The organism is Streptomyces sp. NPDC051207 (assembly GCF_040682395.1).
Taxonomy (GTDB): Bacteria; Actinomycetota; Actinomycetes; order Streptomycetales; family Streptomycetaceae; genus Streptomyces.
The window spans coordinates 1-41,160 of sequence record NZ_JBFBAX010000042.1 but is presented as its reverse complement, the minus strand read 5'-3'; the positions used below and the strand labels follow the sequence as shown (position 1 = coordinate 41,160).

The window sequence follows — 41,160 nt, the reverse complement described above, 5'->3', positions numbered from 1 at the left end:
GGGTGTCCGCCCGCAGCGGTTGGCGCGTCCGCGCCGGTCCCTTCACGACTCACCGATTCCGCGCCGTTCCGAGGACGGACACCCCCCGACACGGCCCCGCCCCACCCACCGAAGAGACAGCGCTACCCGCACCCCCACCGAACCCGCACAGGCCGCCGCAGGCACCCCACCCGCACTCACCAGAGCCAGCACCCGCACCCGGCGCCCAGCCCGCCCGCCGCCGCAGGCACCCCGGCACCCGCCGAGCGAACCGCGCGATACGCGCACCCCCGCCCAACCCCGCACGCCGCCGCAGGCACCCCGCAGCCATGGGAGTGGCAACCCGCGCCACACCGCCCCCCTGCTGCCCGGTTAGTCTGATTAGCGCGTATCGTCGCCGCATGCCCACGCCATACGGATCCCGCGGCGGCATGGCGTTCGGTGTGGCGGAGCTGCGTGTGCTCCGCCGCGCCCTCGCTCTAGCCGTTCACCCCAGCCCCGCCTCGGCCGAGGACGTCAAGGACTGCCTCCGGCTCGCCGAGTCGCTCGACGAGGCGATGCGGGAGGGCGTCAGGCTGCGCGCCTTCCTGGTGGCCGACCTCGCCCGGTACCGCGCCGCCCTCCCCGGCACCGCCGTCGGCTACCTCGCCCTGCTGGAGGAGGCCCTGGGCTCCGGCTACCGCCCCGGCGCCGACGACCTCGCCGCCCTGCGCGCCCTGCGCGGCAACCCCGCCGCGGCCGCCCTCCTCGCCCACTGCGCGACCCTCGCCGAGCAGGACGTGCGAACCCGCCTGGCCGCCCGCACGGCCCCCACGGCCCGCACAGCGCACCCGGCAGACCCGGACGCCCCGGCCGACCGCGAGGCAGCCCCCGCCGGTCCCGCCGCAACCGCCGCTCCCACCACCCCGGTCATCCCGGCTTCCCGCACCCGCCTCCTCGCCCTCCCGGGTGGCCTCTCCCGCCCCCGCCCGGCACCTACGGCCGCGGAGACCGGACGCACCTCGCACACCCCCGCCGTCGCCGTCGCGGTCGCCGCAGCCCAGGACCCCGCCGAGGACCCCGGCAAGAAGCCCGGCAGCAAGCCCGCCGCCAAGCCCGCCGAGAAGCCCGCCACCCCCGAGCCCACCCCCGCCCGCCCGGGCACCGGCTCCCCCAAGCCCGGCCGCCCCATCCCCACCCCGGGCGAAGTCTTTCCCCGCCGCAAGCCCGCCCCGCCCCCGGCGAACCCGCCCCAGCAGCTGGCCGCGGGCTGACGCGCCCCGGGACGGCCGGGCCGCTCGGGACGACCTGCCCCGGACGACCCCGTCCCGGCCGCCCCCGGCGCCGTGGCTACTCTGGATCCATGGACTACGTCGCCGCGCTGCTGCCCCCGGTCGTCATGGCCGTGTTCTTCATCGGTCTGATCCGCGTCATCGTGAAGACCCAGGGCGGCGCCAACAAGGCCAAGGAGGACGCGGCCGTCGACGCCGCGCTCGCACGCGCGAAGGCCACCCGCCGGCCCGCCCCGCCCCACGACGCCTGAGCCGCCGTACGCCCTTTTTGTTCCGTTTGTCGGCAAAACGCATGTTCCGCACGCCGTAGCCGCCATCTCCCACTATTGTGCGGAGAGTGCCTCGCCCATTGGGAGAACTCGAAGACGCGGTCATGACGCGGGTGTGGAAGTGGAACCGCCCGGTGACCGTTCGAGAAGTCCTGGAAGATCTCCAGCAGGAGCGCTCGATCGCGTACACCACCGTGATGACCGTTCTGGACAATCTCCACCAGAAGGGCTGGGTGCGCCGCGAGGCGGAAGGCCGGGCCTATCGATATGAGGCGGTCTCCACGCGAGCCGCCTACTCCGCGGCTCTGATGAACGAGGCCTGGTCGCAGAGCGACAACCCCGCCGCCGCTCTCGTCGCCTTCTTCGCGATGATGAGCGACGAACAGCGCCAGGCCCTCCGCGACGCCCTGCGCATCGTCCAGGCCCCGGATTCCCCCGGCGATACCCCGGAGAACAACCCCGGTGACCGGCCCGCGGGCAAGTCGGGCCACAACCCCGCCGACAACCCCGGCTCCGCAACGGACGGCGGCGGGCGATAGCGTCCGCCCATGTCAGCAGACAGCCCCGAAGTCACCGCAAAAGCCATCACCGTCCGGCGGGCCCGAACCAGCGATGTCCCGGCGGTGCGCCGTCTCCTTGACGCCTACGTCCGGGACGGCATCCTGCTCGACAAAGCGATGGTGACCCTTTACGAGGACATCCAGGAGTTCTGGGTGGCGGAACGCGACGACAACGCCGAGGTGGTCGGCTGCGGCGCCCTGCACGTGATGTGGGAAGACCTCGCGGAAGTCCGCACTCTCGCCGTGAAGCCGGGCCTGAAGGGCGCCGGGGTCGGCCATCAGTTGCTGGGGAAGTTGCTGGAGACGGCGCGCTGGCTCGGCGTTCGCCGGGTTTTCTGCCTGACCTTCGAAGTGGAGTTCTTCGCCAAGCACGGCTTCGTCGAGATCGGCGAGACGCCGGTCGACACCGATGTCTACGCGGAGCTCCTGCGTTCCTATGACGAGGGCGTCGCGGAGTTCCTCGGACTCGAACGAGTGAAACCGAACACCTTGGGCAACAGCCGGATGCTTCTGCATCTGTGATCGCCGGCGATTGACGCGACCGGAACCTGCCCCGGTGCCCTATGTCCGAAACGCGCACGTTTCCGGACGGGTCCGTGCCTCTGAGTCTCTCCCAGGGGTTTGTGTTTTTCCGGCAAAAGCGGTTTGCTTTCCGACGTACTGCAGTACTGCATATAACAGGGGACGGCGATACCGCGGATGCCGACACCCCCGGTCCTGAAGTAATCGATGAAAGGAAATCCGGTGGCGCAGAAGGTTCAGGTCCTTCTTGTCGACGACCTCGACGGTGGCGAGGCGGACGAGACCGTCACGTTCGCGTTGGACGGCAAGACGTACGAGATCGATCTCACCACTGCCAATGCGGACAAGCTCCGTGGCCTTCTCGAGCCTTACGTGAAGAGCGGTCGCCGTACGGGAGGCCGTGCTGCGGGCGGGCGTGGAAAGTCCCGCGCCTCTTCCGGCGGCAGCCAGGACACCGCGGCCATCCGCGCGTGGGCGAAGGAGAACGGCTACGAGGTGAACGACCGCGGCCGCGTTCCCGCGTCCATTCGCGAGGCGTACGAGAAGGCCAACGGCTGATCGGCGGCCTTTCCGACCCTACGAATATCAGGCAGGCGGCCGGGTGCACGCGCGCCGCAGCCGCACCCGGTGGCACTGTGCTGCCACCGTGTCGACCAGCCGCACGAGATCGGGGGCGCCCCCAACGCCCCCCAGTGCCGACATCGTCGGCAGCGAGGCCTCGACCTCACACCCGGGCCCGGGGGGCCGCACCCACACGGCGGCCCCCTGCGAACCATCACCACCCGCAGAACGGCCCGAGTCGCCAGGGCCACCAGGGGCCACCGGGCCACCGGCACAAGCGCCAGCACCGACAGCACCGGCAGCCCCAGCGGAGCCGGCGGCCCCCGGAGGCAACGGCGCGGTCATGACATCACCCGCCCCCAGCGCCACCAGATCCAGCGCCAGCCCACCCCACTCCAGCCACTCCAGCAGTACGGGCAGCTCGCCCGCGCTGCCCGCCGCCACGAGCAGCCGCCACCGGTCGCCGTACGCGGCCACCGGAGAGCCCGGCGCCAGGCGCCGCAGCGCCGCGCGGCCCGCCTCCGCCGGAACGTCCAGCACGTCGAAGCGCACGCCCACGGCGAGCCGGACGGGAGATCCGGGCACTGTGGGCCACCCCAGATCGTTCTCGTACCAGTGCCGGATCCAGGCGTCCCGGCCGTCGCGGTGGTCCGCCGCGCCCCGCTCGCCCCGCCCGGTCTGTTCGAGCGGCCGGCGAGGCGGTGGCACGGCGGCTGTCGTGGCCCCGGGCGCGGCCGTTTCCGGGACCACGGCCGGGGGGAGGGCGTCAACCATGTCAGGAGCAACCGTCCGGAGAAGTCGGGAGTTACGCTGGGTACTGCGCCATGTGCGCAGTGTGTCGAACAAGAGGGCGCGTGGGGCAGTGGGAAGGCGCAACGTTGTTCGCCCGTAGCGGAGGGAACCGGTGTGCGCGGCATGGACTGTCAGTCGGGGCGGGTAAGACATCCCTAGTGGGAGGGGGCGACACGCAGGACAGGCCGTCTCACGTTCGCCATCGGCGTACTGGCGAAGGGGGTAACTGCCTGGCCTGCGGGAACATCGTCTCGCACCATCGGGTTGGAGCACATGTCGGCGTTCGGGGTCAGGAGGCCAAGGACGGTGTCGGCAGTTGGAATGAGCGGTCCCCGCTTGCGGGACTAAGCTGCGGAAGGACAGGGAGGGGAAGTTCCCCCCACTGCCTGACCGCTCTGAGGAGCGATTAACGATGTTCGAGAGGTTCACCGACCGCGCGCGGCGGGTTGTCGTCCTGGCTCAGGAAGAAGCCCGGATGCTCAACCACAACTACATCGGCACCGAGCACATCCTCCTGGGCCTGATCCACGAGGGTGAGGGTGTCGCCGCCAAGGCCCTTGAGAGCCTCGGGATTTCGCTCGAGGCGGTCCGCCAGCAGGTGGAAGAGATCATCGGCCAGGGGCAGCAGGCGCCGTCCGGCCACATCCCCTTCACCCCCCGTGCCAAGAAGGTGCTGGAGCTGTCGCTCCGCGAGGCGCTGCAGCTCGGCCACAACTACATCGGCACGGAGCACATCCTGCTCGGCCTGATCCGCGAGGGCGAGGGCGTCGCCGCCCAGGTCCTGGTCAAGCTGGGCGCAGATCTGAACCGCGTGCGGCAGCAGGTGATCCAGCTGCTCTCCGGTTACCAGGGCAAGGAGACCGCCACCGCCGGCGGTCCTGCCGAGGGCACGCCCTCCACGTCCCTGGTCCTCGACCAGTTCGGCCGGAACCTCACCCAGGCCGCCCGTGAGTCCAAGCTCGACCCGGTCATCGGGCGCGAGAAGGAGATCGAGCGGGTCATGCAGGTGCTGTCCCGCCGTACGAAGAACAACCCGGTCCTGATCGGTGAGCCCGGCGTCGGCAAGACCGCCGTCGTGGAGGGCCTCGCCCAGGCCATCGTCAAGGGCGAGGTGCCCGAGACCCTCAAGGACAAGCACCTCTACACCCTGGACCTCGGCGCCCTGGTCGCCGGCTCCCGCTACCGCGGTGACTTCGAGGAGCGCCTGAAGAAGGTGCTCAAGGAGATCCGCACCCGCGGCGACATCATCCTGTTCATCGACGAGCTGCACACGCTGGTCGGTGCGGGTGCCGCCGAGGGCGCCATCGACGCGGCTTCGATCCTGAAGCCGATGCTGGCCCGCGGTGAGCTCCAGACCATCGGCGCGACCACGCTGGACGAGTACCGCAAGCACCTGGAGAAGGACGCCGCGCTGGAGCGCCGCTTCCAGCCGATCCAGGTCGCGGAGCCGTCGCTGCCGCACACGATCGAGATCCTCAAGGGTCTGCGCGACCGGTACGAGGCGCACCACCGCGTCTCGATCACCGACGAGGCGCTGGTCCAGGCCGCCACCCTGGCCGACCGGTACATCTCGGACCGCTTCCTGCCGGACAAGGCGATCGACCTGATCGACGAGGCCGGTTCCCGGATGCGCATCCGCCGGATGACCGCGCCGCCGGACCTGCGCGAGTTCGACGAGAAGATCGCCGGTGTCCGCCGGGACAAGGAGTCCGCGATCGACTCGCAGGACTTCGAGAAGGCCGCCTCCCTGCGCGACAAGGAGAAGCAGCTCCTGGCCGCGAAGGCCAAGCGGGAGAAGGAGTGGAAGGCCGGCGACATGGACGTCGTCGCCGAGGTCGACGGCGACCTGATCGCCGAGGTCCTCGCCACGGCCACCGGCATCCCGGTCTTCAAGCTGACCGAGGAGGAGTCCAGCCGCCTGCTCCGCATGGAGGACGAGCTCCACAAGCGGGTCATCGGCCAGGACGACGCCGTGAAGGCGCTGTCGAAGGCGATCCGCCGTACGCGCGCCGGGCTCAAGGACCCGAAGCGTCCGGGTGGTTCCTTCATCTTCGCCGGTCCGTCCGGTGTCGGTAAGACGGAGCTGTCCAAGGCGCTCGCCGAGTTCCTGTTCGGTGACGAGGACGCGCTGATCTCCCTCGACATGTCGGAGTTCAGCGAGAAGCACACGGTCTCGCGTCTGTTCGGTTCGCCCCCCGGCTACGTGGGCTACGAAGAGGGCGGCCAGCTGACGGAGAAGGTGCGGCGCAAGCCGTTCTCGGTGGTCCTCTTCGACGAGGTCGAGAAGGCCCACCCGGACATCTTCAACTCGCTGCTGCAGATCCTGGAGGACGGCCGGCTGACCGACTCCCAGGGCCGGGTCGTGGACTTCAAGAACACGGTCATCATCATGACGACCAACCTCGGCACCCGGGACATCTCCAAGGGCTTCAACCTGGGCTTCGCCGCCGCGGGGGACACGAAGACCAACTACGAGCGCATGAAGAACAAGGTGTCGGACGAGCTGAAGCAGCACTTCCGGCCCGAGTTCCTCAACCGCGTGGACGACGTGGTGGTCTTCCCGCAGCTGACCAAGGGCGACATCCTGCGGATCGTCGACCTGATGATCGGCAAGGTGGACGAGCGTCTGAAGGACCGGGACATGGGCCTCGAGCTCTCCCAGTCCGCCAAGGAGCTGCTGGCCAAGAAGGGCTACGACCCGGTGCTGGGCGCGCGTCCGCTGCGCCGCACGATCCAGCGCGAGGTCGAGGACTCGCTGTCGGAGAAGATCCTCTTCGGCGAGCTGCGCCCCGGTCACATCGTGGTCGTGGACACCGAGGGCGAGGGCGAGGCCCAGACCTTCACGTTCCGCGGCGAGGAGAAGTCGGCGCTGCCCGACGTCCCGCCGATCGAGCAGGCGGCCGGCGGTGCGGGGCCGAACCTGAGCAAGGACGCGTAGGCGCTGCGCTCGGCTTGAGCGGAAGAAAGGGCGCTGCCTCGGGACCGAGTCCCGGGGCAGCGCCCTTTTTCGCGTTCACCGTCCCCCTGGAAGCCGTGGCAGAGGTGTACGTCATACGACTCGGCGGAGTTTTCTCACCGTCGGGGGGACGGGGAGTGCCGCGAGAGTCTCCTCCGGCGGCTCGGTGACGTCCGCCGCGAGGACGACGGTGATCTCGCGCAGGTTCGGGAAGAGGGCGGGGACGCTGGAGACGTCCTCGCTGCCGCGGAAGTTGTTGAGCCGCAGGCTGGTGATGCCGGGCAGCGGCGGGCCGTGCCAGCCCGAGCGGCCCCAGTTGAGGCGCAGGTCCTCCAGCGCGGGCAGGCGGACGATCTCCTCGTAGTCCTCGGGCCTCAGCTCCGTGGAGAGGCCCGTGAAACTCAGCTGCCGCAGTGAGCGGAAGCGGTGCAGGCCGCGCAGGTTGGTGCGCCACAACGCGGTCCCGGCAAACCGCAGACAGCGCAGCGGCAGGTCGGAGGGCAGGGCCTCGTCCAGGGAGCCGGTCCCCAGGGGCACCCCCAGTTCGAGCTGGTCCAGGGTGGCCGAGCCGGACAGCGCGGCCAGCGCGCCGGGCCGCTCCAGTCCGTGCACGAGGTCGAGGGAGAGCCAGGTCAGCGGCAGCCGGGCCAGCGGGGCGAGATCGTCCACCCACGGGCAGCCGCTGATGTGGAGGTGTGTGAGCCGGTGCAGCGGCGCCAGGCATTCCAGGTCCCGCAACCGGTCGTTGCCCCGGAGGACCAGCTCGGTCAGCCGGTCGGGGACGAGTCCGGCGGCGATGTCCGCCGGATCGATGTCCCCGGTCAGCTGAACCCTGCCGCGGCCCCCCAGCTCGCGCAGGAGACGCAGGTGCTCGCCGGAGGGCGCGGTGAAGTACAGGCCGTCCTCGCGCAGGTGGGCGACGACCTCCTCGCCGTAGCGGCGGGTCGGGAAGCGGTGCCAGGTCCAGGTGAGCTGGGCGCGTACGTCGAGTGCGGGGTGGGAGCGGAAGCGGGCGAGGACGGGCAGGGCGGCGTCGGTGCCGATCAGTGAGGCGGTGACGACGACGGCCCGTGCCTCCTCGTCGCCGAGGCCCTCGGGTCCGGGCAGCAGTTCCAGGGCCAGCGGGCCCACGGAGGCGAGCGCCCGTGCCTCCTCCACCGTTCGCGGCGGGATGAGGGCGGCGGCGTCCCGCTCGACGGCGGACCGTACGGCCGGGTCGAGCTGGGTGGCGTGTTCCAGGGAGGCCAGGGCGAGCAGCCGTACGCGCGTGGCGGCCGGTCCGTCGAGGCGGGCCGCCGATTCCGTCAGGTCGCGGAGGAGTTCGGCGCGTTCGCGCGGGCGGGCGTGGGCGACGGCCATCCGGAACACGTCGGCCCACTGTTCGTCCGCGGCGCCCCGCACCAGCAGCCCGAAGTCGCCGTCCTCGACGGCCGCCTTGGCGCCCAGGTAGTCCTGGAAGGTGCGGTGCACGAACTCGACCGTGCCGGCGCCGGGTTCGCGCAGCAGGCCGCTGCGGACCAGGAGATGGCCGAGGATCCGCTCGGCGTCGCCCTGTGCCGCGGCGGCCGGCAGGGACGGCAGGACGTCGGCCACGATGCGCACCGCGCGGTCCCGGTCCATCTCGGACTGGTTGTTGCGGATCAGCCAGTAGGCCAGCCGCTGGAGGAGCTGGATCTGCGGGAGTTCGGTGAGGTGGACACCGCTGTCCGCGTCGTGCTGTGGGAACATGTCCCGTTCCTCGTCGCGCCGCGCCAGCAGCATCGACAGGGCGGCGTCGTACAACTCCTGCCTGCCGTGCGGGAGATAGCCGCGCCGGTCGCGGTGCAGGGCGCAGATCAGCCCGCACATCAGCGGGTTGGTGGCGAGCCGGCCGAGGTCGGGCTTGGTGCCGACGGCGTCGAGCAGGGAGCGCTCGTAGCCCTCCAGCCGGTCGGCGTCCGCCCCGGTCGCGCCCGCGCGGGCGGCGGCGTGCCAGCGGGTGATGAACGCGGCCACGTCGTCGCGGCTCATCGGGGTGAGCGCGAGTTCCGTGAAGCCGTCGGGGGTGAGCCAGTCGTCCCGTACGGCGGAGGGGCGTGAGGTGACCAGCCACTGGTTGCCGGGATACACCTCGAGCAGCTCGCGCAGCCAGCGCCGGGTGCGTTCGCGGTCCCGGCCGGGGATCTCGTCCACGCCGTCCACGAGCAGCAGCCCGCGCCCGTCGGTGAGCACCCGGTCGGCCCAGCCGTCCGGCTGACCGGCGTGGAACGGGACCCGCACGGCGGTCAGGAAGGCGTCCGGCGCCGGGAGGCCGTCGGGGCGCCGGACGAGGGTGCGCAGGGGCAGCACGAAGGGGATGCGGTCGCCGCGTTCGCCGCGCGCGGCGGTCACCGCGAGCCACTGCACGAGCGTGGTCTTGCCGGAGCCGGCGACGCCGCGCAGCAGCACCCGGTCGTGCTCGGCGAGGGCCTGTTCGGCGGGCCGGGGCGTGGCGGCCGAGGCGATGTGCGCCCCGCCGGGGCCGGTGGCGTGGCCGTCGTCGTCGGGGCCGAGGGCCCGGAGGCTGAGGTAGGCGGCGTCCAGGGGCCAGCGGTCGGGGGAGTCGGCGAGGTCGATGCCGTAGATCGTGAGGTGGCAGTGGCGGGTGGTGACGTACGACAGGTAGCGCCGCTCGAAGGGGGCGTCGGTGCCGCCGGGCGCCGGGGTGCGGGCCATGAGGCGGTCGAGCTTGGCGACCAGTTCGCGCTGGCGCCGGGTCTGCTCGACCAGGGCGCGCGGCACGAAGGTGGAGCGCTGGGTGAAGAAGTGCAGGATGTGCAGGCAGGCGGTGTCGAGGAGGCTGCCGTGGAACAGGCTCGCGTCCAGGGAGAGGTGCCGCTCCGGATGGCCGCTCGCGGCGCGCAGGGCGGCGGCCAGGTGTTCGTGGCCGAGTTCCACGGCCTGGACGTCCGTCATGGTGAGGTCGCCGAGCGCGTACAGGGTGTCGGCGAGGGCGACGACGACGGCCTGTTCCTCGTCCGCCGCCACGGGTCGCTCGGCGCCGCCGCGCAGGGCCTGGCGGACCAGTTCGGCGGCGAGCCGGTGCAGGTCGGGCTCCGTCAACGTGCGCTTCTCGCCCCGGAAGGAGACGTGGCCCGCTATCCGCACGGGCCTGTCGACCAGCCCGGCGCCGGGTCCCTCCGTCACGAACAGCTTTCTGACGAGGGGGACGACCACGCTCGACGCCAGCCTGATTCCCGTGGCCGGTTCCATCTCGCCGTGTCCCTCCCCGGGCTCGGTGCTGTCGCGGCTGGTCAGCGTAGCGCCGGTCACATTCCGCAGTCCTTCGATCTCGGTCAGCGGTGACATGCCGCACAGGGTTTTTGTCCGTTACTAGCCCGGTTAGTGGAAATCTCCCGGTGGGCAAAACGGGCATTTCGAGTCCCTGGTCGTGTCCGGCTTGGCCGTCTTGGGCGAAATGAGAGGCACTGGAGCTTCTGTCAATAGTGAGGCTCTTCAAGGCTTGGGTACTAACTTGGGTCGTAGATCACGTTTTTGGGGGTCTGTGGGGGTCCGGGTTACCAAGGGACAGCCATCCGGCGTCCTGTGCGCCGGTGTTTTCATGCTCCCGTCCCCATGAGGTTTCGATGTCCCAGCGCGTCACGTCCCGCACCTTCCGTACGTCCCTGCTCCGCACCCGCGCCGCCGTCCTGGCCACCGGCCTGGGAGCCTCGGCCGTGCTGGGAGTCGGGGTCGCGGTCGCCGCCGACACCACGGCTGCCGCCTCGTCCACCGCCGCCAGTGCCGTCCAGGCGCAGGCAGCCGCCCAGGCCAAGGCGGCGAAGGCCCAGGCCGCCAAGGCCGCGAAGGCCAAGGCCGCCAAGGCCGCCAAGGCGCAGGCCGCCGCCGCCGCGAAGCGGAAGGCCGCCGCCGAGGCCCGCAAGAAGGCCGCCGCCGCGGCGAAGAAGAAGCCCGCCTCGTGGGTCGACCCGGTGAAGCAGTACCGGCTGAGCGCCAAGTTCGCCCAGGCCGGCGGCATGTGGACGCAGAAGCACTCTGGCCAGGACTACGCCGTGCCGACCGGCACGAACGTGATGGCCACGCACGGCGGCACCGTCGTCAAGGCCGGCGGCTACGGCGCCGGCGACGGCCCCGCCTACGGCAACGCCGTCGTCATCCGGCACGGCAACGGCACGTACTCCCAGTACGCGCACCTGTCCCGCATCGACGTGCGGATCGGCCAGATCGTGAAGACGGGCCAGCACATCGCCCGCTCAGGCAACACCGGCAACTCCAGCGGTCCGCACCTGCACTTCGAGATCCGTACGACCCCGAACTACGGCTCGGCCATCGACCCGGCCGCCTTCCTGCGGTCGAAGGGCGTGCGCGGCTAAGCGCGTTGGGGACCCTCGGCGCCCGCGGTGCCTCCGGCACCGGGGGCGCCTTTCGCGCCGGCGGTGCGAGCGGTGCCCGTGCTGGCCCCGGTGCCGGTGCTGTCCGCGCTGTCCCCGGTGCCAGAGGTGCCCGTGCTGCCCGCGGTGCCCTCGTGGGCCCGGGTGACCAGTTCCGTGGCGACCTCGAGGATGGCCAAGCGCTTCTCCTCGGGGTCGGCCTTCATGTCCTGCAGGGCGAACAGCCCGGCGTGCATCGTGAACAGGGCACTGACATAGCGGACCTGGTCGGCCAGGGCCGCCTCCGGGTCGATCAGGATGTCCCGCAGATCCATCATGCGGCGCTTGAAGGTCTCGCCGATGCGCAGTTCCCGCACGGTCGCCTGGTTCTCCTGCATGAAGCGGAACAGGGGTCCCGCGCTCGCCAGCGCCTCGCTGTAGCGGCGGACGATCTCCTGTTTCGTCTCCAGCGTCTTCGGCTGCCTGCCGCCCCACTCGATGAGTTCCTCGATCGGCCTCGTGAGGTCCTCGAAGATGCTGACCAGGATCTCTTCCTTGGTCTTGAAGTGGTAGTAGAGCGCCGCCTTCGTGACGTCGAGGCGCTCGGCGATCTCGCGCAGCGACGTCTTCTCGTAGCCCTGCTCCGCGAAGAGTTCGAGCGCCACGTCCTGGATGCGCTGGCGGGTGTCCCCGCGGCGCCGCTGCCTGGTGCGGTCCATGGCCGCCCATCCTCCTCCTGCCGCGCTCTTCTGAAAACTTACTTGACGACCGGCTAGTTCCGCGTCTACTTTCCCCAGTGTAGACAACTAGCCGGGCGGCAAGTAAGTAGCGGCGAGCAGTGGGGGAAGTGGAATGACGGCGGACACAGCGGTACCCGCGCCGGGAACGGACACCGGCAAACAGCCCCGAAGCGTGCGGGTGGTCCTGCTCGCCCTCATGATCGCGATGATGCTCGCCATGCTCGACAACATGATCATCGGCACCGCGATGCCGACGATCGTGGGCGAGCTGGGCGGCCTGGAGCACCTGTCCTGGGTGGTGACCGCCTACACCCTGGCGACCGCCGCCTCCACCCCGATCTGGGGCAAGATCGGCGACATGTACGGCCGCAAGGGCACCTTCCTGTCCTCGATCGTGCTCTTCCTGATCGGCTCCGCGCTCAGCGGCATGGCCCAGGACATGGGCCAGCTCATCGGCTTCCGCGCCGTGCAGGGCCTGGGCGCGGGCGGTCTGATGGTCGGCGTCATGGCGATCATCGGCGATCTGATACCGCCCCGGGAGCGCGGCAAGTACCAGGGCATGATGGCCGGCGTCATGGCGCTGGCGATGATCGGCGGACCGCTCGTCGGCGGCACGATCACCGACCACTGGGGCTGGCGCTGGGCCTTCTACATCAACCTGCCGCTCGGCGCGGTCGCCCTCGTCGCCGTCAGCGCCGTCCTGCACCTGCCGAAGAAGCGCGCCGAGGCACGCGTCGACTACCTCGGTGCGGCCCTGCTGACCGTCGGCATCACCGCGATCGTCCTCGTCACCACCTGGGGCGGCACTGAGTACGCGTGGACCTCCGCGCGCATCATGGAGCTGATCGGCATCGGTGTCGCCGCGCTCGTCGGGTTCGTGTTCCGGCAGACCCGGGCCGCCGAGCCGGTCGTGCCGCTGCACATCTTCCGCAGCCGCAACTTCACGCTGATGGCCATCATCGGCTTCATCACCGGCTTCGTGATGTTCGGCGCCACGCTGTTCCTGCCGCTGTACCAGCAGTCCGTGCAGGGCGCGTCCGCGACCAACTCCGGGCTGCTGCTCCTGCCGATGCTCGGCGCGATGCTCGTCACCTCGATGGTCGCCGGCCGCGTCACGACCCACACCGGCCGCTACAAGGTGTTCCCCGTCGTGGGCAGCGCGCTGATGGTGGTCGGGCTGTATCTGCTGTCGACCATGGACACCGGCACCAGCCGGCTCACCTCCGGCGTCTTCATGGCCGTGGTCGGTCTCGGCATGGGTTGCCTGATGCAGATCACGATGCTGGTCGCGCAGAACAGCGTCGAGATGAAGGACATGGGCGTGGCGTCCTCGTCCGCCGCCCTCTTCCGCACCCTCGGCTCCTCCTTCGGCGTCGCGATCATGGGCGCGCTGTTCAACAGCCGCGTCCAGGAGGTCATGGCCGAGCGGGGCGGCGCGCTGGGCCGCGGCATCACCGAGCAGTCCGCCCAGCTCGACGCGGCGAGCCTGGCGAAGCTGCCTGAGGCGGCGCGGGAGGCCTACCAGTACGCGGTGTCCGACGGCACGCACGCGGCGTTCCTGCTGGGCTCGGTGGTGGCGGTGCTGGCGCTGGCGGCGGCGGTGTTCGTCACCGAGGTACCGCTCAAGGGGTCGGGTCCGGCCGCGCCCGAGCGGGGCGGGGACGCGGGCCGGGACGGCGGCGCGGCGGTGACGGCGGGGCGCGTGGGGGCGGTGTGACGGGCCGGGGGTGCCCGGCGCTTCGGGGCCCCGGCCGACCCGGGAGGGCAGCGGGGTCGGTGTGAGCCGGGCAGGGAGGGCGGCCGGAGCCGGTGTGAGCCGGGCAGGGAGGGCAGCCGGAGCCGGTGTGAGGGGCTGGGAACGTCAGTCGGGGCTGTGTCAGTCCCGCGTGCCACCATCGCCCCATGGACAAAGCGCGGCAGCTACGGCTGGCGAAGGACGCCATGGACCGGGAGTGGGCCGATCCCGGGCTCGACCTGGACGCGGTGGCCGCGCACGCCGGGTACTCGCGGTACCACTTCATCCGCGCCTTCAAGGAGGCCTACGGCGAGACCCCCGGCCAGTACCTGACCCACCGCCGTATCGAACGGGCCGAGGACCTGCTGCGTACCGCCAATCTGACGGTGACCGAGATCTGCGCCCTGGTCGGCTTCAGCAGCCTGGGCACGTTCTCGGCCCGGTTCAAGGCCTGGACCGGGCTCACCCCGAGCGAGTACCGCACCCGGCACGTGGGCCGCGGGGCCGCCCTGATCCCCGGCTGCTACGCGATGCTCTGGGCCGGCGGCTTCCGCTCCGGACCCGGCCGGGCGCGGCGCGATTCCGAAGAAGCGGAGCGCGATCCCGAGGAAGCGGAGCGCAATTCTGAAGAAGCGGACTGACGGAACCGGGTCCTACGGTGACGGTGCGGGCAATCGCTGCGCACTCTCCCCGCAGACAAGGAGCACTCCCATGATCAAGGGACTCAAGATCTCGACCGTCTGGGTCCTCGACCAGGACCGGGCGAAGGAGTTCTACACCGAGAAGCTCGGCCTGGAGGTCCGCACCGACATGACGATGGGCGAGGGCGGCATGCGCTGGCTCACCGTCGGCGCGCCCAGCCAGCCCGACGTCGAACTGACGCTGATGGTCCCCGGCAGCGGGATGGACCCCGAGTCCGCCGAGATGGTCAGGAAGCTGGTGGCGAAGGGCGTGCTCGGCGCGGGCGTGCTGACCACCGACGACATCCACGGCGACTACCGCAAGCTCAAGGACCGCGGCGTGGAGTTCCTCCAGGAGCCGCAGGAGCGGCCCTACGGCATCGAGGCGCTGTTCCGCGACGACTCCGGGAACTGGTTCTCCTTCACCCAGCCGCGCGAGGGCGGCCCGGACACGACGAAGGACTGGAGCTGCTGAACGCCACCGGGCGCCCGGCCCCGGTCAGAGGCCGGGCGGCAGCGCCGGACGGCTGACCCTCCGCCACGTACGGCCGGTCGGGGACCCGGCGGCGGTACCGGACAGCCGACCGCCACCACACGGCGGGCCGGTCAGAGGCCGGGCGGCAGTACCGGACGGCTGCCCGTGTCCGTCGGTGCGTGCTCCGGCAGCCACAGCACGGCGACCGCCCCCTCGGCCGGCACGTGCTCCCGCGCGCCGGGCGGCCGTACGTTGCGGAAGGTCAGCCGGGCGCCCAGCACCCGGGCCTGACCGGCCGCGATGGTCAGGCCGAGCCCGTGGCCGCGTCCGGCGCGGTCCGCGCTCCCGGTGCGGAACCGGCTCGGGTCCTCGGCCAGCAGGTCCCGCGGGAAACCGGGACCGTGGTCGCGGACCCGGACCACCCGGCCCTCGACGGTGACCTCGACGGGCGGCCGACCGTGCCGGGCGGCGTTGGCCAGCAGGTTGAACAGCACGCGCTCCAGGCGGCGCGGGTCGGTCGTCACCTCCGACTCGTGCACCACCCGCACCGTCACCCGCGGGTCCCTCACCGCGACGCGGCGCCGCACGAACTCGCCGAGCATGATGTCCTGCAGCTCGGCCCGCTCCGAGGCCCCGTCGAGGCGGGCCACCTCCAGCACGTCCTCCACGAGCGTGCGCATCGCCTTCGCCCGGTCCAGCACCAGCTCCGTCGGGCGGCCGGGCGGCAGCAGCTCGGCCGCCGTGAGCAGCCCGGTCACCGGGGTGCGCAGCTCGTGCGCGATGTCGGCCGTGACCCGGCGCTCGGCCTCCAGGCGCTGCTGGAGCGCGTCCGCCATGGCGTCCACCGCGCTCGCCAGGTCGTCCGTCTCGTCCCGCACGACCCCGCCGATGGCGTCCCGCACCCGTACGTCCGGCTCGCCCCGGGCGACCTGGTTCGCCGCGGCGGCCGCCTTCCGCAGCCGGCGCGACAGATGCCCGCCGATCAGCACGCCGAGCGCGCTGCCGCCGAGGACGACCGCGATGGAGCCGATCACCAGGGCCTGGTCGAGGTCCTTGAGGATGTCCGTGCTGCGGTCGGTGAAACCGGTGTGCAGCGACATCACGTGCCCGTCCTTGAGCGGCACCGCCGCCCAGATGTCCGGCGGCCCCCCGGCCCGGTCGGACACGTACGTCGCCCGGCGCCCCGCCGCCACCTTTCTGCGCAGCTCCGCCGGCAGGTCCGGGTCGTCCAGCTTCACGTTCGGGAAGTTGGGACGCTGGGACAGCTCGTAGTTGCGCTGGGCGATCATGATGCGCTCGTCCGCGAGGTCGCGCGCGTTGTCGAGCATGGACACCCGGGCCGCGTTGTGCACGACCAGGCTCAGCGCGACCGCCACCAGCGCGCCGACCAGCGCGATGGCCGCGCTCAGCTTCCACCGCAGACCCGTACGGATGCCCGTCCCCGGGTTCCACGGCAGACCCGTACGCCTGCCCGCGCCCGGCTTCCACCGCAGCCCCGTACGGACAACGCCCACGCGCCGCCCGTCTTCGGCGGCCGACCGCCCGGGCCGCTCCCGTCGTTCCGGCCGTCCCGGAAACCCCCGCGTCATGATCCCGCTCAGGCCTTCAGCTTGTAGCCGAAGCCGCGGACCGTCTCGATGCGGTCCTGGCCGATCTTCGTGCGCAGCCGCTGCACATGGACGTCGACGACGCGGGTGTCACCGCCCCAGCCGTAGTCCCACACGCGCTCCAGGAGCCTGTCCCGGGAGAGCACCGTGCCCGGCGCGGAGGAGAACTCCAGCAGCAGCCGCATCTCCGTCGGCGTGAGCGCCACCGGCTGCCCGGCCCGACGCACCTCCATGCCGTCCGTGTCGACGTCCAGGTCGCCGAAGGTCAGCACGCCCCCGGCGCCGCCGGGCCCGGCCGCCTCCGCCCGGTCGCCGCTCGCGTGCCCGAAGCGGCGCAGCACCGCGCGGATGCGGGCGACCAGGACGGCACCGTCGAACGGCTTCGTCACGTAGTCGTCGGCGCCCGCCTCCAGGCCCAGCACCACGTCGATGGAGTCGGCCCGCGCGGACACCATGATCACCGGGACGGTCGACTCGTCGCGGATACGCCGGCACAGGCTGACGCCGTCCAGGCCGGGGACCATGACGTCCAGCAGCGCGATGTCCGGCCGCTGGGACCGGAAGGCCTCCAGGCCGGACAGGCCGTCGGGCATCGCGGTCACCGCGAAGCCGTTCCGCTCCAGGGCGAGCTGGGTCGCCTCGCGGATGACGTCGTCGTCCTCGACGAACAGGACGTGGGTCTGGTCTGCCATCGGCGGTGCTCTCAGTCCTCGGGTCGCAGCCGGCGTTCTCACCTGTGCGGACGCGCCGGGCGGCGTCCGCGTTCACTTGTCTCCCGCGCGTCAGCCCCCGGGCGCGGGCGTCACGTCCCCGCCGCCGACGGCGCTGCTGTAGTCGTTGTGCGTGCGGAACCGCTCGGTGAACCGCCCCGCCGCCCACCGGTACGTGATCACGTTCTCGCCGGACGGACTCGACACCGGGTCGCCCTTCTCGTACACCTGCTTGGTCACCACCAGGTCGCCCCGGTCGATCTCCGCGTAGACCGGCGGCTCCTCGGCGCGGAACACGTTCCGGTACGCGCCGCCCTCCAGCCGGTACACGTACGAGCCGACGCCCACCGCGTCGCCGCAGGTCAGCACGTTCACCACGACGTCCTCGGCGCGGCCCCCGGTCAGCTCGCCGTACGACACGTCGACGGGGTACTCGTCGGCCACGCACGGCGTCAGCTCCCGCTTGACCTGCGCCGACACCAGCGGATCGCCCTTCACCAGCCGGACCGCGTCCACCCGGTCGGGGGTCCGCGCCGGACGCACCGAGGGCACCGCGGCGGCGCCCGAGACGGTGTCGGCGTGCGCCGGGCCCTCGTCGCGGGCGCCGGTGCCGCCGGTCCCGCAGGCGGGCAGCAACAGGGCGACGGTGGCGAGGGCGGCCACCGCCGTGCCCACCGCCTTGAGGCTCCCCCGTGCCCCTGTGGTACCGGCACCGGTCAGGCCGCGCAACGCTCCCGCTCCTCACGCTCCAGCGCGCGTGCGTCCGGATCGCGGGCCTGAAGCTCCTCGCGGAGCCGGGCGAGCGCCCGATGCAGCGTGCTCTTGACCGTTCCGGCCGACATGCCGAGCGCGGCGGCCGTCTCCTCCGTCGACATCTGCTCCCAGTGTCGCAGCACGACGACGCTGCGCTGCTTCGGGGCGAGCACCCTCATCACGTCCATCAGCAGGGCGCGGTCCGCGTGCTGCTCGGTGGAGTCGGCCACCGAGGCGTCCGGGAGCTGCTCGGTGGGCACCTCCTCCAGCTTCCGAGCCCGCCACCACTCCGTCCGGGTGTTGATCATCACCCGGCGCAGATAGGCGTCCGCGAGCCGCTTGTCCGCGATGCCGTCCCACTTGCCGTACGTCCGTGCCAGCGCCGTCTGCAACAGGTCCTGCGCGTCCACCGGGTCCGGGACCAGGCGCCGGGCACTGCGCAGCAGCGCGTCCTGCCGGGTGCGGACGTACTCCTCGAACTCGAGCACCTCGCCCTGCGCCATGGTGAACCGCCTCCCCTGTCCCCGCGCCGGCCGGCCTGCCGCCGCCGGTCCCCGTGCACGGAACAGAAGCTACGGACGGCTTGTCACGGCACGGTGCGAGGCACCCTGCGGGAAACGCGCGGCTGTCCGTCGGTTGTGTAACGGAGGGCGGGCAGGGGGCCGGGACGGCCCGGGTGGTGCCGCAATGGGGGATTCGCCCCCAGCGGGGCCGGTCGGGCGAGGTCGGGTCAGGTCACGTCTGCGGCAGCCGGTACAGGCCGCCCTCCAGCGGCTCGACCAGACCGTCGGCCACGAGCCCGTCGAGCGCCCGCGCGCGCTGCACGGGTTCGTGCCACACGCGGTCGAGGACCTGCTGCGGCACGGGCGCGTGCGCCTCCCGCAGCACCGCGAGCAGCCGGCCGCGCACCTGACGGTCGGTACCGGCGTACGTCTGGCCGCGGCGCGGCGGGCCGTCGTGCTCCGGCTTGCCCGCCAGGCGCCAGGCGCACTGCGCGGCGATGGGGCAGCGGTGGCACTGCTCGTTGCGCGCCGTGCACACCAGCGCGCCCAGCTCCATGGAGGCGGCGGCCCAGCGCGCCGCGGTGGCGTCGTCCTCGGGCAGCAGTTCCCGGGCGAGCCTGCGTTCGGCGGCGGTGGTGGCGTTGGGCGGATACCGCACGCCGGTGACCGCGCGGGCGAACACCCGGCGGACGTTGGTGTCCAGCACGGCGTGCCGCTGCCCGTACGCGAACGACGCCACGGCCGCCGCCGTGTACTCGCCGATGCCGGGCAGCGCGAGGAGCTGGGCGTGGTCGGCCGGTACGTCGCCGCCGTGCCGTTCCGCTATGGCGACGGCGGCACCGTGCAGGCGCAGGGCGCGGCGCGGGTAGCCGAGCCGGCCCCAGGCGCGGACGGCCTCGCCGGGCGCCTCCCTGGCGAGGTCGGCGGGGCGCGGCCAGCGGGCCAGCCACTGCTCGTAGACCGGCAGGACGCGGTTCACCGGCGTCTGCTGGAGCATGAACTCACTGACCATCACCCCCCAGGCACCGGCCTCCGGGCGCCGCCACGGCAAGTCACGGGCGTGCTCGTCGAACCAGTCGATGACGGGGGAGTGCAGCGGCTCTCCGGCGGTCCGCTCGGACGAGGGGCCGGCGGTGCCGCCGTGCGGGGGCTTCGTGGGCGCAGTCATGGCCTTCCGATCCTGCCATGCGGGGACGGCCGTGCGGGGGCAAGGGCGTCGCGACGGGCGGTTCGCGGGGCGACGGCTCGGGGCGGGCGGGGGGTGGTGTGCGGCGCTCGGGGCGCCGGGGCGGGCGCGGCGCGGACGGGGCGGGTTGTGCGCGGGCGCCCGCGCGGAGGGTGCCGGGCGAGGCGGTGCCTGTGTGTGCCACGACGCGGCGGCTGCAGCGCCGGACCGGGTGCAAGGACCGCAACTGCGAACACGGGCGGGAAGCCCACGGTCGTCACGGACCGTGCACATATCCCGGTCCCGGTCACACCCTGCGATCGTCACGCACCGCGCCGGACGAAAGCCGGGGACGCGGGGGCCGTGTGCAGGATGATGATCCGGAAAAGTTGTGGCGCGGGGCGGCGGGTGGGGCCGGTGAACGCCTCGATCTCTCGTACAGTTTGCGCCGTGGGATCTCTGCGCAATCCGGTCGGGCCGCTTCCCTCCTCCATCTACTGGCGACGGAGGGCCGTACTCCTGTCCGCAGTCGCCCTGTTGGCGTTGCTGATCGCCTGGGTGGTCACCTCGGGCGGCGGAGGCGGCGACGGTGGCCAGAACGGGGCCAACGGCAAGAATCCCGCGCCCACGATCACTCCTGGACCGTCGAGTTCGGGTCCGGCGATCAGTCAGGCGCCGGGCGGCCGGGACGAGTCCGAGGGCGGGAATTCCGGCGGCTCCGGCGACGGTTCGGGCGACGGCTCCGGTGACGGGACCGGCTCGGGCGACGGCGGCACCGGTGACGAGGGTGACGCCGGGGGTGCCGGAGGGACCGACGGCGGCACCGGCTCCGGCTCCGGTACGGGCGTGGGCACGGGGTCCGGCGACACGGTCCCGGCCGGGTCCTCACTGCCCAACTGCACGCCGGGAGCCGTGAAGTTGAGCCTGCGGAGCCTGCGCAACACCTACGAGCCCGGGCAGACGCCGACCTTCGTGCTGGCCGCGCGGAACATCTCCGGCAGTGACTGCAAGATCGACCTCGGGCCGAAGAACGCGGTCCTGACGGTCACTCAGGCCACCGCCGACGACGCGTACTGGGCGTCGGACCACTGCCCCAAGAAGGCGGGCAACCGGGTGTACCGGGTGCCGGCCAACAGCGGCATCACGTACACCGTGAAGTGGGAGCGCGAGCCGAGCGCCCCGCGCTGCGCGACGCCCCCACCGGGAACGGCGAAGCCCGGGACGTACCTGGTGGAGGCGAAGGCCCCGGGCTTTGCGAAGGTGCAGACGTCGTTCGTCCTGGAGGCCGACTAGCGCCGGGATCACCCGCGCCGCTGCCCTGCTTCGGTCGACCCGGTATTCGGCCAGGCCGACGGCTTTGTGCCATTCGTCGGCAACCCGCCCCCAACGCCGCTGAGACGCCGCTACACAAGAAGCCGGGGGTGGCGTCCTGCCGTCCCCTGAGTGGGTGGCCGGTCGGTCGGGGAGGTCTGGACGGTTGCTGACCATCAGCGTGGCGGTACTGCCGGCGGTCATCTTGGGGCAGCTCGCCGACGGCGTCACACAGGCCGGTCGATGAGCCCCCGCACGCGCAGAGGGCGGGCGACGACCAGGCGCCCACCGGCACGGCGTCGAACCCGCAGGCCCGGCAGGCGGCGGCAGCGCGCGGACGACCGGCTGGCCGGCCTGCTGCTGGCCGTGGTCCCGGCCGTCGTCCTGGTGGTGGCCGTCCTCCAGTGGCTGCTGGCTCACTGGTGGATCATGGTCGCCGTCGGCGCACTCGCGGTACTCGCCGGCGCCGGCCGGCTCCACCAGAAGCAGCAGCGGGCCCGCTGGGAAGCGGTTCGCGCCCAGGGTCTGCGCTACGGCCTGTCCCAGCTGGACGCCCTGCATCATGCCCGGTTCGAAGAGGCGGTGCGGGACCTGATGCGCCGCGACGGCTGCCGGGACGCCGTCCGCGTCGGGGGCGGCGGCGACCTGGGCGCCGACGTGAAGGCCACCGACCCCTACGGTCGGCGCTGGGTGATCCAGTGCAAACACCGGCGCAACGGCCTCGCGGGCTCCGCCGTGGGCACGCCGGACCTCCAGGTACTCAACGGCACGGCCCGCCAGGTCCACGGCGCCGATGTCGCGGTCATCGTGACCAACGGCCGAGTCACCGCACCCGCCGCGAACTTCGCCGGGCAGCAACGCCTCCATGTGGTCGACCGCCACACCCTAGGAGTGTGGGCATCCGGCTCACGCCCCCTGTGGGAACTGCTCCGCGCGGTCCCGCCACCTCGCAGGCCGACCACCCTCTGAGCCGGGCCCGGGGACGCCGAAGACCCCTGGATGCCTTCCCCGGAAACGGTGCTGACACCGCAGGCGTGGTGCTGACACCGTAGAGGTCATGGGAGCGGAAGGGACAACACCGGCACCGGAGACCTCAGTGCGGAGTGGGCTCACCTCTCTTGGTGAGGTGGCGTGCCGTTATCGGGCGGACGAGATACGCCCGGAGGACCTGCCGATGATCGCTGCTGAGGCACTCGCGGCCGGACTGGACACCCCGACACTGTGCGAACTCGCGGGTTGGCCTCGCAACGCGGATGCCCGCGGTATGCGCGACGCGTTCGAGCAGGCACTCGCCGAGTCCGGGATCGGGTTGCCGGACCGGGGCCTGGCACGGCGCCACGCCCTGCGCCGGATGGCGGCGCAACTCATCCACGGCGAGACAACCCCCGCCGACCTGGCGACGGACGACTGGTGGGAGACGGAAGCCGAGACCGCGGCGGAGCAGGCGTTCGTGGCGCTGATCCCGCAGTGCCATTGCTGCATCGAGTACACGCTGGGGTTCGACGAGCAGACGTGGGCGGCCCAACTGCGCAGCGCCGCCCTCGACCTGGCATCGTCCGAGCCGATCCGCCCCGGATGCTGACTCCGCCGGGCGCGTCACCACGGGTGAGATCGCCGGGCGGGCGGCACACCCGGCGATGCCGGGATCAGACGTACCGCTCCAGGATCGACGACTCCGCCAGCCTCGACAGGCCCTCCCTGACGCTGCGGGCCCGGGCCTCGCCCACGCCGTCCACCGTCTGGAGGTCGTCCACGCTCGCGGCCAGGAGCTTCTGGAGGCCGCCGAAGTGTTCCACCAGGCGGTCGATGATGGCGCCGGGGAGGCGCGGCACCTTGGCCAGCAGGCGGAAACCGCGCGGGGAGACCGCCGAGTCGAGCGTCTCGGGGGAGCCGGTGTAGCCCAGGGCGCGGGCCACCGTGGACAGTTCGAGCAGCTCGGCGTGGCTGAGCTTGTCCAGCTCGGCCAGGGCCTCGTCGACCGTGCGGGAACGCTTGGCGGTCGGCTCGGGCACGTAGTCCCGGACGACCAGTTCGCGCTCGGGCTCGACGCCCGCGATCAACTCGTCCAGCTGGAGGGCGAGGAGACGTCCGTCGGTGCCCAGCTCCACCACGTACTCGGCGATCTCCGTGGCGATGCGGCGCACCATCTCCAGGCGCTGCGCGACCGCCGACACGTCCCGGACGGTCACCAGGTCCTCGATCTCCAGCGCCGACAGCGTGCCCGCGACCTCGTCCAGGCGGAGCTTGTAGCGCTCGAGGGTGGCCAGGGCCTGGTTGGCGCGGGACAGGATCGCCGCGGAGTCCTCCAGGACGCGGCGCTGGCCGTCGACGTAGAGGGCGATCAGGCGCATCGACTGGGAGACGGAGACGACCGGGAAGCCGACCTGCTTGGAGACGCGGTCCGCCGTGCGGTGCCGGGTGCCGGTCTCCTCCGTCGGGATCGACGGGTCCGGCAGCAGCTGGACGCCCGCCCGGAGGATCTTCGACAGGTCGGAGGAGAGCACGATGCCGCCGTCGAGCTTGCACAGCTCGCGCAGCCGCGTCGCCGTGAACTCGACGTCCAGGACGAAGCCGCCCGTGCACATCGACTCGACGGTCTTGTCCGAGCCGAGCACGATGAGACCGCCCGTGTTGCCGCGAAGCACGCGCTCGAGGCCGTCACGCAGCGGCGTGCCGGGAGCCACGGCGCTCAGCGAGGCGCGCATCAGGCCATCGGTACCGGCACTCCCACCGGACTTTCCGGGAGCTGCTGCCCGGTCGTTGGCTGCCACTGCACTCCTCCGGTCGCAGGTTCTGGGGCGCTCCCGTCTCGCACACTCGGACGCACGGACGGGCGAGACCAGGGCAAAGTCTACCGGCGGTCGGTCTCCTCCCGGGGGGCCTCTCGCCGACGGGAACGCGGAAGGACCCGCAGGGCGTCCCCTATGTCCGCGACTTCCAGGACCTTCATACCGGCCGGGATCTTCCCCGGATCGCCCGGTACCAGGGCGTGTGTGAAGCCCAGGCGGTGCGCTTCCGCGAGCCTGCGCTGCACGCCCGTGACGCGTCTCACCTCGCCCGCGAGGCCGACCTCGCCGATCGCGACGAGGTTCTTCGGCAGCGGGGTGTCGCTCGCCGCCGACGCCAGGGCGAGGGCGACGGCCAGGTCGGCGGCCGGCTCGGACAGCTTCACACCGCCGACCGTCGCGGAGTAGATGTCCCGTTTGCCCAAGGCGCTGATCCGGCCGCGCTGTTCCAGCACGGCGAGCATCATCGACACGCGGGAGGTCTCCAGGCCGGACGTCGTACGGCGCGGGGAGGGGATCTGCGAGTCGACCGTGAGCGCCTGGACCTCGGCGACCAGCGGGCGGCGGCCCTCCAGGGTGACGGTCAGGCAGGTGCCGGGCACGGGCTCGGCCCGGCGGGTCAGGAACAGGCCGCTCGGGTCGGTCAGGCCCGTGATGCCCTCGTCGTGCAGCTCGAAGCAGCCGACCTCGTCCGTCGTGCCATAGCGGTTCTTGACGCCGCGTACGAGACGCAGGCGGGCGTGGCGGTCGCCCTCGAAGTGCAGCACGACGTCCACGAGGTGCTCCAGCAGGCGCGGGCCCGCGATCGTGCCGTCCTTGGTGACGTGGCCCACGAGCAGGGTCGACATGCCGCGGTCCTTGGACGCCCGGATGAGCGCCCCCGCCACCTCCCGCACCTGGGCCATGCCGCCGGGTGCGCCGTCGATCTCCGGGGAGGCGACCGTCTGCACCGAGTCCAGGATCAGCAGCGACGGCTTGACCGCGTCCAGGTGGCCGAGCACGGCCGCGAGGTCGGTCTCGGCCGCGAGATACAGGTGGTCGTCGATGGCCTTGATGCGGTCGGCGCGCAACCGGACCTGGCTCGCCGACTCCTCGCCCGTCACATAGAGCGTCCGGTGTTCCTCGCTGGCCGACTTGGCCGCCACGTCGAGCAGCAGCGTCGACTTGCCGACGCCCGGCTCGCCCGCGACGAGCACCACCGCGCCGGGCACCAGACCGCCGCCGAGCACCCGGTCCAGCTCGGGCACCCCGGTGGAGCGGGCCGTGGCCTGTCTGCCGTCGACCTGGCCGATGGGCAGCGCGGACGTGGTGACGCGGCCCGGCGCCGTGGTACGGACCGCGGGCGTGCCGTACTCGTCGATCGTGCCCCAGGCCTGGCATTCGGGGCAGCGACCGAGCCACTTGGCCGTCTGCCAGCCGCACTCGGTGCAGCGGTAGGACGGCCGGTCCTTGGTGGTCTTCGTGCGGGCAGCCATGGGTGAACCGTAGCCGCCGCCACCGACAACGGGCCGCCCGATGCCCACCGGCACCGGCAACGGCCGCCCCCGGCCCCCCGTCGACGCCCACCCGCCACCCCCCGCGAATCGGCCACCGCGGCGCGAACGCATCCTCGAACAAACGGTCACCCTCCCCTTATGAGGGATCGTTTCACCCGTACGGATTAAAAGTGCTCAAGGTGGGAGAAGGGGCCGTCCGGCGGCGCCTACGGTCGCCGGATGATGAGCAGCAGTCCGCAGACCCCGACCCGCACGACCGGCGCGCACCGGGCGCGCCGGGAGGCGCGCGACCGCGCGGCGGCCCGCACGCTGGCGGAACGGCCGCCCGCTCGCTACGAGCCGTACCTCGACGGCCTGTTCACCTACTGCCTGTCCGTGCTGTGCGACCACGACGCGGCCACCGCCGCCCTCGGCGACGTCCTCGCGCTCGCCGAGCGGCGCGGCCGGCACCTCCCGGAGTCGGCCGGCGACCGCCGCGCCTGGCTGTACGCCCTGGCCCGCTGGGCGTGCCTGCGCAAGCTCGCCGCGGCCCAGCAGAAACGTCCGGGCAGCCACGCGGTGGGCCGCTCCGGCGCCGGCCGGCCGCGGACGGAACGGTCCGCCGGTCCCGCCGGACCCGCCGGACCGGCCGTTCCGGAGGACGTCCAGGAGCAGCGCCGCCGCGAACTCGCCCTGCTGGCCTGGCCCGAGGCCGCCGGGATCACCCCGGAGCAGCGCGAGGCGCTCGAACTCGCCGTGCGCCACCACCTCGCCCCGCACGAGGTCGCCGCCGTCGTCGGCATGGAACCGGCCGCCGCCAAGGAGCTCCTCGCCTCCGCCGCCTGCGAGGTCGAGCGCACGCGCGCGGCCCTCGCCGTCGTGGAGACCGGCGCCTGCCCGAGCGTGGCCCACCTCACGGGCGACAACCAGCTCGTCCTCAGCCCGGCGCTGCGCCGCGAACTCGTCCGGCACGTGGACGACTGCCCGCGCTGCCGCCGTACCGCCGAGCGGGCCATCCCCGGCCGCTGGCCGGGCACGGCCGTCACGCCCGCCGAACTGCCCGTGCTGGCCGCGCCCCGCGCCGCCCTGCTCACCGCCATGGCGCACGCCACGCGCACGCGTGGGCACGCCCCGCGCTTCGACCGGCGCGGCTTCCCGATGGACCCGCGCGACCGTGCCGCCCGCAGGGACCGGCTGCGCACGCGTGCCGTCACCACGACCGTCGTGGCCACCGTCGTCGCCGCGCCCGTGTTCGCCCTGTGGGCGGCCTACCGCGGCACGCCGATCGGCGAGGCCGACGGCCACGCGGCCGGCGCGCGCGAGGCGCACGGCCCGGACGCGCTCGACGGGGAGGCGGCGGGCGGCTACGAGAACGCCGGCAACGCCAGCACCAGCCCCGGTGGCCGGTTCGGGCACAGCGGCGGCCCCGGCGTCTCCGTGGAGGTCGTCAGCGTCGCCGGCGGCGGCAAGGGCGCGGCGGCCCTGGAGGTGGTGGCCGGGCACCGCGGCGACACCACGCTGATCACCCTCACCGCGACCGGCTCGGCGCCGGTGCGCTGGTCGGCGTCCACCGGCGCCTCCTGGCTGTACCTGAGCCAGTCGTCGGGCACCCTGAACCCCGGCGAGACGCTGACGGTCAAGGTGTACGTCGACCATCTGCGGGAGCCGTCCGGGTACTGGAGCGCGCGCGTCGCCATCGCCCCCGCGGGCTCCGTCGTCTCCATCGAGGGCTACGGCACCGCGCCCGGCCCGTCCGACCCGCGGCCCGCCCCGAGGCCGAGCGGTCCCGGCGACCCGCCGCCGAGCCCGCGGGACCCGACGCCCAGCGACCCGGCCCCCTCGGAGCCCACGCCGAGCGAGCCGGCCGACCCGCCGTCGTCACCGCCCCCGGACCCGTCCGCGAGCGAGCCGTCGCCGTCCGACCCGGGCGGCTCCTCACCCCCGCCGAGCGGCGGCGGCGACCCGAGCCCGTCGACGTCGTAGCGTGCGGCCGGCGCGGCCGGCGCGGGTCCGGGTCAGTCGACCGGATCGGCCGGGTGCGGTGCCAGCAGGGGCAGCCGCGAGGCCAGGCGCTGCTCGCACAGCTCGGCCAGCCGGTCGTAGCCGGCCTTGCCCATCAGCTCGGTCAGCTCCGCCCGGTAGGAGACGTACACCGGTTCGCCCGCGCCGTGCGCGGAGGTCGCCGACGTGCACCACCAGTGCAGGTCGTGGCCGCCGGGACCCCAGCCGCGCCGGTCGTACTCGCCGATCGACACCTGCAGCACGCGCGTGTCGTCGGGCCGGTCGATCCAGTCGTACGTCCGCCGCACCGGCAGCTGCCAGCACACGTCCGGCTTGGTCTCCAGCGGCTCGCGGCCCTCCCGCAGCGCCAGGATGTGCAGCGAGCAGCCCGCGCCGCCGGAGAACCCGGGCCGGTTCTGGAAGATGCACGAGCCCTGGAACGGGCGGGTCTGCCGGGAGCCCTCGTCGTCCTCGGTGGTCCAGCCGCCGCGCAGGCCCTCGGCGTGGTTCTGCCAGATGTCCGGTGTGAGCCTCGCCACGTGCCCGGCGACCCTCTGTTCGTCGTCCTCGTCGGAGAAGTGGGCGCCCAGCGTGCAGCACCCGTCGTCCGCGCGGCCCGCCTGGATGCCCTGGCAGCCGCTCCCGAAGACGCAGCTCCAGCGAGAGGTCAGCCATGTCAGATCGCAGCGGAAGACCTGCTCGTCGTCCGCCGGATCGGGGAACTCCACCCACGCGCGCGCGAAGTCGAGCCCCTTCTCGTCGCCCACCGGGGCCTGAAGACCCGCTCCCGGCGCGGTCACTTGCGAAGAATCCGTGGCCGAACCGGCCCTCCCGGCCACCCTGTCCTTCTTGTGGCTCTTGCCGCTCTTGTCTGGCTTGCCGTTCTTCGCCTTGTTCGTCTTTGGCACTCGACCAGGGTAAGTCGCCCGGGGCCCCCGGCGGGACCGCTCCCGCCCCCCACGCGGGGGCAGCGGGCCGCGCGGCGGGCAGTAGCGTTCCGTACATGAGACTCGGTGTCCTCGACGTGGGATCGAACACGGTGCATCTGCTGGTGGTGGACGCGCACCCGGGCGCGCGCCCGCTCCCCGCCCATTCGCACAAGGCGGATCTGCGCCTCGCCCAGCTCCTCGACGGCGACGGGGCGATAGGCCCCGAGGGGGTCGACAAGCTGGTCACGGTCGTCCGCAGGGCCCTGGAGGCCGCCGAGGACAAGGGCGTCGAGGACCTGCTGCCGTTCGCCACCTCCGCCGTGCGCGAGGCCCGCAACGCGGACGACGTGCTCGCACGGGTGCGTGCCGAGACCGGCGTCGAACTCACCGTGCTCACCGGCGCCGAGGAGGCCCGGCTCACCTTCCTCGCCGTGCGCCGCTGGTTCGGCTGGTCGGCCGGGAAGCTCCTCGTCCTGGACATCGGCGGCGGCTCCCTGGAGATCGCGTACGGCATCGACGAGGAGCCCGACGCCGCCGTCTCGCTGCCGCTCGGCGCGGGCCGCCTGACCGCCGGCTGGCTGCCCGGCGACCCGCCCGCCCCGGAGGACGTCCGCGCGCTGCGCCGCCACGTCCGCGCGCAGATCGCCCGTACCGTCGGGGAGATCGCCCGCTTCGGCGCGCCCGACCACGTCGTGGCGACGTCCAAGACGTTCAGGCAACTGGCCCGCATCGCCGGCGCCGCACGCTCCGCCGAGGGCCTGTACGTGCAGCGCGAGCTGAAGCGGCAGTCCGTGGAGGCCTGGGTGCCGCGTCTGGCCGGCATGACCACCGCCGAGCGCGCCGAGCTCCCGGGCGTCTCGGAGGGCAGGGCGGGCCAGCTGCTCGCGGGCGCGCTGGTCGCCGAGGGCGCGATGGACCTGCTCGGCGTGGAGACGGTGGAGATCTGCCCGTGGGCCCTCAGGGAGGGCGTCATCCTGCGGCGCCTCGACCACATGGGGTCGGTGTGACGCCACGGGGACGCGGGCGACCGCGCGGCCGGCCGGGGCCGACCGGACCACCGCGGCCCGCCCGCGGCGAACGCCACGACGGCGAAGCGGCCCGCGCGCACCGCAACGGCCAAGAGGCCCGTGGCGAACCCCACAACGGCGAAGAGGCGCCCCGCACCCGCGGCACCGCACCCCGTAATCTGTCCACCATGGCAGAGCCAGTCGTGCGCGTCCCGGATGCGAAGGTCGCCCTGTCCACGGCCTCCGTGTATCCGGAGTCGACGGCGACGGCCTTCGAGATCGCCGCCCGCCTCGGGTACGACGGAGTCGAGGTCATGGTGTGGACCGACCCGGTCAGCCAGGACATCGAGGCGCTGCGCAGACTCAGCGACTACCACCGCATGCCCGTCCTCGCCGTGCACGCACCCTGCCTGCTCATCACGCAGCGCGTGTGGTCCACGGACCCGTGGACCAAGCTCCAGCGGGCCCGGACCGCGGCCGAGAAGCTCGGCGCGAGCACCGTCGTCGTGCACCCGCCGTTCCGCTGGCAGCGGCAGTACGCGCGTGACTTCGTGGCCGGCATCTGGCGGATGGCGAACGAGACCGACGTGCGCTTCGCCGTCGAGAACATGTACCCGTGGCGCTACCGCGACCGCGAGATGCTGGCCTACGCCCCCGACTGGGACGTCACCAAGGACGACTACCGGCACTTCACGATCGATCTCAGCCACACCGCCACCGCGCGCTCCGACGCCGTCGGGATGATCGACCGGATGGGCGACCGGCTCGGCCACGTCCACCTCGCCGACGGCAGGGGCTCCGCCAAGGACGAGCACCTCGTCCCGGGCCGCGGCACCCAGCCCTGCGCCGAGGTGCTGGAACGCCTGGCCCTGAACGGCTTCGACGGCCACATCGTCATCGAGGTCAACACCCGCCGCGCCATGTCGAGCGCCGAGCGGGAGGCCGACCTCGCCGAGGCGCTGGCGTTCGCCCGGCAGCACCTCGCGTCGGCGGCGCGGGTGCCGCGGCGATGACCGGCGCCCAGCGGGCCACCGGCGACGCCCCCGGGGCGGACGCGGTGCCCGGCCGGCGCCGGGGACGCCCGCCGCGTACGGAATCCGGCGACACCCGGGGCCGCATCCTCACCGCGGCCCGCGAGGAGTTCTCCGAGCGCGGCTACGAAAAGACGTCGGTGCGCGGCATCGCCAAGGCGGCGGGCGTCGACTCGGCGCTCGTGCATCACTACTTCGGTACCAAGGAACAGGTCTTCGAGGCGGCCGTCGAGGTGGCCTTCGCGCCCGCCCTGAAGGTCCGCGACGAGGTCCTCGAAGGGCCGCTGGACGGCGTCGGCGAGCGCCTGACCCGCATGTTCTTCGGGCTGTGGGAGAACCCGGCGACCCGGTCCCCGCTGCTGGCGATCGTCCGCTCGGCCGTCAACAACGAGGCCGCGGCGGCCGTCTTCCGCCGCCTGATCTCCACCCAGCTGCTGCGCCGCGTCGCCGCCCAGCTCGACCTGCCGGACGCGGAACTGCGCGCCGAACTCGCCGCCGCGCAGCTCGTCGGCGTCGCCATGATCCGGTACGTGATCAGGATCGAACCGCTGGCCACGGCGGACCCGGAGCAGATTGTCTCCCGGGTGGCCCCGGTGGTGCAGGGGCATCTGACCGGGCGCTGAGCCGCGAGCCGGGCGGCTGCTGAGCCGGGGCGCGCGGATCCGGCGAAGACCGTACGGGCAAGACGTCGAAGACCCGTACCGGTGAGGCATCGAAGACTCGTGCCCATGAGACATACGTCCCGGGATCCGGACACCCTGTCCGCTCCCTGGAAGACGGGCGTACGCTCGACGGGAGTCACCACTCTCCGAAGGAGCGAGCGAGGATGCCCGAGCTGAGGTCCCGCACAGTCACCCACGGCCGCAACATGGCGGGCGCCCGCGCCCTGATGCGCGCCTCCGGTGTACCCGGTGCGGACATCGGCCGCAAGCCGATCATCGCGGTCGCCAACAGCTTCACCGAGTTCGTGCCCGGCCACACCCACCTGGCGCCGGTCGGCCGCATCGTCAGCGAGGCGGTCGTCGAGGCGGGCGGCATCCCGCGCGAGTTCAACACCATCGCCGTGGACGACGGCATCGCCATGGGCCACGGCGGCATGCTCTACTCCCTGCCCTCCCGCGACCTGATCGCGGACAGCGTGGAGTACATGGTCGAGGCGCACCGCGCGGACGCCCTGATCTGCATCTCCAACTGCGACAAGATCACCCCGGGCATGCTCAACGCGGCTCTGCGCCTGAACATCCCCACCGTCTTCGTCTCCGGCGGCCCGATGGAGGCCGGCCGGACCACCCTGGTCGACGGCACGGTCCGCACGCTGGACCTGATCGACGCGATGGTCGAGGCGGCCAACGACAAGGTCTCCGACGCGGACGTGCTGCGCATCGAGGAGAACGCCTGCCCGACCTGCGGCTCCTGCTCCGGCATGTTCACCGCCAACTCGATGAACTGCCTGACGGAGGCGATCGGCCTCTCCCTGCCCGGCAACGGCTCGGTCCTCGCCACCCACACCGCCCGTCGGCAGCTGTACGTGCGCGCGGCCCACACGGTCATGGACCTCACCCGCCGCTACTACGAGCAGGACGACGACTCGGTCCTGCCCCGCGGCATCGCCACCGTCGCGGCCTTCGAGAACGCCATGGCCCTCGACATCGCGATGGGCGGCTCCACCAACACGATCCTGCACCTGCTGGCCGCCGCCCAGGAGGCGGAGGTGCCGTTCGGCCTCACCGAGATCGACGCGCTGTCGCGCCGCGTGCCGTGCCTGGCGAAGGTCGCCCCGAACGTCGCCAAGACGCGTACGTACTACATGGAGGACGTGCACCGCGCGGGCGGCATCCCGGCCCTGCTCGGCGAGCTGCACCGCGCCGGGCTGCTCAACGAGGACGTCCACTCGGTCCACAGCCCGTCCCTCGCCGACTGGCTGAAGACCTGGGACATCCGCGGCGGCTCCCCGTCGCCCGAGGCGGTCGAGCTGTGGCACGCGGCCCCCGGCTGCGTCCGCTCCGCCGAGGCCTTCTCGCAGTCCGAGCGCTGGGAGACCCTGGACGAGGACGCCGAGGGCGGCTGCATCCGCTCCGCCGAGCACGCGTACTCCAAGGACGGCGGCCTCGCGGTGCTGCGCGGCAACCTCGCGGTCGACGGCTGCGTCGTGAAGACGGCCGGCGTGGACGAGTCCATCTGGACCTTCGAGGGCCCGGCCGTCGTCTGCGAGTCGCAGGACGAGGCCGTCGAGAAGATCCTCACCAAGCAGGTCAAGGAGGGCGACGTCGTCGTCATCCGCTACGAGGGCCCCAAGGGCGGCCCCGGCATGCAGGAGATGCTCTACCCGACGTCGTACCTCAAGAGCCGCGGCCTCGGTAAGGCCTGCGCCCTGATCACCGACGGCCGCTTCTCCGGCGGCACGTCCGGCCTGTCCATCGGGCACGCCTCCCCGGAGGCGGCCTCGGGCGGCACGATCGCGCTGGTCGAGGACGGCGACCGGATCCGCATCGACATCCCGAACCGCTCGATCGACCTCCTGGTCGACGACGCGGAACTGGCCCGCCGCGGGCAGGCGCTGAACGGCGTGTACGCGCCGAAGAACCGCGACCGCAAGGTCTCGGCGGCCCTGCGCGCCTATGCGGCGATGGCCACGAGCGCGGACAAGGGTGCGGTGCGGGACGTGACGATGCTGGGCTGATGTTCCGGCGGTGCTGGGCTGACGCCCGGGCCGTGCTGGGCCGACGGCCTCCCGCGTACCTCTCGTAGGGCCGCCTCCGCACGGGGGCGGCCCTTCCGCGTCCGGTCCGGTGGGCGCTACGAGTCCAGGGGCCGGGGCGCTACGAGGCCGGGGACCGGAGCCTGCGAGCCCACGGACGGGACCTTGCGAGGTGCAGGGACCGGGACCCAATGAGCCAGGAGACCGAGCCCTACGAGCCGAGGGACCGAGTCCTACCGGATCCGAGGACCGGGACCTCACGAGCCCGAGGGCCGGGGGCGCTACCAGTCCGCCGGTCGGCGTCCGTCGACGGCGAAGACCGTGCCGTCGGGGGCGGTGGCGTAGACAGCCGGGCCGGCCAGGCGGGGCGCGGGCAGCGCGGCGGCCAGCCGGTCCGCGTCGCCGCCCAGGCGGGCCCGGGTCTGGCCGAGGAGGCGCCCGCCCGCGGTGTCCACGGCGAGCAGGCGCCCGTCGGCGCCGGTGAAGTACACGTGCCGTCCGTCGGTGACGGGCGGCGACCCCCGGCTCACCGAGGTCTCCAGCGACCACCGCTGCGTGCCCGTACCGGTGTCGACCACCGTCAGGGAACCGCCCAGGCCCAGCAGGCAGACGAGATCCCCCCGCACCGTGGCCTGCGCCTGCTCCAGCGGGACGCGCAGGGCCACGCGCCGTGAGGTGCCGGACCCCGGGTCGTAGCGGACCACGCCGCCGACTTCCCCGTAGTTGCCGCCGCCCGCCAGGAGGACGACGCTGCCGTCCGCGAAGCCGGCCGGGGTCAGCTCGCCCTCCAGCCGCACGTCCCAGCGCACGTCACCCGTGTCCGGGTCCACGGCCGTGACCCGGGTCCGCGCACCGCCGTCCGCGGGGCCGGTCGACAGGGCGTAGGGGCCGCCGTCGAACGAGGCGAAGTACGGACTGGGCACGTCCGCGATCCGCCGGGTCCACCGGGACGTGCCCGACGCGCCGTCCACGCCCGTGACCCGCCCGTCGGGAGCGGTCAGCAGCAGCATGTCGCCCGCGTGCCGGGAAGCCCGGTAGCCGGAGACGTCCAGCCGCCAGGCCCGCTTGCCGGACGCCGGGTCGACGGCCTCCAGATACGCCCCCGAGTGGGTCCGCACGTGCACGCGCCCACCGGAGAAGACCGGCGCCTCCAGGGGACCGTCGGCACCTTCGAGGGCACGCCGCCACAGCACCCGCCCGTCGGCCGGATCGAGCGCGCTGATCCGCCCCGGACGCACGCACACCAGACGCTTCGCCCCGTACGCGCACCGGTGCATGCCGGGCTCGCCCGACGCCGGCGCGGCCGTCCAGGGGTGAAAGTCCCCCGCCGGGGCGGAGACGCCCGCGGGGATCCGCCGCGGCTCCGGGGAGGCGTCGTCCAGCAGCAGGTAGGCGGTGCCCGTGCCCGTCACGAGGGCCAGCGCCGCGGCGGCCAGCAGCGCGGCGCGCTTGCGGGGCGGGCGTGCGGCGCCGGGCGCGGTCCGGCCGGCGCGAGGCCGCGGCAGCGTCGCGCCCTCCCCGGTGCGCTGAGCCGGTATGAACGCCTGCGTGTCGTACGACGCCGCCACCGACCGCAGCTCACGCATCAACTCGTCCGGTGTGGGCCGCTCGTCGGGCTCCTTGGCGAGGCAGCGCAGCACCAGCGGGGCCAGTTCGTCCGGTACGCCGCTCAAGTCGGGCTCGTCGTGCACGACTTGGTAGGCGACGACGTAGGGACTGTCGGAGTCGAAGGGCCCCCGCCCGGTCGCCGCGTGCACCAGCACCGAGCCCAGGGCGAAGACGTCGGCGGCGGGCCCCACCTCGCGCGGGCGCCGGAACTGCTCCGGGGCCATGAACGGCGGCGTGCCGATCAACTTCCCCGTCTCGGTCCGCAGTTCACTGTCCTTTGGCCGGGAAATGCCGAAGTCGATGACCTTGGGGCCGTCCTCGGCGAGCAGGACGTTGCTCGGTTTGAGATCCCGGTGCACCACCCCGACCCGGTGGATGTCCCGCAGCGCCTCGGCCAGTCCGGCCATCAGCCGGCGCAGTGGGGAGGCGTCCATCGGACCGTTCCGCTTCACGTGTTCGGCGAGGGTCGGGCCGGGGATGAACAGCGTCGCCATCCATGGTCGCGCGGCCTCCGGATCGGCGTCCACCACGGGTGCGGTGAAGGCGCCGCTCACCCTTCGCGCAGCGGCCACCTCCTGCCGGAAACGGCCCCTGAACTCGGGGTCCCGCGCGAACTCGGCATGCACGACCTTCACCGCGAGCTTCATCCCTGAGGTGCTGCGCGCCAGATGCACGACACCCATGCCGCCCGACCCCAGACGGGATTCGAGGCTGTAGTGACCGGCGTATTCCGGAAGTTCCGCTTCCGCGCCCGCTCCGGCGTTCTGCTGTGGCGCCATGGGACCACCCCCGTGCTTCCGTCCGCGCGCGCGACGCTCGGAGCCTAGTCGATGACTCGTTCGGGGCAGAGGGGGGTTGCTAGCCTCCCGGTGCGAGTCGCGCACATGCGTCCATGGCGTGATTCGGGGGTATCAAAGCGACCCCATGGACGTCATGGGGTGCAACGGGGGAGGTTTCTTCATGTCCGTCGACCATGCCGAAGCGGCCGAGGACGGCCAGGCGGAGTCCGCGACGACCCGCTATTACTCGACAGCCCCGGGCTACCGCGTCAACGTCCGCAGCGGCCCCGGCACGAATTACTCGATCATCAAGGTCCTGCCCGAGGGCACCCGGGTCGCCATCAACTGCCAGTCCCCGGGCACCTGGATCACCGGCCCGTACGGCACGACGAACATCTGGGACAACATCGCCAACGGCCAGTTCGTCTCGGACGCGTACGTCAACACAGGCAGCGACGGCTACATCCGCCCACGCTGCGCCTAGGTGTATTGAGCCGCAGCGTTGTTCCACGGGTGATCGGTGGGTGGCCGCCGAGTGCGGTGTGGCTGCGGTGATGGTTGTAGGTGTGCAGGAAGTCTGCCAGGGCCCGGGTGCGTTCGGTGTTGCTGGTGTAGGGCCGCAGGTAGGCCCATTCGTCGAGCAGGGTGCGGTGGAAGCGTTCGACCTTGCCGTTGGTCTGCGGCCGGTAGGCGCGGGTGAGCTTGCCGGCCGCGCCGAGGCCGGCCCGACCCGAGCGACAGGCCAGATTCCCGCCCCGGCTCCGGGGGCGTCAGGAGCGATAACGACCGCGTGAGCCCGGCGAACGCACCCGCCCGGCCCCGCCGACGCCGGGCTGCGCGTCCCCCTGACCCCCGGCCCTCCGGCGAGCTGCGGGCATGCGCGCCGCCGGGGGCGGCACGGGTGGGCGCAGGCGGCGCCCCGCCGACACCGGGCTGGGCATCCCCCTGACCCCGGCCCTGCCGGCCCGCGCTCGATACACCCCCTTCCGCACCCCCCTCCTTGACGCCCCCGCACCCCCAGCAGCATTATTCATCACATGATGAATTACACCCCCGCCCCCGACCCCCCAGCCATCCGAGCCACCAACCTCACCGTCACCCGGGGCCCCCGCACCGTCCTCCACACCCTCGACTTCACCGTCCCCCGCGCCCGGATCACCGGCCTCCTCGGCCCTTCCGGCTGCGGCAAATCCACCCTGATGCGCGCCATCGTCGGCACCCAGGCCAACGTCACCGGCACCCTCGACGTCCTCGGCCACCCGGCCGGCCACCCCACCCTGCGCACCCGCGTCGGCTACGTCACCCAGTCCCCGTCCGTCTACGACGACCTCACCGTGCGCCAGAACCTGGACTACTTCGCCGCGATTCTCGACCCCGGCCGCGCCGCAGCCGAACGCCGCCGGGAGAACGTCACCCGCGCCATCGCCGACGTCGACCTCACCACCCACGCCGACGCCCTCGCCGGCAACCTCTCCGGCGGCCAGCGCAACCGCGTCTCCCTCGCCGTGGCTCTCCTCGGCACGCCCGAACTGCTCGTCCTGGACGAACCCACCGTCGGCCTCGACCCCGTCCTGCGCCGCGACCTGTGGAACCTCTTCCACCGGATCGCCGCCGACCGCGGCGCCACTCTCCTCGTCTCCTCGCACGTGATGGACGAGGCCGAGCGCTGCCACCGCCTGATGCTCATGCGCGAGGGCGAGATCCTCGCCGAGGACACCCCGGACGCCCTGCGCACCCGTACCGGCACCGACACCGTCGAGGCCGCCTTCCTCCACCTCGTGGACGAGGCGACCGCGGCGGACCGCGACAAGGAGCGCACCCGATGACCACCCCGCACACGACCACGCCCCCCACGCACCCCGGCGCGCCCCCTGCCGCAACCCCCCGCGCCCTGAACGCCTCCCGCACCACGGCCACCGCCGCCCGCGTCCTGCGCCAGCTCCGCCACGACCCGCGCACCATCGCGCTGCTGATCCTGATCCCCTGCGTGATGCTGCTCCTGCTGCGCTACGTCTTCGACGGCAGCCCCCGCACCTTCGACAGCATCGGCGCCTCACTGCTCGGCATCTTCCCGCTGATCACGATGTTCCTGGTGACGTCCATCGCCACCCTGCGCGAACGCACCTCCGGCACCCTCGAACGCCTCCTCGCCCTGCCCCTCGGCAAGGGCGACCTCATCGCGGGCTACGCCCTCGCCTTCGGCACGCTCGCCATCGTCCAGTCCGCCCTCGCCACCGGCCTCGCGGTCTGGTTCCTGGGCCTCGACGTCACCGGCAGCCCCTGGCTGCTGCTCCTGGTGGCGCTGCTCGACGCCCTGCTCGGTACGGCCCTCGGCCTCTTCGTCTCGGCCTTCGCGGCCTCCGAATTCCAGGCGGTGCAGTTCATGCCGGCGGTGATCTTCCCCCAGCTCCTCCTCTGCGGCCTGTTCACCCCGCGCGACAAGATGCACCCGGCCCTGGAGGCCATCTCCGACGCCCTCCCCATGTCCTACGCGGTCGACGGCATGAACGAGGTCCTCCGCCACACCGACATGACGGCGGCCTTCGTACGGGACGTCCTGATCGTCGCCGGCTGCGCCCTGCTGGTCCTCGGCCTGGGCGCGGCCACCCTCCGCCGCCGCACGTCCTAGCCCGCACGCCGACCCGCACCGCGTCCCGCCCACCGGACAACCCACGCACACCCCCACCCCCCGATGGGAGGATGAACCAGGACGACGCAACCCCCGGAGGGCCCCGCACCATGACGCAGAAAGTCGCAGTCCTCGGCACCGGCAAGATCGGCGAAGCCCTGCTCAGCGGAATGATCCGGGCCGGCTGGGCCCCGGCCGACCTCCTGGTCACCGCCCGCCGCCCGGAACGCGCCGAGGAACTCCGCGCCCGCCACGGCGTCACCCCCCTCACCAACGCCGAGGCCGCCAAGACCGCCGACACCCTGATCCTCACGGTCAAGCCGCAGGACATGGGCTCCCTCCTCGACGAACTCGCCCCGCACGTCCCCGCCGACCGCCTGATCATCAGCGGCGCCGCCGGCATCCCGACCTCGTTCTTCGAGGAGCGGCTCGCCCCCGGCACCCCGGTGGTCCGCGTCATGACGAACACCCCGGCCCTGGTGGACGAAGCCATGTCCGTCATCTCCGCGGGCAGCCACGCCACCGACGAACACCTCGCCCACGCCGAGGAGATCTTCGGCGCCGTCGGCAAGACCCTCCGCGTCCCCGAGTCGCAGCAGGACGCCTGCACGGCCCTCTCCGGCTCGGGACCGGCGTACTTCTTCTACCTGGTCGAGGCGATGACGGACGCCGGCATCCTGCTCGGCCTGCCCCGCGACAAGGCCCACGACCTGATCGTCCAGTCCGCGATCGGCGCCGCCACGATGCTCCGCGACAGCGGCGAGCACCCGGTCAAGCTCCGCGAGAACGTCACGTCCCCCGCGGGCACCACCATCAACGCCATCCGCGAACTGGAGAACCACGGCGTACGGGCCGCCCTCATCGCCGCCCTCGAAGCCGCCCGCGACCGCAGCCGCGAACTGGCCACCGGCAACAGCTGACCCCGCCCGCCGGGGGCGGTCACTCCGCCGCAGCCACGACCTCCGCCGTGTTCACCACCCGCGCGAACCCGCCCCCGTGCAGAGACACCGCCGCCGCCCGCGCCACCTCCTCCGTCCCCAGCCGCCAGCCGAACGGCCCCTCGAGGCCGAAGGTGTACGTCGCGTCGAACGCCACCACCACGTCGTACCCCAGGTTCCCGCCCATCCGCGCGGTCGTCTCCACGCACATGTTGGTCTGGATCCCGGCCAGCACGACCTGCGAGATCCCCGCCGCCTTCAGCCAGGCGTCCAGATCCGGCGTCCCGTAGAAGGCCGAGTTCACCGACTTCCTCACCAGCAGCTCACCCCCGGTCCTCTTCCCGCGCCGCTCCTCCACGTACGCCTTGAAGCCGTTGCCCGCCTGCCCGGGCCGCAGCGGCGACCCCGCCTGCACCGAGTCGTGCCGCACGAACACCACCGGCCGCCCCGACGACTGCCATACGTCGATCAGCGCCGCGATGTTGCCGTCGGCCCCCGGGTTGTTCCGCGGCCCCCAGAAGCCGAGGTTCTCGAAGCCCTGCTGTACGTCCACGACGACCAGCGCCGCGTTCTCCGCGATCTCCATGCCCACGATCCTGCCGCCGGGACCCCGGTGTCCCCAGAGGGCGAAAAGACATCGTTCGATGATTTACTGCCGACCATGTACCGCGTGGCGCTCGTCGCCTTCCCCGGCATCCGCGCCTTCGACGTCTCCGTCGTCACCGAGGTCTGGGGCACCGACCGCACCGACCGCGGCGTCCCCGCCTTCGACCTCCGCCGCGTCGCCCCCGACCCCGCCCCGGTCCCGATGTGCGGCGGCCTCACCCTGCTGCCCGACCGCACCCTGACCTGGCTCCACCGCGCCGACCTGATCGTCGTCCCCGGCCTCGACGACCACCTCACCCCCGCACCCGCCCCCGTCCTCGACGCCCTGCGCCGGGCCCACACGCGCGGCACCACCATCGCCGCCCTCTGCGCGGGCGCCTTCACCCTCGCCCAGGCCGGACTCCTCGACGGCCGCCGCGCCATCACCCACTGGAACCTCGTGGACCTCCTGCGCACCCGTCACCCCGGCGTCACCGTCGTCCCGGACGCGCTGTTCATCGAGGACGGCAACCTGTGGACCGCCGCCGGCACGGCAGCCGGCATCGACCTGTGCCTGCACCTCGTCCGCACCGCCCACGGCGCCGAGGCCGCCGCCACCATCGCCCGCTCCATGGTCACGGCCCCCTTCCGCACCGGCAGCCAGGCCCAGTTCATCGAGCGCCCCACCCCCCGCGCGGACCGCGACGCCGACACCCTCGCCGCCGTACGCGAACACGCCCTGCGGCACCTGCACGAACCGCTGACGGTCGCCGACCTGGCCGCCCGCGCCGGAATGGCCCCGCGCACCTTCACCCGGCACTTCACCGCCGAGACCGGCACCACCCCGCTGCGCTGGCTCCTCGACCAGCGCCTCGCCGCGGCGCAGAAACTCCTCGAACGCACCGACCTCCCCATGCCTGAGGTCGCCCGCCGTGCCGGCTTCGGCAGCGAGGTCACGATGCGCCAGCACTTCGCCTCACGCCTCGCCACCAGCCCGCGCGCCTACCGAGCCGCGTTCAGCGCGGCCTCCGCCCGATAGCGCGACAGCCCGCGTCCACCGCCGGCCCTACGCCGCGAGGGTGCCGTGCGCAGCGAAGTTGACACGCTCAGGGTCCCTCCGTACTGTTCTCCGGGTTGTCCGACGTGAGCGCCGACCCCGGTCGGTCCCCGGACAGCCATTCCGCAAGTACCACCACTACTCGACGACAGTCGTCCTGCGTCTGACGTCATTTCATTGGCATGCGTATTACCGGAATGAGGAATCCGCGTTCGAAAGGACGCAAGGCTCCGATTCGCTCGGAAGCCGGGAATCCGCTAAAGTCTCACTCGTCGGAACGGCGCGAGCGCCGGGAAGGCAAACCCCGCTGACTGGGGGTCAGACCGAGAAAAGGATCTGATAGAGTCGGAAACGCAAGACCGAAGGGAAGCGCCCGGAGGAAAGCCCGAGAGGGTGAGTACGAAGGAAGCGTCCGTTCCTTGAGAACTCAACAGCGCGCCAAAAGTCAACGCCAGATATGTTGATACCCCGACCTGGTCGGTTCCGATCGGGTTGAGGTTCCTTTGAAGAATACACAGCGAGGACGCTGTGAACGGCCGGGCTCATTCCGCCTGGCTGTTCCGCTCTCGTGATGTGTCACCGGCGGCTCTTCTTTGAGCATGGTCGGGTAGAGCATTCACGGAGAGTTTGATCCTGGCTCAGGACGAACGCTGGCGGCGTGCTTAACACATGCAAGTCGAACGATGAACCACTTCGGTG

The 41,160-nt window shown here is 72.5% G+C and carries 35 protein-coding genes, 1 rRNA gene and 2 pseudogenes; 24 read left to right on the top strand and 14 right to left on the bottom strand.

All coding sequences use genetic code 11. The features are described from left to right. Window positions 1–410: 410 nt before the first annotated feature. The 5 genes from AB0M97_RS28270 to AB0M97_RS28250 all read left to right on the top strand — a co-directional run bounded on the left by AB0M97_RS28270 (window position 411) and on the right by AB0M97_RS28250 (window position 3,159). The gene (locus tag AB0M97_RS28270) at window positions 411–1,232 is read left to right on the top strand and encodes a hypothetical protein (protein WP_365963811.1); all 822 of its coding nucleotides are present in this window, start codon (window positions 411–413) and stop codon (window positions 1,230–1,232) included. Window positions 1,233–1,321: 89 nt separating this feature from the next. After that, window positions 1,322–1,501 carry a hypothetical protein gene (locus tag AB0M97_RS28265; protein WP_365963809.1) on the top strand — a complete coding sequence of 60 codons (180 nt, stop codon included), beginning with the start codon at window positions 1,322–1,324 and terminating at the stop codon, window positions 1,499–1,501. Window positions 1,502–1,587: 86 nt separating this feature from the next. Next, entirely contained in the window at window positions 1,588–2,058 is a 471-nt protein-coding gene (locus tag AB0M97_RS28260) for a BlaI/MecI/CopY family transcriptional regulator (RefSeq protein ID WP_365963808.1), read from the top strand. Between the two features lie 9 nt (window positions 2,059–2,067). After that, complete coding sequence (locus AB0M97_RS28255) at window positions 2,068–2,601, top strand: amino-acid N-acetyltransferase (RefSeq protein ID WP_365963807.1); 534 nt, start codon at window positions 2,068–2,070, stop codon at window positions 2,599–2,601. Between the two features lie 222 nt (window positions 2,602–2,823). Beyond that, entirely contained in the window at window positions 2,824–3,159 is a 336-nt protein-coding gene (locus AB0M97_RS28250; protein ID WP_365963806.1) for an Lsr2 family protein, read from the top strand. Window positions 3,160–3,186: 27 nt separating this feature from the next. Here the strand turns inward: AB0M97_RS28250 and AB0M97_RS28245 are convergent, their stop codons facing one another. Beyond that, complete coding sequence (locus AB0M97_RS28245) at window positions 3,187–3,936, bottom strand: SCO3374 family protein (protein ID WP_365963805.1); 750 nt, start codon at window positions 3,934–3,936, stop codon at window positions 3,187–3,189. Window positions 3,937–4,366: 430 nt separating this feature from the next. On the opposite strand from AB0M97_RS28245, the gene AB0M97_RS28240 reads away from it, so the two are divergent. Further along, a complete protein-coding gene (locus AB0M97_RS28240) occupies window positions 4,367–6,892 on the top strand; it encodes an ATP-dependent Clp protease ATP-binding subunit (protein ID WP_365963804.1) in 2,526 nt (841 codons plus the stop codon). A gap of 111 nt (window positions 6,893–7,003) precedes the next feature. Here the strand turns inward: AB0M97_RS28240 and AB0M97_RS28235 are convergent, their stop codons facing one another. Further along, a complete protein-coding gene (locus AB0M97_RS28235; RefSeq protein ID WP_365963803.1) occupies window positions 7,004–10,237 on the bottom strand; it encodes an NACHT domain-containing protein in 3,234 nt (1,077 codons plus the stop codon). Window positions 10,238–10,515: 278 nt separating this feature from the next. Here AB0M97_RS28235 and AB0M97_RS28230 point away from each other — a divergent pair, with 278 nt between their 5' ends. After that, window positions 10,516–11,262 carry a M23 family metallopeptidase gene (locus AB0M97_RS28230; protein WP_365963802.1) on the top strand — a complete coding sequence of 249 codons (747 nt, stop codon included), beginning with the start codon at window positions 10,516–10,518 and terminating at the stop codon, window positions 11,260–11,262. Window positions 11,263–11,399: 137 nt separating this feature from the next. On the opposite strand, the pseudogene AB0M97_RS28225 reads toward AB0M97_RS28230, so the two are convergent. Beyond that, a pseudogene (locus AB0M97_RS28225) lies at window positions 11,400–11,978 on the bottom strand (helix-turn-helix domain-containing protein); the annotation flags it as partial. A gap of 133 nt (window positions 11,979–12,111) precedes the next feature. Between AB0M97_RS28225 and AB0M97_RS28220 the strand changes: the two are divergent. The 3 genes from AB0M97_RS28220 (at window position 12,112) to AB0M97_RS28210 (ending at window position 14,889) form a co-directional block, all read left to right on the top strand. Beyond that, window positions 12,112–13,716 carry an MDR family MFS transporter gene (locus AB0M97_RS28220; RefSeq protein WP_365963801.1) on the top strand — a complete coding sequence of 535 codons (1,605 nt, stop codon included), beginning with the start codon at window positions 12,112–12,114 and terminating at the stop codon, window positions 13,714–13,716. Between the two features lie 185 nt (window positions 13,717–13,901). Next, on the top strand, window positions 13,902–14,375 hold the full coding sequence (locus AB0M97_RS28215) for a helix-turn-helix transcriptional regulator (protein WP_365963800.1): 474 nt from the start codon (window positions 13,902–13,904) through the stop codon (window positions 14,373–14,375). Between the two features lie 70 nt (window positions 14,376–14,445). Further along, window positions 14,446–14,889, top strand: a complete 444-nt coding sequence (locus AB0M97_RS28210; protein ID WP_365963799.1) for a VOC family protein — start codon at window positions 14,446–14,448, stop codon at window positions 14,887–14,889. Window positions 14,890–15,020: 131 nt separating this feature from the next. On the opposite strand, the gene cseC is transcribed toward AB0M97_RS28210, so the two are convergent. From cseC to AB0M97_RS28185, 5 genes are all read right to left on the bottom strand, one after another. Beyond that, window positions 15,021–16,403 (bottom strand): two-component system sensor histidine kinase CseC, encoded by a 1,383-nt coding sequence (gene cseC, locus AB0M97_RS28205; RefSeq protein ID WP_365963798.1) that lies wholly within the window; start codon window positions 16,401–16,403, stop codon window positions 15,021–15,023. An 83-nt stretch (window positions 16,404–16,486) separates the two neighbouring features. Beyond that, the gene (gene cseB / locus AB0M97_RS28200) at window positions 16,487–17,188 is read right to left on the bottom strand and encodes a two-component system response regulator CseB (protein ID WP_365963797.1); all 702 of its coding nucleotides are present in this window, start codon (window positions 17,186–17,188) and stop codon (window positions 16,487–16,489) included. Window positions 17,189–17,278: 90 nt separating this feature from the next. Further along, window positions 17,279–17,881: a hypothetical protein gene (locus AB0M97_RS28195; RefSeq protein ID WP_365963796.1), complete on the bottom strand. Its 603-nt coding sequence runs from the start codon at window positions 17,879–17,881 to the stop codon at window positions 17,279–17,281. 41 nt (window positions 17,882–17,922) lie between these two features. Then, window positions 17,923–18,462 carry a SigE family RNA polymerase sigma factor gene (locus tag AB0M97_RS28190; RefSeq protein ID WP_365963795.1) on the bottom strand — a complete coding sequence of 180 codons (540 nt, stop codon included), beginning with the start codon at window positions 18,460–18,462 and terminating at the stop codon, window positions 17,923–17,925. Window positions 18,463–18,694: 232 nt separating this feature from the next. Beyond that, complete coding sequence (locus AB0M97_RS28185) at window positions 18,695–19,630, bottom strand: A/G-specific adenine glycosylase (protein WP_365963794.1); 936 nt, start codon at window positions 19,628–19,630, stop codon at window positions 18,695–18,697. Window positions 19,631–20,077: 447 nt separating this feature from the next. Here AB0M97_RS28185 and AB0M97_RS28180 point away from each other — a divergent pair, with 447 nt between their 5' ends. The 3 genes from AB0M97_RS28180 to AB0M97_RS28170 all read left to right on the top strand — a co-directional run bounded on the left by AB0M97_RS28180 (window position 20,078) and on the right by AB0M97_RS28170 (window position 22,520). Next, entirely contained in the window at window positions 20,078–20,920 is an 843-nt protein-coding gene (locus AB0M97_RS28180; protein WP_365963793.1) for a hypothetical protein, read from the top strand. 261 nt (window positions 20,921–21,181) lie between these two features. After that, complete coding sequence (locus AB0M97_RS28175; RefSeq protein ID WP_365963792.1) at window positions 21,182–21,907, top strand: restriction endonuclease; 726 nt, start codon at window positions 21,182–21,184, stop codon at window positions 21,905–21,907. Between the two features lie 205 nt (window positions 21,908–22,112). Then, entirely contained in the window at window positions 22,113–22,520 is a 408-nt protein-coding gene (locus AB0M97_RS28170; RefSeq protein ID WP_365963791.1) for a hypothetical protein, read from the top strand. Window positions 22,521–22,584: 64 nt separating this feature from the next. Here the strand turns inward: AB0M97_RS28170 and disA are convergent, their stop codons facing one another. Both disA and radA read right to left on the bottom strand, forming a co-directional pair. Beyond that, window positions 22,585–23,709 carry a DNA integrity scanning diadenylate cyclase DisA gene (gene disA, locus AB0M97_RS28165; protein WP_365963790.1) on the bottom strand — a complete coding sequence of 375 codons (1,125 nt, stop codon included), beginning with the start codon at window positions 23,707–23,709 and terminating at the stop codon, window positions 22,585–22,587. A gap of 80 nt (window positions 23,710–23,789) precedes the next feature. Beyond that, window positions 23,790–25,199 carry a DNA repair protein RadA gene (radA, locus tag AB0M97_RS28160; RefSeq protein ID WP_365963789.1) on the bottom strand — a complete coding sequence of 470 codons (1,410 nt, stop codon included), beginning with the start codon at window positions 25,197–25,199 and terminating at the stop codon, window positions 23,790–23,792. A 240-nt stretch (window positions 25,200–25,439) separates the two neighbouring features. Between radA and AB0M97_RS28155 the strand changes: the two genes are divergently transcribed. Further along, window positions 25,440–27,182 carry a hypothetical protein gene (locus tag AB0M97_RS28155; protein ID WP_365963788.1) on the top strand — a complete coding sequence of 581 codons (1,743 nt, stop codon included), beginning with the start codon at window positions 25,440–25,442 and terminating at the stop codon, window positions 27,180–27,182. 32 nt (window positions 27,183–27,214) lie between these two features. On the opposite strand, the gene AB0M97_RS28150 is transcribed toward AB0M97_RS28155, so the two are convergent. After that, on the bottom strand, window positions 27,215–28,000 hold the full coding sequence (locus AB0M97_RS28150) for a hypothetical protein (RefSeq protein WP_365963810.1): 786 nt from the start codon (window positions 27,998–28,000) through the stop codon (window positions 27,215–27,217). A 203-nt stretch (window positions 28,001–28,203) separates the two neighbouring features. Between AB0M97_RS28150 and AB0M97_RS28145 the strand changes: the two genes are divergently transcribed. The 4 genes from AB0M97_RS28145 to ilvD all read left to right on the top strand — a co-directional run bounded on the left by AB0M97_RS28145 (window position 28,204) and on the right by ilvD (window position 32,847). Then, window positions 28,204–29,136 carry a Ppx/GppA phosphatase family protein gene (locus tag AB0M97_RS28145; RefSeq protein ID WP_365963787.1) on the top strand — a complete coding sequence of 311 codons (933 nt, stop codon included), beginning with the start codon at window positions 28,204–28,206 and terminating at the stop codon, window positions 29,134–29,136. A gap of 188 nt (window positions 29,137–29,324) precedes the next feature. Continuing rightward, window positions 29,325–30,149 (top strand): sugar phosphate isomerase/epimerase, encoded by an 825-nt coding sequence (locus AB0M97_RS28140; protein WP_365963786.1) that lies wholly within the window; start codon window positions 29,325–29,327, stop codon window positions 30,147–30,149. After that, on the top strand, window positions 30,146–30,790 hold the full coding sequence (locus tag AB0M97_RS28135; protein ID WP_365963785.1) for a TetR family transcriptional regulator: 645 nt from the start codon (window positions 30,146–30,148) through the stop codon (window positions 30,788–30,790). Before AB0M97_RS28140 ends, AB0M97_RS28135 begins: the two co-directional genes overlap by 4 nt. A gap of 203 nt (window positions 30,791–30,993) precedes the next feature. Then, window positions 30,994–32,847, top strand: coding sequence for a dihydroxy-acid dehydratase (ilvD, locus tag AB0M97_RS28130; protein WP_365963784.1), 1,854 nt, complete (start codon window positions 30,994–30,996; stop codon window positions 32,845–32,847). A gap of 299 nt (window positions 32,848–33,146) precedes the next feature. Here ilvD and AB0M97_RS28125 read toward each other — a convergent pair whose 3' ends face one another. Next, window positions 33,147–35,252 (bottom strand): serine/threonine-protein kinase, encoded by a 2,106-nt coding sequence (locus AB0M97_RS28125; protein ID WP_365963783.1) that lies wholly within the window; start codon window positions 35,250–35,252, stop codon window positions 33,147–33,149. 181 nt (window positions 35,253–35,433) lie between these two features. On the opposite strand from AB0M97_RS28125, the gene AB0M97_RS28120 reads away from it, so the two are divergent. Further along, window positions 35,434–35,736 (top strand): SH3 domain-containing protein, encoded by a 303-nt coding sequence (locus AB0M97_RS28120; protein WP_365963782.1) that lies wholly within the window; start codon window positions 35,434–35,436, stop codon window positions 35,734–35,736. On the opposite strand, the pseudogene AB0M97_RS28115 reads toward AB0M97_RS28120, so the two are convergent. Next, window positions 35,733–35,950 (bottom strand): annotated as a pseudogene (locus AB0M97_RS28115) (integrase core domain-containing protein); the annotation flags it as partial. The gene AB0M97_RS28120 and the pseudogene AB0M97_RS28115 sit on opposite strands and share 4 nt — an antisense overlap. A gap of 339 nt (window positions 35,951–36,289) precedes the next feature. On the opposite strand from AB0M97_RS28115, the gene AB0M97_RS28110 reads away from it, so the two are divergent. From AB0M97_RS28110 to proC, 3 genes are all read left to right on the top strand, one after another. Next, window positions 36,290–37,078: an ABC transporter ATP-binding protein gene (locus AB0M97_RS28110; protein WP_365963781.1), complete on the top strand. Its 789-nt coding sequence runs from the start codon at window positions 36,290–36,292 to the stop codon at window positions 37,076–37,078. Further along, on the top strand, window positions 37,075–37,881 hold the full coding sequence (locus AB0M97_RS28105; protein WP_365963780.1) for an ABC transporter permease: 807 nt from the start codon (window positions 37,075–37,077) through the stop codon (window positions 37,879–37,881). The genes AB0M97_RS28110 and AB0M97_RS28105 overlap by 4 nt, the downstream gene beginning before the upstream one ends. A gap of 110 nt (window positions 37,882–37,991) precedes the next feature. Then, window positions 37,992–38,801, top strand: a complete 810-nt coding sequence (gene proC / locus AB0M97_RS28100; protein ID WP_365963779.1) for a pyrroline-5-carboxylate reductase — start codon at window positions 37,992–37,994, stop codon at window positions 38,799–38,801. 19 nt (window positions 38,802–38,820) lie between these two features. On the opposite strand, the gene AB0M97_RS28095 is transcribed toward proC, so the two are convergent. Next, a complete protein-coding gene (locus AB0M97_RS28095) occupies window positions 38,821–39,405 on the bottom strand; it encodes a cysteine hydrolase family protein (protein WP_365963778.1) in 585 nt (194 codons plus the stop codon). A gap of 75 nt (window positions 39,406–39,480) precedes the next feature. On the opposite strand from AB0M97_RS28095, the gene AB0M97_RS28090 reads away from it, so the two are divergent. Further along, entirely contained in the window at window positions 39,481–40,443 is a 963-nt protein-coding gene (locus tag AB0M97_RS28090) for a helix-turn-helix domain-containing protein (protein WP_365963777.1), read from the top strand. Window positions 40,444–41,076: 633 nt separating this feature from the next. Then, window positions 41,077–41,160, top strand: a 16S ribosomal RNA gene (locus AB0M97_RS28085); the annotation flags it as partial.

Excerpts from the sequence above, each read along its gene's own strand:
- AB0M97_RS28235 (WP_365963803.1), bottom strand. The coding sequence starts at position 10,237 with ATGTCACCGCTGACCGAGATCGAAGGACTGCGGAATGTGACCGGCGCT.
- AB0M97_RS28125 (WP_365963783.1), bottom strand. The coding sequence starts at position 35,252 with ATGGCGCCACAGCAGAACGCCGGAGCGGGCGCGGAAGCGGAACTTCCG.
- AB0M97_RS28190 (WP_365963795.1), bottom strand. The coding sequence starts at position 18,462 with ATGGCGCAGGGCGAGGTGCTCGAGTTCGAGGAGTACGTCCGCACCCGG.
- AB0M97_RS28270 (WP_365963811.1), top strand. The coding sequence starts at position 411 with ATGGCGTTCGGTGTGGCGGAGCTGCGTGTGCTCCGCCGCGCCCTCGCT.
- AB0M97_RS28175 (WP_365963792.1), top strand. The coding sequence starts at position 21,182 with ATGAGCCCCCGCACGCGCAGAGGGCGGGCGACGACCAGGCGCCCACCG.
- AB0M97_RS28255 (WP_365963807.1), top strand. The coding sequence starts at position 2,068 with ATGTCAGCAGACAGCCCCGAAGTCACCGCAAAAGCCATCACCGTCCGG.
- AB0M97_RS28110 (WP_365963781.1), top strand. The coding sequence starts at position 36,290 with ATGATGAATTACACCCCCGCCCCCGACCCCCCAGCCATCCGAGCCACC.
- AB0M97_RS28090 (WP_365963777.1), top strand. The coding sequence starts at position 39,481 with ATGTACCGCGTGGCGCTCGTCGCCTTCCCCGGCATCCGCGCCTTCGAC.
- AB0M97_RS28265 (WP_365963809.1), top strand. The coding sequence starts at position 1,322 with ATGGACTACGTCGCCGCGCTGCTGCCCCCGGTCGTCATGGCCGTGTTC.
- AB0M97_RS28230 (WP_365963802.1), top strand. The coding sequence starts at position 10,516 with ATGTCCCAGCGCGTCACGTCCCGCACCTTCCGTACGTCCCTGCTCCGC.
- AB0M97_RS28170 (WP_365963791.1), top strand. The coding sequence starts at position 22,113 with ATGATCGCTGCTGAGGCACTCGCGGCCGGACTGGACACCCCGACACTG.
- AB0M97_RS28120 (WP_365963782.1), top strand. The coding sequence starts at position 35,434 with ATGTCCGTCGACCATGCCGAAGCGGCCGAGGACGGCCAGGCGGAGTCC.
- AB0M97_RS28095 (WP_365963778.1), bottom strand. The coding sequence starts at position 39,405 with ATGGAGATCGCGGAGAACGCGGCGCTGGTCGTCGTGGACGTACAGCAG.
- AB0M97_RS28135 (WP_365963785.1), top strand. The coding sequence starts at position 30,146 with ATGACCGGCGCCCAGCGGGCCACCGGCGACGCCCCCGGGGCGGACGCG.
- AB0M97_RS28145 (WP_365963787.1), top strand. The coding sequence starts at position 28,204 with ATGAGACTCGGTGTCCTCGACGTGGGATCGAACACGGTGCATCTGCTG.
- AB0M97_RS28245 (WP_365963805.1), bottom strand. The coding sequence starts at position 3,936 with ATGGTTGACGCCCTCCCCCCGGCCGTGGTCCCGGAAACGGCCGCGCCC.
- AB0M97_RS28220 (WP_365963801.1), top strand. The coding sequence starts at position 12,112 with ATGACGGCGGACACAGCGGTACCCGCGCCGGGAACGGACACCGGCAAA.
- AB0M97_RS28215 (WP_365963800.1), top strand. The coding sequence starts at position 13,902 with ATGGACAAAGCGCGGCAGCTACGGCTGGCGAAGGACGCCATGGACCGG.
- AB0M97_RS28210 (WP_365963799.1), top strand. The coding sequence starts at position 14,446 with ATGATCAAGGGACTCAAGATCTCGACCGTCTGGGTCCTCGACCAGGAC.
- AB0M97_RS28240 (WP_365963804.1), top strand. The coding sequence starts at position 4,367 with ATGTTCGAGAGGTTCACCGACCGCGCGCGGCGGGTTGTCGTCCTGGCT.
- AB0M97_RS28105 (WP_365963780.1), top strand. The coding sequence starts at position 37,075 with ATGACCACCCCGCACACGACCACGCCCCCCACGCACCCCGGCGCGCCC.
- AB0M97_RS28155 (WP_365963788.1), top strand. The coding sequence starts at position 25,440 with ATGATGAGCAGCAGTCCGCAGACCCCGACCCGCACGACCGGCGCGCAC.
- proC (WP_365963779.1), top strand. The coding sequence starts at position 37,992 with ATGACGCAGAAAGTCGCAGTCCTCGGCACCGGCAAGATCGGCGAAGCC.
- AB0M97_RS28185 (WP_365963794.1), bottom strand. The coding sequence starts at position 19,630 with ATGACTGCGCCCACGAAGCCCCCGCACGGCGGCACCGCCGGCCCCTCG.
- ilvD (WP_365963784.1), top strand. The coding sequence starts at position 30,994 with ATGCCCGAGCTGAGGTCCCGCACAGTCACCCACGGCCGCAACATGGCG.
- cseB (WP_365963797.1), bottom strand. The coding sequence starts at position 17,188 with ATGGCAGACCAGACCCACGTCCTGTTCGTCGAGGACGACGACGTCATC.
- radA (WP_365963789.1), bottom strand. The coding sequence starts at position 25,199 with ATGGCTGCCCGCACGAAGACCACCAAGGACCGGCCGTCCTACCGCTGC.
- AB0M97_RS28140 (WP_365963786.1), top strand. The coding sequence starts at position 29,325 with ATGGCAGAGCCAGTCGTGCGCGTCCCGGATGCGAAGGTCGCCCTGTCC.